General features: G+C 40.4%; 50 protein-coding genes (1 of these 50 running past the window's edge). 35 read left to right on the forward strand and 15 right to left on the reverse strand.

What is annotated here, in order from left to right; all coding sequences use genetic code 11:
* From AAEY55_RS08420 to AAEY55_RS08430, 3 genes are all read left to right on the forward strand, one after another.
* The coding region (locus tag AAEY55_RS08420) for a hypothetical protein (protein WP_350550833.1) at window positions 1-231 on the forward strand (231 nt) is incomplete at its 5' end.
* Between the two features lie 136 nt (window positions 232-367).
* Window positions 368-685, forward strand: coding sequence for a hypothetical protein (locus AAEY55_RS08425; protein WP_193038523.1), 318 nt, complete (start codon window positions 368-370; stop codon window positions 683-685).
* Window positions 686-1,168: 483 nt separating this feature from the next.
* Window positions 1,169-1,465 carry a hypothetical protein gene (locus AAEY55_RS08430; RefSeq protein WP_193038524.1) on the forward strand — a complete coding sequence of 99 codons (297 nt, stop codon included), beginning with the start codon at window positions 1,169-1,171 and terminating at the stop codon, window positions 1,463-1,465.
* 16 nt (window positions 1,466-1,481) lie between these two features.
* Here the strand turns inward: AAEY55_RS08430 and AAEY55_RS08435 are convergent, their stop codons facing one another.
* Window positions 1,482-2,099: a trimeric intracellular cation channel family protein gene (locus AAEY55_RS08435; protein ID WP_089368209.1), complete on the reverse strand. Its 618-nt coding sequence runs from the start codon at window positions 2,097-2,099 to the stop codon at window positions 1,482-1,484.
* 293 nt (window positions 2,100-2,392) lie between these two features.
* A complete protein-coding gene (locus AAEY55_RS08440; RefSeq protein WP_179806613.1) occupies window positions 2,393-3,409 on the reverse strand; it encodes a LacI family DNA-binding transcriptional regulator in 1,017 nt (338 codons plus the stop codon).
* Between the two features lie 471 nt (window positions 3,410-3,880).
* Between AAEY55_RS08440 and glk the strand changes: the two genes are divergently transcribed.
* From glk to gap, 5 genes are all read left to right on the forward strand, one after another.
* Entirely contained in the window at window positions 3,881-4,879 is a 999-nt protein-coding gene (gene glk, locus AAEY55_RS08445; protein ID WP_089368210.1) for a glucokinase, read from the forward strand.
* A gap of 26 nt (window positions 4,880-4,905) precedes the next feature.
* Window positions 4,906-5,919, forward strand: a complete 1,014-nt coding sequence (locus AAEY55_RS08450) for a LacI family DNA-binding transcriptional regulator (RefSeq protein ID WP_011328046.1) — start codon at window positions 4,906-4,908, stop codon at window positions 5,917-5,919.
* Between the two features lie 348 nt (window positions 5,920-6,267).
* Window positions 6,268-8,121, forward strand: a complete 1,854-nt coding sequence (gene edd / locus AAEY55_RS08455) for a phosphogluconate dehydratase (protein WP_192531678.1) — start codon at window positions 6,268-6,270, stop codon at window positions 8,119-8,121.
* A gap of 30 nt (window positions 8,122-8,151) precedes the next feature.
* Window positions 8,152-8,784: a bifunctional 4-hydroxy-2-oxoglutarate aldolase/2-dehydro-3-deoxy-phosphogluconate aldolase gene (gene eda, locus AAEY55_RS08460; RefSeq protein WP_011328048.1), complete on the forward strand. Its 633-nt coding sequence runs from the start codon at window positions 8,152-8,154 to the stop codon at window positions 8,782-8,784.
* Entirely contained in the window at window positions 8,781-9,785 is a 1,005-nt protein-coding gene (gene gap, locus AAEY55_RS08465) for a type I glyceraldehyde-3-phosphate dehydrogenase (protein ID WP_192531677.1), read from the forward strand. The genes eda and gap overlap by 4 nt, the downstream gene beginning before the upstream one ends.
* 88 nt (window positions 9,786-9,873) lie before the next feature.
* On the opposite strand, the gene AAEY55_RS08470 is transcribed toward gap, so the two are convergent.
* The 4 genes from AAEY55_RS08470 to AAEY55_RS08485 form a co-directional block, all read right to left on the reverse strand.
* Window positions 9,874-11,160 carry a leucine-rich repeat-containing protein kinase family protein gene (locus tag AAEY55_RS08470; RefSeq protein WP_192531676.1) on the reverse strand — a complete coding sequence of 429 codons (1,287 nt, stop codon included), beginning with the start codon at window positions 11,158-11,160 and terminating at the stop codon, window positions 9,874-9,876.
* Between the two features lie 74 nt (window positions 11,161-11,234).
* The gene (locus AAEY55_RS08475; protein ID WP_011328051.1) at window positions 11,235-11,948 is read right to left on the reverse strand and encodes a YebC/PmpR family DNA-binding transcriptional regulator; all 714 of its coding nucleotides are present in this window, start codon (window positions 11,946-11,948) and stop codon (window positions 11,235-11,237) included.
* A 210-nt stretch (window positions 11,949-12,158) separates the two neighbouring features.
* Complete coding sequence (locus AAEY55_RS08480; RefSeq protein ID WP_086995990.1) at window positions 12,159-14,240, reverse strand: M13 family metallopeptidase; 2,082 nt, start codon at window positions 14,238-14,240, stop codon at window positions 12,159-12,161.
* A 191-nt stretch (window positions 14,241-14,431) separates the two neighbouring features.
* Window positions 14,432-16,222: an ABC transporter ATP-binding protein/permease gene (locus tag AAEY55_RS08485; protein WP_089368215.1), complete on the reverse strand. Its 1,791-nt coding sequence runs from the start codon at window positions 16,220-16,222 to the stop codon at window positions 14,432-14,434.
* Window positions 16,223-16,359: 137 nt separating this feature from the next.
* Here AAEY55_RS08485 and AAEY55_RS08490 point away from each other — a divergent pair, with 137 nt between their 5' ends.
* The 8 genes from AAEY55_RS08490 to AAEY55_RS08525 all read left to right on the forward strand — a co-directional run bounded on the left by AAEY55_RS08490 (window position 16,360) and on the right by AAEY55_RS08525 (window position 24,833).
* A complete protein-coding gene (locus tag AAEY55_RS08490) occupies window positions 16,360-16,926 on the forward strand; it encodes a hypothetical protein (RefSeq protein WP_089368216.1) in 567 nt (188 codons plus the stop codon).
* Between the two features lie 108 nt (window positions 16,927-17,034).
* A complete protein-coding gene (gene secD / locus AAEY55_RS08495; RefSeq protein WP_089368217.1) occupies window positions 17,035-18,873 on the forward strand; it encodes a protein translocase subunit SecD in 1,839 nt (612 codons plus the stop codon).
* The gene (secF, locus tag AAEY55_RS08500) at window positions 18,866-19,807 is read left to right on the forward strand and encodes a protein translocase subunit SecF (protein ID WP_089368218.1); all 942 of its coding nucleotides are present in this window, start codon (window positions 18,866-18,868) and stop codon (window positions 19,805-19,807) included. Before secD ends, secF begins: the two co-directional genes overlap by 8 nt.
* Before the next feature lie 108 nt (window positions 19,808-19,915).
* Window positions 19,916-20,392: a GreA/GreB family elongation factor gene (locus AAEY55_RS08505; protein WP_041454691.1), complete on the forward strand. Its 477-nt coding sequence runs from the start codon at window positions 19,916-19,918 to the stop codon at window positions 20,390-20,392.
* A 175-nt stretch (window positions 20,393-20,567) separates the two neighbouring features.
* The gene (locus tag AAEY55_RS08510; RefSeq protein WP_089368219.1) at window positions 20,568-21,071 is read left to right on the forward strand and encodes an REP-associated tyrosine transposase; all 504 of its coding nucleotides are present in this window, start codon (window positions 20,568-20,570) and stop codon (window positions 21,069-21,071) included.
* A gap of 652 nt (window positions 21,072-21,723) precedes the next feature.
* Window positions 21,724-23,118, forward strand: a complete 1,395-nt coding sequence (locus tag AAEY55_RS08515) for a RimK family protein (protein WP_086996005.1) — start codon at window positions 21,724-21,726, stop codon at window positions 23,116-23,118.
* Window positions 23,118-24,275, forward strand: a complete 1,158-nt coding sequence (locus tag AAEY55_RS08520) for a GNAT family N-acetyltransferase/peptidase C39 family protein (protein WP_172459230.1) — start codon at window positions 23,118-23,120, stop codon at window positions 24,273-24,275. Before AAEY55_RS08515 ends, AAEY55_RS08520 begins: the two co-directional genes overlap by 1 nt.
* A 42-nt stretch (window positions 24,276-24,317) precedes the next feature.
* Window positions 24,318-24,833: an MgtC/SapB family protein gene (locus AAEY55_RS08525; protein WP_011328060.1), complete on the forward strand. Its 516-nt coding sequence runs from the start codon at window positions 24,318-24,320 to the stop codon at window positions 24,831-24,833.
* Between the two features lie 28 nt (window positions 24,834-24,861).
* Here the strand turns inward: AAEY55_RS08525 and AAEY55_RS08530 are convergent, their stop codons facing one another.
* Together AAEY55_RS08530 and AAEY55_RS08535 are read right to left on the reverse strand one after the other, a co-directional pair.
* On the reverse strand, window positions 24,862-26,097 hold the full coding sequence (locus AAEY55_RS08530) for an EAL domain-containing protein (protein WP_309217090.1): 1,236 nt from the start codon (window positions 26,095-26,097) through the stop codon (window positions 24,862-24,864).
* Between the two features lie 68 nt (window positions 26,098-26,165).
* Entirely contained in the window at window positions 26,166-27,176 is a 1,011-nt protein-coding gene (locus AAEY55_RS08535; protein WP_089368220.1) for a GlxA family transcriptional regulator, read from the reverse strand.
* A 127-nt stretch (window positions 27,177-27,303) separates the two neighbouring features.
* On the opposite strand from AAEY55_RS08535, the gene AAEY55_RS08540 reads away from it, so the two are divergent.
* On the forward strand, window positions 27,304-29,211 hold the full coding sequence (locus tag AAEY55_RS08540; RefSeq protein WP_089368221.1) for a beta-ketoacyl synthase: 1,908 nt from the start codon (window positions 27,304-27,306) through the stop codon (window positions 29,209-29,211).
* 72 nt (window positions 29,212-29,283) lie between these two features.
* Here the strand turns inward: AAEY55_RS08540 and AAEY55_RS08545 are convergent, their stop codons facing one another.
* The 3 genes from AAEY55_RS08545 to AAEY55_RS08555 form a co-directional block, all read right to left on the reverse strand.
* Entirely contained in the window at window positions 29,284-29,700 is a 417-nt protein-coding gene (locus AAEY55_RS08545; RefSeq protein WP_011328064.1) for an MgtC/SapB family protein, read from the reverse strand.
* Window positions 29,701-30,409: 709 nt separating this feature from the next.
* Window positions 30,410-31,252: an S-formylglutathione hydrolase gene (fghA, locus tag AAEY55_RS08550; RefSeq protein ID WP_011328066.1), complete on the reverse strand. Its 843-nt coding sequence runs from the start codon at window positions 31,250-31,252 to the stop codon at window positions 30,410-30,412.
* A gap of 58 nt (window positions 31,253-31,310) precedes the next feature.
* Window positions 31,311-32,432: an S-(hydroxymethyl)glutathione dehydrogenase/class III alcohol dehydrogenase gene (locus AAEY55_RS08555; protein ID WP_011328067.1), complete on the reverse strand. Its 1,122-nt coding sequence runs from the start codon at window positions 32,430-32,432 to the stop codon at window positions 31,311-31,313.
* Between the two features lie 129 nt (window positions 32,433-32,561).
* On the opposite strand from AAEY55_RS08555, the gene AAEY55_RS08560 reads away from it, so the two are divergent.
* The 7 genes from AAEY55_RS08560 (at window position 32,562) to hflX (ending at window position 40,697) form a co-directional block, all read left to right on the forward strand.
* Window positions 32,562-33,434, forward strand: a complete 873-nt coding sequence (locus tag AAEY55_RS08560) for a LysR family transcriptional regulator (RefSeq protein ID WP_086996014.1) — start codon at window positions 32,562-32,564, stop codon at window positions 33,432-33,434.
* Window positions 33,435-33,572: 138 nt separating this feature from the next.
* Window positions 33,573-34,790 carry a lipoprotein-releasing ABC transporter permease subunit gene (locus AAEY55_RS08565; protein ID WP_041454692.1) on the forward strand — a complete coding sequence of 406 codons (1,218 nt, stop codon included), beginning with the start codon at window positions 33,573-33,575 and terminating at the stop codon, window positions 34,788-34,790.
* Window positions 34,783-35,481, forward strand: coding sequence for a lipoprotein-releasing ABC transporter ATP-binding protein LolD (gene lolD, locus AAEY55_RS08570; RefSeq protein WP_011328070.1), 699 nt, complete (start codon window positions 34,783-34,785; stop codon window positions 35,479-35,481). The genes AAEY55_RS08565 and lolD overlap by 8 nt, the downstream gene beginning before the upstream one ends.
* Entirely contained in the window at window positions 35,471-36,715 is a 1,245-nt protein-coding gene (locus AAEY55_RS08575) for a lipoprotein-releasing ABC transporter permease subunit (RefSeq protein WP_011328071.1), read from the forward strand. Before lolD ends, AAEY55_RS08575 begins: the two co-directional genes overlap by 11 nt.
* A 134-nt stretch (window positions 36,716-36,849) precedes the next feature.
* Window positions 36,850-37,323, forward strand: a complete 474-nt coding sequence (locus tag AAEY55_RS08580) for a DUF1456 family protein (protein ID WP_089368223.1) — start codon at window positions 36,850-36,852, stop codon at window positions 37,321-37,323.
* A gap of 433 nt (window positions 37,324-37,756) precedes the next feature.
* Window positions 37,757-39,109, forward strand: coding sequence for an NADP-specific glutamate dehydrogenase (gene gdhA / locus AAEY55_RS08585; protein WP_011328073.1), 1,353 nt, complete (start codon window positions 37,757-37,759; stop codon window positions 39,107-39,109).
* Window positions 39,110-39,317: 208 nt separating this feature from the next.
* A complete protein-coding gene (gene hflX / locus AAEY55_RS08590) occupies window positions 39,318-40,697 on the forward strand; it encodes a GTPase HflX (protein WP_350550852.1) in 1,380 nt (459 codons plus the stop codon).
* Between the two features lie 61 nt (window positions 40,698-40,758).
* Here the strand turns inward: hflX and AAEY55_RS08595 are convergent, their stop codons facing one another.
* Window positions 40,759-42,492, reverse strand: a complete 1,734-nt coding sequence (locus AAEY55_RS08595) for an AMP-binding protein (protein WP_179806595.1) — start codon at window positions 42,490-42,492, stop codon at window positions 40,759-40,761.
* Window positions 42,493-42,675: 183 nt separating this feature from the next.
* Entirely contained in the window at window positions 42,676-43,122 is a 447-nt protein-coding gene (locus AAEY55_RS08600) for a DUF3010 family protein (protein ID WP_011328076.1), read from the reverse strand.
* Window positions 43,123-43,504: 382 nt separating this feature from the next.
* Between AAEY55_RS08600 and thrS the strand changes: the two genes are divergently transcribed.
* The 10 genes from thrS to AAEY55_RS08650 all read left to right on the forward strand — a co-directional run bounded on the left by thrS (window position 43,505) and on the right by AAEY55_RS08650 (window position 53,894).
* The gene (gene thrS / locus AAEY55_RS08605) at window positions 43,505-45,415 is read left to right on the forward strand and encodes a threonine--tRNA ligase (RefSeq protein ID WP_179806594.1); all 1,911 of its coding nucleotides are present in this window, start codon (window positions 43,505-43,507) and stop codon (window positions 45,413-45,415) included.
* Window positions 45,416-45,476: 61 nt separating this feature from the next.
* On the forward strand, window positions 45,477-46,037 hold the full coding sequence (gene infC / locus AAEY55_RS08610; RefSeq protein ID WP_080516827.1) for a translation initiation factor IF-3: 561 nt from the start codon (window positions 45,477-45,479) through the stop codon (window positions 46,035-46,037).
* 212 nt (window positions 46,038-46,249) lie between these two features.
* Window positions 46,250-46,450 carry a 50S ribosomal protein L35 gene (gene rpmI / locus AAEY55_RS08615; protein ID WP_004587840.1) on the forward strand — a complete coding sequence of 67 codons (201 nt, stop codon included), beginning with the start codon at window positions 46,250-46,252 and terminating at the stop codon, window positions 46,448-46,450.
* 15 nt (window positions 46,451-46,465) lie between these two features.
* Window positions 46,466-46,828, forward strand: coding sequence for a 50S ribosomal protein L20 (gene rplT, locus AAEY55_RS08620; RefSeq protein WP_011328079.1), 363 nt, complete (start codon window positions 46,466-46,468; stop codon window positions 46,826-46,828).
* A 273-nt stretch (window positions 46,829-47,101) separates the two neighbouring features.
* Window positions 47,102-48,919 carry a M14 family metallopeptidase gene (locus AAEY55_RS08625; RefSeq protein WP_011328080.1) on the forward strand — a complete coding sequence of 606 codons (1,818 nt, stop codon included), beginning with the start codon at window positions 47,102-47,104 and terminating at the stop codon, window positions 48,917-48,919.
* Window position 48,920: 1 nt separating this feature from the next.
* On the forward strand, window positions 48,921-49,562 hold the full coding sequence (locus AAEY55_RS08630) for an MBL fold metallo-hydrolase (RefSeq protein WP_350550857.1): 642 nt from the start codon (window positions 48,921-48,923) through the stop codon (window positions 49,560-49,562).
* Window positions 49,563-49,656: 94 nt separating this feature from the next.
* Window positions 49,657-50,115, forward strand: coding sequence for an Lrp/AsnC family transcriptional regulator (locus AAEY55_RS08635; protein ID WP_011328082.1), 459 nt, complete (start codon window positions 49,657-49,659; stop codon window positions 50,113-50,115).
* A gap of 132 nt (window positions 50,116-50,247) precedes the next feature.
* On the forward strand, window positions 50,248-51,804 hold the full coding sequence (locus AAEY55_RS08640; RefSeq protein ID WP_011328083.1) for a SulP family inorganic anion transporter: 1,557 nt from the start codon (window positions 50,248-50,250) through the stop codon (window positions 51,802-51,804).
* 195 nt (window positions 51,805-51,999) lie between these two features.
* A complete protein-coding gene (locus AAEY55_RS08645) occupies window positions 52,000-53,070 on the forward strand; it encodes a sensor histidine kinase (protein WP_011328084.1) in 1,071 nt (356 codons plus the stop codon).
* On the forward strand, window positions 53,070-53,894 hold the full coding sequence (locus tag AAEY55_RS08650) for a LytTR family DNA-binding domain-containing protein (protein WP_350550860.1): 825 nt from the start codon (window positions 53,070-53,072) through the stop codon (window positions 53,892-53,894). Before AAEY55_RS08645 ends, AAEY55_RS08650 begins: the two co-directional genes overlap by 1 nt.
* Window positions 53,895-53,975: 81 nt before the next feature.
* Here the strand turns inward: AAEY55_RS08650 and pyk are convergent, their stop codons facing one another.
* Window positions 53,976-55,412, reverse strand: coding sequence for a pyruvate kinase (gene pyk, locus AAEY55_RS08655; protein WP_011328086.1), 1,437 nt, complete (start codon window positions 55,410-55,412; stop codon window positions 53,976-53,978).
* Between the two features lie 337 nt (window positions 55,413-55,749).
* Between pyk and gndA the strand changes: the two genes are divergently transcribed.
* Window positions 55,750-57,123: an NADP-dependent phosphogluconate dehydrogenase gene (gene gndA / locus AAEY55_RS08660; RefSeq protein WP_011328087.1), complete on the forward strand. Its 1,374-nt coding sequence runs from the start codon at window positions 55,750-55,752 to the stop codon at window positions 57,121-57,123.
* An 84-nt stretch (window positions 57,124-57,207) separates the two neighbouring features.
* Here gndA and ansA read toward each other — a convergent pair whose 3' ends face one another.
* Window positions 57,208-57,671: the end of an asparaginase gene (ansA, locus tag AAEY55_RS08665; protein WP_011328088.1), read on the reverse strand. The gene runs 547 nt beyond the window's last position; the window shows 464 of its 1,011 coding nt (coding positions 548-1,011); its start codon lies beyond the right edge, outside the window; its stop codon occupies window positions 57,208-57,210.

The raw sequence follows: 57,671 nt of genomic DNA on the forward strand, positions 1-57,671 counted from the left end.
TATGACGCTCCGCCGATACCGATTGAAAACGAATTAACTTCACCTTCTTATGACGAATATGACGAATATGACGAATACGCTGATATCGAACAATTAAATAATCAGAATGAAATCATTGATGAACTATGGGACTCTGTTGCATCTTTAGCCCGTAGTGATGAAGATGGATGGTATTACGAGGACATCGATCCAGGAATGGAAAACAATGTTATCGATAAGTCATATGAATAATTGCCTAACAAGCTGCTGCACTCGGACTCGATACAGTTGTCGCGGTTTTTGCTAAAAACAAAAGACAGCAAAAACAGCACCAACTTACTCGCCGGTGAGCAGGGCGTTAGGTATACAAGCAAACAAGGGTGCATAATTGAATTATTTAAATTGGTTACAAAAGGTATTTCCTAAACTGAAAGATACCCCAAATGAAATTATTATCTCATATGTTGATGAAGCGAAATCTGATACTGAACTTCTTAGAGAGTTTATTAAAGTCTTAGGAGGTTTGCTCTTTATTCTCCCGTTTAACCTATATCTTTATATCTCTGGTATTCAATCATTTACCAGTCCTTTATATTGGTTGCTAGTTATTGTTTCTTTTGGTGTTGGCGGTTTTATTGGACTTTATTGTGAACAAAGATTGATTAAAAGGCGCCTTAAAAAAATAGTGCAGTTAAAGTATACCTAACAACACGCCCTGAGGTGGACGACTAGTAAAATTTAGCTATTAATTGCAAATTTTACTAGTGGTGAGCCTCTGCGTTTTAATGCTGCTAAATACGTCGATTCATCGTAGGGTGTATTCTTTTTACAACACCTAAATACAATCCTTATCCATTTAAATGCCAGCGATTTAATAATGCTTTTATGTGGCTTGCCCTTGGCTTTTTGTTGCTCATAATACGCTTTAGCCCAAAACGGATAACTAATAAAAAGCCAGTTCTCTCAACAGCTAGCCTCATGAAAATGAGGGGGTACTTTAAAAAATCCAATTAAAACACCAATTAAAACAACCAATTAAAACAATACCTAGCTCTCACTTTAGATTCTGCATAAAATAACGTAATAAATTGAACCAAAATAGGAACTCGGCTATGGTTTGTTTATTAATAAAAACAAATAAAAAACGAGTTTATCTACAGGCTCGTTATGTGAAAAGGGATTTTTAATAATGGCACTTTTTTATATTTCACTCGGAGCTGTTTTCTTTTTAATAGCTATCGCCTGGTTTGGGTTTGTAGCTTTATATTCTCAAGTAGAAAATTCAGGATTCGGTTTTGGTTTTATTATGGGGGTATTTCCTACGTTACTTAGCATGTTGCTTATAGTGCCTAGTACGCTGTATAGAACTGTTTTTGTATTTACGCAAAAGCCAAAGCAAACAATGAAAGCTAAAGTTACTTTAGCAATTGGGCTGCTAATCACCTTACTTTATAGTGGTGCCATTATTAAGTTAGCTTTCACATAATAACATGCAATATTAGTTACTTAGCGGGTTCTAATAAACTAAACACAGGTAAGCGCCATTTAAAGCGTACCGATGCCATACGTATTAAGTATCCTGTAACTAAGCTAACAATAATACTTATATTGTCATCAATATTATAGTGATGCAGTGCTAGGTATAAACACGCCACAATAAGTGAAACACTGGCATACAGCTCGTGGTGTAATACCAATGGCGCTTGACGACATATTAAATCACGTAACAAACCACCAAATACGCCAGTAACTATGGCTGCAACTACGCAAATACCATAGTGTAAACCCATATTTAGCCCGACTTGGCAGCCAATAATACTAAAAGCAGCTAGGCCAAGGGCATCTAAGCGCATAAATATGCCTTTAAACTTAACTACCCATTTAGCCAACCAAGTGGTGATAATACCGGCCATACAGGTAATTAATAAATACTCTGGATTTTGTACCCACGTAAGCGGGTAGTTACCTAGTAAAATATCTCGAACGCTACCACCACCTATGGCGGTGGCACTGGCTACCAAGCTAACGCCAAACCAGTCCATTTTCATTCGGCCAGCGCTTAGCGCTCCGGTCATGGCTTCTGCTGTAATACCAATAATAAAAACAATACTTAATAGCATGAGATAGTCACTTGAAATTTACACTTATAATAAAGGCGTGATTGTATAGATAAAATAGCAAAATAACGAGTGAGAAATCACGCTAAAAACGCTTACTTCAGATAAGAAAAACTAATACGAAACTCATGCGTAAATAGGCTGTTAAATTGGGGTGAACCTTTGGGGTAGATGTAAAAGATGAAGGACAATAGGCCGCAAATAATAAAATAAGTTACTTTGAATTTTAAGCCGTTATTGCCCTAGAGCCACTTTATATTGTTGGGTAGTATTTAAAAGCAAGGTAATGCAGGCTGTTAACTTGAGCCTCGGGCAATTAATATTGGAGGGAGTAGGGTGCTTTGTACTGCTTCGCCTCGAATTAGTTTTAATAGATTTTCTACCAACATTTGTCCGGCTACTGTGGTGTTTTGTTCTACCGTGGTTAAAGGTGGGTTGGTATAGCTGGCAATGGCGATGTTATCGAAACCTATTACGGCAACATCTTTTGGTACGCTAATACCGGCTTCTTTGAGTGCGCGTATTGCACCAATGGCTATTAAATCGCTGGCTGCAAAGAGTGCATTAAATTTTATGTTATTGGCTATTAGTGAGCGAGTGGCATGATACCCCGACTCTTCAGTCGATATTGCATTTGCTGTTTTACGTTCGTTTAAGGTTACGTTATTAGCGCTTAGTTCATCTTTAAAACCTTGAAAACGGGCAAAAAACTCAGGGCTATGATCCGATGCGTCGCCTATAAACGCGCAGTCGGTTCTGTTGCGCGCAATTAAATGCGCTGCAGCTAGTTTTCCGCCACCATAATTGTCGCAGCACACAGTCAGATCGGGGCGATTGTCGACCGTTGCACCCCAACAAACAAACTTGGTGTTTTGCTCAAGCAGGGTGTTAAATTTAGGTTGATAATCTAAGTAATCACCATAACCGAGTAAAATAATACCATCGGCGCGGTGGCTATCTTCGTAGTCGGCTTGCCAATCGGCACTGGCCGATTGAAACGACACCAGTAAATCGTAACCTTCTTTAGCACAAGCGCGGGTAATACTGCCTAGCATGGCTAAAAAAAACGGGTTAATTTGTGATTCATCAGAGGTTGGATCTTCAAACAATAATAGCGCTAAGGTGCTACTTTGTTGGGTGCGTAAATTGCTGGCGTTTTTGTCTACTTTATAGTTGAGTTTTTTAGCTATATCGAAAACGCGCTTACGGGTTTCTTCGTTTACCAAGGGGCTGTTACGTAAAGCACGAGATACAGTTGATTGCGACACTCCAGCATAATGGGCTATATCAAATGACGTTGCTTTACCTTTCATGAGCACTACTTAAATAACAAAGAGAATAATGCAGCCATTCTCGTTTATTAATGATTTATTTCAAGCTAATTTATCAATTAAGCACTTTTTTAGTTGATCTACCCATGACACCGGTGTCATAATGAGGGCGTTTTATCATTTTGTTGTCAAAACGTATTGGCTGCCTATATTTTTATAGGCAGCATTTTTTTACTGTGATAGCTGCTTTGGGGTGATAGCCTAAAGTAATAAAAAGAACAATGGGTTACCCGTTGTAAAATAATAAGCATGAATCGCTTATACTAATCGCATTAAAGAGTGGACTATTAAAACGCAAAAAAAATAGCGCCAAAAAATGGTTTAATCACAAGGCGAAAGTAATCATATAGAGTTGTTTTATATGAATTGTTTTAACGCAGTGAGTAAGTTATTTAATTAGTTAAAATGTTCATTTTTTTAATAAGATTAGTATTATACAAAAGAGATAACACTATGAGCTTACACTCTTCTGCCCAATTTGATCCTATTTTAGTTGCCGATATTGGTGGTACCAATGCGCGGTTTGCACTAATTACTGCCTTTGATGCAGCAAAAAACGAATTTGTTATAGAATATAATCATACCTTTCCTAGTGCCGACTTTGGCTCGTTACAAAATGCAACACGCCATTATTTATCAACTGTGCCTCATATTAAACCTGTGCGCGCGTGTTTGGCAGTGGCAGGCCCTATAAAAGCAGGGCAGGTTCACCTTACTAATTTAGGTTGGCATTTTAGCGTTAGTGAGTTTAAACAGGCTTTTTCTTTTTTGCAGCTTGAAATTATTAACGACTTTGCTGCATTTGCCTACGCTGCCCCTTATTTAGATAGTAACCAAAATGTGGTTATTAAAGCAGGGCAAGCCGATGAAAACTCAAACATTGCAGTTATGGGCCCAGGCACAGGATTTGGTGCAGCTTGCCTAGTTAGAACAGCGCAGTCTAGTGCGGTGCTTAGCTCTGAAGGCGGGCATATTTCGCTGGCTGCCGTTACCGATTTAGATGCAAAGTTACTTATAGAATTACGCAAAGAACATCCGCATGTGTCTTTAGAAACTGTTTTTTCAGGCCCGGGTATTGCCCATTTATATAAAGCGATGGCGGCGGTTAAAGGTATTACTGCTAAGCATTTAGATGCCGCGCAAATTAGTAATTTAGCCAATACAGGCGAGTGTGAGGTTTGCGATGCAACTCTAAACCAGTTTTGTGACTGGCTTGGCAGTGCCGCAGGCGATTTAGCATTAGCTTATGGTGCGTTGGGCGGTTTATTTATTGGCGGTGGTATATTGCCACGCATGCAATCGCGCTTGTTAGAGAGTCGTTTTGTTGAACGTTTTTCACAAAAAGGTATTATGTCGCAATATAACGGGCAAGTTCCTGTTACGCTAGTAACCCAAGATAATATACCTTTGATTGGCGCTGCGGCGTGTTTGCATAATAGTAAGCAGGAATAATGCTGCTGGTATTTGGAAGTAAATAGATGAAAAAAGTCACCATAAATAGTGTAGCGAGTTATGCGGGGGTTTCTAAAAAAACAGTCTCTCGGGTGTTAAATAACGAGCCAAATGTAAGTGCAGCTACCCGCGAAAAGGTACTTAAAGTATTTAAAGAGCTTGATTATACGCCTAATCCTATTGCCCGTGGTCTTGCTCAAAATCGCAGTTTTATTATTGGTTGTATTTACGATAATCCAAGTAAAAGTTATATTACCCGCGTGCAAACAGGCGCATTGGCTGCCTGCCAAGAAAACAATTACAATTTATTAATTCATCCTTGTGAGCTGCGCGGTGAAGCACTAATCAATAATATTGATCAGTTACTGCAGTCATCACGCTTAGATGGCATTGTATTAACGCCGCCTTTTTCGGACTTTGCTGAACTAGTTGATTTTTTAAAATCGAAAAAAATACCTTATGCACGCGTTGCCTCTGCAGTACTTGAAGATGATTCGATTTCGGTGCGCAGCAATGACGAGCAAGGGGCATTTGAAATAACCGAGCATTTAATTACACTGGGTCATAAATCAATTGCTTTTATTAAAGGTCATCCCGATCACAGTGCCACTGAACAGCGTTTTAAAGGTTACCGACGGGCGTTAGCAAGCCATGGCATTGAATTTGAAGAGCGTTTAGTAGAAGAGGGTAACTTTAGTTATCATTCAGGGGTAGACAGTGCCCGTAGTATTTTAGATTTATCGCCACGGCCAACCGCAGTATTTGCTTCAAACGATTACATGGCAGCCGCCGTACTTAAATTAGCAACTCAACGCAGTTTACGTGTGCCCGATGATATTTCAATTGCTGGCTTTGATAACGCCCCTATAGCACGCCATATTTGGCCTGGGTTAACTACCATAGCGCAGCCAGTTGAAGAAATGACCAAACAGGCGGTTACTCAGCTTATTGCTCATATTATTCAGCCACAAGAGGTTGCGTATCAGGTGACCCTAGAGGCGCGTTTAATTACTCGCGAGTCGACAGCGCAGGTTAAATAAACTCAACTTAAAACGAATATTTACAGTAGCCCGAATGTGCACAAAGCATATTCGGGCTTTTTGTTGGCTGTCGTTAAATACAACGATGCTATACAACATTATTAAATGTCTATTTATAAAAAATAGTTGGCTATGTTAAAAAAAGTCACTATTTTTATTAGACAGGGTTGACACCGGTGTCATGGTCGTGCGTTAATACAGTGACACCGGTGTCAGGGTGGTTGTGAGAGGCCCTCTGATAAGGTACCTTTGAACGGGTAAGCCAAAGATGCTCAGTGCAATTAATTACGTGGAGTCTTTAATTGCCACTGAGCCTTTATCCTCTAACGAATAGAGCTGAGTTTAATTATGTTGCATCCACGAATTCAAGAAGTCACCGAACGTATCATTACGCGCAGTAAAGCAACCCGCCAAGCTTATTTAGATCGCATTTCGCACGCAAAAAAACAAACAAGAGTTCGTGCTGGATTAGGCTGCGGTAATATTGCCCACGTTATGGCTGCGTGTAGCACCGATGACAAAGCGCGTTTAAAAGCCGATGAGCAACCAAACCTTGCAATTATCAACTCATATAACGATATGCTTTCGGCACATGTGCCTTATAAAGATTACCCAGATTTAATTAAAAGCATTGCTACTAAATACGACGCTACAGCTCAAGTGGCAGGCGGCGTACCAGCAATGTGTGATGGCGTTACGCAAGGGCGTGACGGCATGGAATTGTCACTTTTTTCACGCGATGTAATTGCTATGTCTACGGCAATATCGTTATCGCATGATGTGTTTGATGGCGTTTTTTGTTTAGGCGTATGCGACAAAATAGTCCCAGGGTTATTAATTGGTGCACTGTCGTTTGGCCATTTACCGGTGTTCTTTTTACCGGCAGGACCAATGCAGTCAGGTATTCCAAATAAGGAAAAAGCCCGTATTCGTCAAAAGTTTGCGCAAGGCTTAGTAAGCCGCGAAGACTTGCTAGAAGCCGAAAGCGCGTCTTACCACAGTGCTGGTACCTGTACTTTTTACGGTACTGCTAACTCAAATCAAATGTTAATGGAAATAATGGGCTTACACCTTCCTGGTAGCTCGTTTATTAACCCATACACAGAGCTTCGCGATGGTTTAACCGGTAATGCGGTAGAAACCATGCTTAAGCAATTAACCGACGATAAAGACAGCCCGTGTTTAGCAGATGTGATCAGCGAAAAAACTATAGTAAATGGTTTAGTTGGTTTGCTATCTACCGGTGGCTCTACTAACCACGCCATTCACCTTGTGGCTATTGCCAAAGCGGCAGGTATTCAAATAACGTGGAAAGATATGTCTGATTTATCAGCTGAGGTTCCACTATTAACGCGCATTTACCCTAATGGCTCTGCTGATGTAAATCATTTTCAAGCAGCCGGTGGTATGGGCTTTTTAATGCGTGAACTTGCCAGCGCAGGCTACTTACATACCGACGTTAAAACTATGCTAGGCGATGGTTTAGCACCCTATATGACCGAGCCGCGTCTTGATCAAGACAACAGCTTAATAATGAGTGATGCAACCGGCCCAAGCAAAATTAAATGGGTAGCTTGCCCTGATAACTCACACGATGAAGATGTACTTCGCCCAGTGAGTAATCCGTTTAGTAAGCAAGGTGGTTTACAACTGCTTACGGGTAACTTAGGCAAAGCGGTTATTAAAGTATCGGCAGTAGCAATTGAACATCAAGTAGTTACCGCCCCAGCTAAAGTATTTAGCTCGCAAGGTGAGTTACAAGATGCTTATAGCCGCGGCGAATTAAACCAAGACTTTATTGCAGTGCTAAAAGAGCAAGGCCCTAAAGCTAAAGGTATGCCAGAGCTACATAAATTAACACCTGTAATGGCAACGCTACAAGATCAAGGCTTTAAAGTAGCTATTGTAACTGACGGTCGTATGTCGGGCGCGTCGGGTAAAGTACCTGCGGCGATTCACTTAGCGCCAGAAGCAGTTGAAGGCGGCATAATTGCTAAAATTCATGAAGGTGATTTAGTTACTTTAGATGCACCAAACGGCATATTAAAAGTACATGTTAGCGATGAAGAGCTTGCTAAACGTGAACTGCAATTAAGCCTACCAAGCTTAACCTTTGGCACAGGCCGAGAGTTATTTACCGGATTTAGAAATATCGTAAGCAGCGCCGATTTAGGTGCGAGTGCTTTCGGAATTGAAGAATAATCAGCCATTGTGGGTAATGAGGAACACGTAATGAGTATTGAAAAAATATTAGCATCGGCGCCAGTTGTGCCAGTAGTGGTAATCGAAAAATTAGAAGATGCAGCACCACTTGCTAGAGCCTTATATAACGGTGGCTTAAAAGCGCTGGAAATCACTTTGCGCACGCCCATTGCGGCAGAAGCAGTAAAATTAATGAAAGCAGCCGTACCTGAGGCCTATGTTGGCACAGGCACGGTAGTTGATAAAGCCAGCTTTGATGCTTCGGTAGCTGCAGGCGCTGACTTTATGGTAAGCCCAGGGGTTAGTGACGAGCTACTTGAACTGATAAAAACGAGCGATATCCCGTTTTTACCAGGCGCTGCTACGCCAAGCGAAGTTATGAAACTAGCGTCGCACGGTTTTAAGTATTTAAAGTTTTTTCCGGCAGAAGCCGCAGGCGGAACCGCCATGCTTAAATCAATCGGTGGGCCATTACCCGATATTACTTTTTGCCCAACGGGCGGCATAACGCTCGCTACTGCACCTAACTACTTAGCACTAAATAATGTTATTTGTGTGGGTGGTACCTGGATGTTAGATAAACAACTAATTGAAAATAAAGACTGGCAAGCTATTGAAGCGCTTGCTCGACAAGCTTGTGAAGTAAATAGGAGTCAAAAATGATTAACGTAGCAATTAATGGCTATGGCCGTATAGGTCGCAATGTATTGCGTGCACTTTACGAGTCGGCACAAAATAATGAGATTAAAATTGTTGCAATTAACGATTTAGCCCCAGCTAATGTTAATGCTCATCTTACGCAATTTGACTCAGTACACGGACAATTTGCTCATAAAGTAACGCTAGCCGATAACACTATGCTAATTGGCGACGATGTTATTACTTTAACGCAAGAGCGCGACCCAGCAAATTTACCGTGGAAAGCGTTAAATGTTGATATTGTTTTAGAGTGTACCGGTTTGTTTACTACGCGCGAAGCAGCCGCTAAGCATATTACTGCTGGCGCTAAAAAAGTAATTGTTTCGGCACCGGGCAAAGATATGGATGCAACCGTAGTGCATGGCGTTAACAGCGAAGTACTTAATGCACAAAGCCAAATTATTTCAAACGCTTCGTGTACTACTAACTGTTTAGCACCGATTGCTAAAGCAATTAACGACACGGTAGGCATTGATCAAGGCAGCATGACCACTATTCATGCATATACCAACGATCAAAACTTATCAGATGTATATCATCCTGATCTATACCGTGCACGCAGTGCAACGCAGTCGATGATCCCAACTAAAACTGGCGCAGCTGCAGCTGTTGGTTTAGTGCTACCTGAACTTGCAGGCAAGTTAGATGGTATGTCGGTACGTGTGCCTACAATTAACGTATCTTTGGTTGATTTTACGTTTATTGCGAAGCGCGATACCAGCATTGAAGAAATTAATGCAATTATGAAAGAAGCGTCAACGGGCTCAATGAAAGACATTTTACAATATAATGAGCTGCCGCTTGTTTCTATTGATTTTAACCATAACCCAGCGTCTTGTGTGTTTGATTCAACACAAACCAGAGCGAATGGTAAATTGGTTAAAGTTATGGCTTGGTACGATAACGAATGGGGTTTTTCAAACCGCATGTTAGATCAAGTTAAAGCGTTAGGTAAGTTTTTATAATTTTAGAGTTTAAGGTTATATAAATAACGTTAAAAACCACGCATTGCGTGGTTTTTTTGTGCCATTTATAAATTTACTACGCTTTACTTTATAACTGTGTAGTTAGCTGTGTGCTTAACTGCGAAAGTGTGGGGCGCTGTAAAATATCAGTTGTCATGCATTGCTTAGCTAGTTGCGCAAGCTTAACTGCTATTGCATTATTGTCGCTGCAAACACTTAGTAAATCATCAATTAAACAACCTAGCGCGCGTACTTCAATTAATTGCATTTGCTGGCGCTGATACTCACTCAACATAGCTAAATTAGTTGCTGCACCAAAATCGCCAAATAACACATCTGCGTCTTGGTTTACCATAGTGTTATGCGCATATACATCGCCATGGCTTACTTTATTTGCATGCAAATGTTGTAGGGTACTGGCCATTTGTTGCACAACTTTATAAATAGCTTGGCTACTATAATTACAGCCATCTGCGAAGGTGTCGCGAGTACACGTTTGTAAACTTGGCGGTAATCCTAAATTGCTAAAGCTATTATCTATTAGCTCCATTACTAAACCAAGTTGGCTGCCTTGCTCTATATAGGCAAGTACCTTAATTAAATTGGCATGTTCATTTGCCTGCAAGCAGCAATTAACTTCATCAAGCGGATAACCATCGCTGGTAATTGCGCCTTTAAACAGCTTAATAGCTACCGCTTTATTTGCTGCTTTTGCAAGGTGAATAACCCCAGAGGCACCTTGGCCAATAACCTGCTGTAATGTGTAATCACTCAGTGGCTTATTCTCTAAACTACTTTTTGTTAGGCACTGGGCTTTATTAAAGGTGTTACCAGCAAAGGCCAGCCAAGTAAGCTTTGGTAACTCAAATAACCAGTTATCTAGGTGCGTTAAGTTATTGGCAGATAAGCGCACTAATTCTAAGTTTGTACACTGCTGCATACTGCTTGGCAAAGTGCGTAACCGGTTACCCGCTAAAGCAAGTTTGCGCAGCTGTTTAAGCTCGCCGAATGATGCGGGTAATTGCTCAATACGGTTGTCGGTTAATATTAACCACTGTGTTGTAAGCGGCAGGCTATGCTGGGCAAACTCACTAATTTGATTGCCTTTAAATGCGATCATAACAAGTGCTGGGCATTGTGCTAAAACAGCAGGAATATGCTTAAACTGATTAAACGATAAAAACACCCGTTTAAGGCGGGTTAAACTGGCAAACTCTGCGGGTAAATCACTCAGGTTATTATTAGATAGGTCGAGTACTTCTAGGGTGTCGGCAAGGGTAAAAATTTCTTTTGGGAAATCAGTGAGGTTTTCCACCAATTGTAAGTGGCGAGCACCGCTTAAAGCACCGCTGCGTAGTTGTTCAAGGGTATTCAAAATTAACTAATCCATTTTACAAAAACAAAAAGGCCAAACTAAGTTGGCCTTTGATCACGTTTTATTATTAACGCTTAAAACTCTGCGTTGTGGTAAACGTTTTGTACGTCGTCGCAATCTTCTAGCATAGCTAAAAAGCGCTCCATAACCTCAACATCTTCGCCTTCAATAGGCGCTGCTATTTGTGGTACAAACGAAATTAAATCTTCGTCAAATTCAGTAACGCCCATTTCTTCAAGTGCTGTGCGAGTATTGTTGTACTCAGTATGTGGTGCAAATACAGTTACCTTGCCGTTTTCAACTTCTACGTCGGTTACATCTACATCAGCCATCATTAGTGCTTCAAGTACTGTTTCGTCGTCATCACCGTCAAATACAAAAATTGCAAGGTGATCAAATAAATGCGAAACCGAGTTTTGTGCACCAATTTTAGCGTTAGCTTTAGTAAAGCAAACACGTACATCAGCAAAGGTACGTTTATTGTTGTCGGTTAAACAATCAACAATAATCATACAGTTACCCGGGCCGTAACCTTCGTAACGTGTGGCTACGTAGTCTTCACCGCCGCCGCCTTTTGCTTTGTCTATTGCGCGGTCAATAACATGCGCCGGTACTTGGTCTTTTTTAGCGCGCTCAATTAAACGACGTAGCGATAAGTTACCGTCTGGATCGGTACCGCCATTTTTAGCACAAATATAAATTTCTTTACCGTACTTAGAATAAACTTTAGTTTTAGCACCCGCAGTTTTAGCCATTGAATCTTTTTTGTTTTGGTAAGCTCTTCCCATCTGCGTTTCGCCTTTAAATATAAGTATTAAAATAATTTTCAGGGGCATAGTTTAAAGGTAAATGTGGGGGAGGGCTAGTAACTATTAAATAGATTAATGCAGATAAAAACAGGATGGGTTGAGTTTTATACTAAGGGCTATAAAAATAACTGGGCAGAAAAAATATAACCCGCAATGGCGGGTTATATTTAATTGCAATTTAGCGCTCTATTACCAAATGCGTACGCGTTGATCCTCAGGAAGATACAGCTCATCGCCTGGTTTTACATCAAATGCTTTGTACCATGCGTCGTGGTTACGCGGGGCTTGTGCTCTAAAGCGACCCGGCGCATGCGTGCCACCGCGTAGCTGATTTAACATGCTTTGCTCGGTGCGTTTTTCTTTCCATACTTGTGCCCAAGCAAGAAAGAAACGCTGATCGCCAGTAACACCGTCAATAACCGGTGCTTCTTTACCGTTTAAGCTCAGTTTGTAGGCATGATAAGCCATGGCTAAACCACCCACATCACCAATATTTTCACCTAGGCTATTACGCCCGTTAACAAAGTTACCTTCAATTGGCTCATACTTATTGTACTGCGCTGCTAACTGGTCGGCTTTTGCGTCAAATGCGGCGCGATCGGCATCAGTCCACCAGTTACGTTGGATCCCATTTTCGTCTGATTTAGAACCTTGGTCGTCAAAACCATGGCCCATTTCGTGGCCAATTACTGCGCCAATGCCGCCGTAGTTTACAGCTGCGTCGGCATTTGGATCGAAAAATGGTGGTTGTAAAATTGCCGCTGGAAATACAATTTCGTTAAATGAACTGTTGTAGTAAGCGTTAACGCGCTGTGGTGTCATACCCCAACGGTTACGATCTGTTTTTTGCAGCTCTTTTGCAACGCTTTCGGCTTGAAAAAACTCACGCATGTTTTTTACGTTGCCGATTAAGTCGTTATTACTAATAGTTAAACCTTCGTACGACTGCCATACATCTGGGTAACCAATTTTTGGTACAAATGCAGCTAGTTTAGCGCGCGCATTTACTTTGGTTTCTGCGCCCATCCACTCTAGGTTATCAATACGCTCACCTAATGCGGTACGCAAGTTTTCGACCAGTTCAGACATTTGTTGTTTTGACGACTCAGGAAAATAACGTGCTACGTATATTTTACCAATAGCAAAACCAAGTGAATTGGTGCTCGACATTTCATCTATAGCACGTTTCCAACGCGGACGCGGCTCTTGCTGACCATTTAACTCTTTACCAAAAAATGCAAAATTAGTATTAAAAATATCTTCAGAGAGCAAGTTAGCGTTACCACTTATTGCGTGGTAGGTTAAATAATCTTTCCATACCGCTAAGTCTTCTTGATTGATTAATTCAATCATGGCTTTTATTGGCTCGGGTTGCGATACATTTAACTGCGGTACTTTGTAGCCTGTTTGAGCAAAATATGCATCCCAGTTAAAGTCAGGGTAGGCAGTGCTTAGCTCGTCGCGTTTAATTTGATTTAATGTAAGGTCGCGGTTACGGCGCTTTTCGCGTGGCCAATGGCCTTGTGCAATTTTGGTTTCTAGCTCTAAAATTGCCTGTGCGCGCTCATTGGCGTTATCTGCATCGGCAAATTTAAGCATGTCGGCAATATGAGCAACATAGGCGCTACGCGTATTAACAAAACGTTCTGAGTCTTCAAGATAGTATGAACGATCGGGTAAGCCTAAACCGCCAGCCCCTAACGACATTTCGTATTTATTAGGATCTAAGCGGTTAAACCACATGCCACCACCAAGCGGGGCTTTAACACCGGTTAACCAAGACTGACCAAACATTTTGGCTAAGTCGTCGGTTGATGATATTTCACTTATTTGCGTTAAAAGCGGCTTAATTGGTGTTATGCCTAGCTTATTAAGTGCTTTGGTGTCCATGTAGGCGTTGTAAAAGTCGGCTACTAGTTTTTCATCGGCATTTAAGTCTTTACGCGCGGCAATTTCTTCAATAATTACTTTAACGCGGTCTTCGCTGCGCTCGGCCAATGCCGAAAATGCACCATAGCGGGTTTTATCAGCAGGCATGCTGTAATTGTCATACCAAGTGCCACTGGCGTACATAAAAAAATCGTCGCCTGGTTTAACCGCTTCGTTACGTGCAGCTAAATCAACACCAAAACTACCCAACTCTGCTTTTTCTGTTGTTGCGGCTATTGGTGCAGTAGGTGCTGGTTGTACTTGCGTTTTTGATGTTTGTGGCTCTGAACAGCCGGTAATAAATGTGGCAGCTAATGCAGCTGCAATTAAACTCTTTTTCATTGTGTTCCCCTGAGCTTTCACTCTGTTTAATTAATATTTTTTATTATTGTAAATATTATCTTAACCTAGGTTCAGGTTATTTTAGTAATTGTTATTTATAAGAGGCTGCTAAACAAACCTTTTGAGGTGAATCACCCTAGAGGTCGATAAAATAGCAAATAAAGCCTTTATACGAGCAATATTAATGGTATTTATGTGTTTTTTGCTTGTTCTTGCTGCAATTGCCACATTTGCGCATATTGGCCGTTAAGGGCTAGTAACTCAGAATGTGTGCCTTGCTCAAGAAGCTCGCCTTTATGCAATACTAAAATATTATCGGCATCTATTATGGTTGATAAGCGATGGGCAATCACTATGCTGGTATGGTTTTGTGTGACAGCGCGCATAGCCGTTAAAATAGCTTGCTCGGCATGGGAGTCGAGGGCTGAGGTGGCTTCGTCAAAAATTAAAATAGGCGATTTTTTTAAGATTGCGCGGGCAATGGCTATGCGTTGTTTTTCGCCGCCCGACACTTTTAAACCGCGCTCGCCTACTAAGGTTTTATCGCCTTTATCAAGGCTGTTTATAAACGCTGTTAAATGCGCCATAGCAATGGCTTGATCTATTTCGGCCTCGCTGGCTGTTGGCCTGCCATAAGCAATGTTTTCGCGTATTGAAGTATTAAATAGCACGGTATCTTGCGGCACTATGGCTATAGCTTGGCGTAAACTGTGCAAAGTTACGGTGTTTATAGGTTGCTTATCTATAGTGATACTACCTGATGACACTTCATAAAAACGATACAAGAGCCTAGCTAATGAGCTTTTTCCTGCGCCACTTGCACCGACTATTGCTACCTTAGTGCCGGGTTTTACGCTAAAACTAACATTGTTAAGAATAGGGCGGTTAGCATCGTAACTAAAGCTTACATTGTTAAAGCTAACCTCACCTTTAGTGAGTGTTAGTAGTTGTGATGCAGGAGTGTCGGCAATGTGTGGTTTTTTGTTGAGCAGCCCAAGCATGTTTTCAAGGTCGGTAAGGGCGCGTCTTATTTCGCGATATACAAAGCCTAAAAAGTTAAGCGGTAAAAACAGTTGGATCATATACGCGTTTATCATTACGAGTTCACCAATGCTAAGTGTACCGGTTACTACTTCGCTTGAGCCTAACCACATAAGTGCGGTAATGGCGCTGGCTATAATTAACGCTTGCCCAGAGTTTAGTGCCAATAACGACATGCGGTTTTTTAATCGGGCTTTTTCCCAGCGCGCTAAAAAGGTGTCGTAGGTGCTGGCTTCAAACTCTTCATTGTTAAAGTATTTTACTGTTTCGTAGTTTAGTAAGCTGTCGATAGCGCGGGTATTACTTAAGTTGTCGGCGGTGTTAGCTTCGCGAATAAAGCGATTGCGCCACTGGGTTACGGTTACTGTAAAGGTAATATATATGGCAACTGCAAGTAGGGTTATAAGCGCAAACCAGATAGAAAACAAAGTGCCAAAAATTAATGCAACGGTAAGAATTTCAAATAGAGTAGGCACAATGTTAAACATTAAAAATCGCATTAAAAAGCTCAAACCGCTGGTGCCACGCTCTATATCGCGACTTATGCCACCGGTTTGTCGATCTAAATGAAAAGCCAGTTCAAGCGAATGCAAATGCTTAAACACCTTTAGGCCTATGTCGCGCATGGCGTGTTCGGTAACTCGCGAAAAAACCGCATCGCGTATTTCACCTAAAAATACGCTGGCAAAGCGCAGTGCACCGTACATAATAAGCAGTAGGGTAGGAATAAAAAGCACTGGGTGAATAGATTTATCAACGCTATCAATAATTTCTTTTAGTGCCCACGGCATAAGTAAAGTAGCACCTTTAGCGCCTACCAGTGCCATAGCTGCAATAAAAACTCGCCCTTTAAATTGTGTGATATAAGGCCAAAGTGTTTTTATACTTTGGCGCAGGTTCATTGCGTCGGGGCGTTTTACTGAGCTTTGTTTAGAGCGCATGAATGATCTCGGTTTTTATAATGGGTATAAATTGCTGTGGATTTAATTTTTCATCAAGCTAAATACTTAATTAGACTATTGTATTTTAAATAGCTGCCCTTATATACTAGTAATCCTTAATTAAAGTTTGAAAATTGATGTTTAAATTTCGTTTGTTTTTAACTGCATTTTTGCTTATTACTGCACTTTTTAGTGCATGTAGCGAAGCCGCGCCAGTTAAACATGGTTTAAACACTGCAAATTCTACTTTAATATCTGCTGCTTTTTCAGCAGCTCCTTTCTCACTAGATGCTACTTCATTAGATACTACTTCATTAGATACTACTTCATTAGATGCTACTTCATTAGGTGCTACTTCATTAGGTAATGTTTCATTAGATATAAGTCACCCCTCCATATTAGTTAAAGTATTGCATGCTAAACAACAAACTAAGCCTAATAAAACAGCGTTTGATGCACTGCAACCTAGGCTAACTGCCAGTAATTCATCGTTGTTTTTATTTAGTGCGCAAACAGAGCCTGAATACGACGTTATTTATGAATTTTTTATTCATACGCTAGCAAGGCAGTTTTATTTACAACCTAAAGCTATAAGCACGGCACTACCTTGGTATACAGTTGTTTCTAATAGTAAAAAGTCTCGTATTAGTGGCTGGAAAGAAGCTAACTTACTTTACAGCGCTACCAACACCCATCACGCTTAATTTCCTTATTTAATAATTAATAGGTTTTAACTTTTAAAGTTTTAGCTTGCAGATTAATTGTGCTTTTTTAAGCGCTTATCAGCTAGTTGCTGATAGTAAGGAATAACAATGTTGAGTTTTAAAAATAATAAAAAGCCGTTTATGGCTAAATTTAAATTAAGCACCTTTGCTATGCTGGTGGTATTACTGCTACTGGCAATGAGTGCGTTACCTAATTTATATCCAAACCAGTCATGGTTGTATATTAGTGCAGCCCCACACAGCAAAATGCAAACACCCCCGAGCACTAATACCTTAGTTACATTTTTAAATGAGCAAGGCTTAAATGCGGCGCAAGCGTATGAGTCGCAAGCAACAATAAATGTGCTACTTAACGAGCCAACAAAAAGTGCCCAGGCACAAGCGGCTATAAAAGCGCAATATGCAAATACTCAGACCAAAATTGTTGAGCGCGCTACCAGTCCAAGCTGGCTACAAAGCTTTGGACTTTCGCCAATAAAGTTAGGTCTAGATTTAAACGGTGGGGTGCTATTTGTACTCGATGTAGATTTAGACAAAGCAATTGATGAGCAATTAGTGAGTGCGTATCAGCAAGCTAAATCAATCATAATTAAGCAAAAGGCACATGGAGTAAAAGCGCTGCAAACTCAAACTGGGTTTGTAATAAATGCTCTACCTAATGCTGGTGATAAATTAACCCCTGTTATTAAAGAGCTGCAAAGCCGCTTTGCTAACTTAGCAGTAGTAACAAATAATAATGGCACAGTTAAAACGGCGCAATTTAGTTACTCAGAGCAAGGGCGAAGCGCGTTTAACAAAGAAGTTATGAGCCAAACCCTCACAACTCTACGTTCGCGTATTGAAGAGCTGGGCATAACCGAAGCGGTAACACAACGCCAAGGTAAGCAGCGCATTCGTATTGAACTACCTGGAGTGCAAGATCCTACCGAGGCGAAACGCATTATTGGCGCAACGGCATCCCTGGGGTTTTATCAATTAAAAGCTGTGGGTGGGCAAACCTTTAATTTACAGACGGGCGGTACTATAAAACTCGACCCTGTGCCAATTTTTACCGGTGAGCATATTAATAACGCTCATGCTGGGCGCGACGATTGGAGCAAACCGCTAGTGCAGTTAAGCCTTGATAGCCAAGGCGGCGATGCTATGTCGGCATTTTCTAAAGCTAATATAGGTAAACCTATGGCGACGGTTTACTCAGAGTATTCGCAAAATGCTAAAGGAGAGGTAGTTAAAAAGAGTGAGGTTATTAATGTAGCCAATATTGCTCAGCACTTAAGTTCGCGTTTTAGCATAACCAATATGCAAAGCCCACAAGCCGCGGCCGACTTAGCGCTATTGTTACGTGCAGGCTCGTTAAGTGCGCCGGTTACTATAGTGCACGAACAAACCATAGGGCCAAGCTTAGGCAGCGAAAATATAAGTAACGGCTTAGCCGCCCTAATGTTAGGTATGGGTATTACTTTGGCATTTATGGCTATGTGGTACAGACGTTTAGGGTTAATTGCCAACGTAGCACTTATTTTAAATTTAACCTCTTTAGTGGGTTTAATGTCGTTATTGCCTGGGGTAGTGCTTACGCTTCCCGGCATTGCCGGATTGGTGCTAACCATAGGTATGGCAGTAGATACCAACGTCATTATATTCGAACGTATAAAAGAAGAGCGCCGTAAAGGCCGCGCGCCTTATCAAGCTATTGAGCAAGGGTATAAGCAAGCATTTAGCACTATTTTTGATGCCAATATTACCACTATGATCACTGCACTTATTTTATACGGTATAGGTTATGGGCCAGTGAAAGGCTTTGCAATTACTTTGGCGCTGGGTTTAGTAACCAGTATGTTTACAGGCGTGTATGTATCGAAAGTGTTGAGCCAAAGTTTGTATTTAAAATTGGGTAAAAAAAGCGGAGTAAGTACAGATGCTTAATTATTTTTTAAAAGGCGAAACCGGCACACGCATGCGTTTTATGGGCTTGGTTTTAAGTACAGTATTAGTATTGCTATCGGTAGTAACCTTAGCGCAAAAAGGGCTTAACTTTGGCCTAGATTTTACCGGTGGTTACTTAACAGAATTTACGACTAGCCAAAGTATTGAGCTAAAGCAGCTTAAAACTTTTATAGCTAAAAACCACAACGGTGAGTTTGAACTAACAGCGCAAGGGAATAACCACTTTCAATTAAGAGAAGCGCCAGCTATTAATCAATCTGCGAGTAATAGTAGCAACGATTGGCAAAGTGCGGTAACACAAAGCACCGACATAAATGCCACGGTATTGTCATCGGCCTATATTGGCTCGCAAGTGGGCGATGAGCTATTTGAACAAGGCTGTTTGGCACTTCTAGCAGCTATGGTTGCAGTAATGCTGTATTTAGCGATAAGGTTTGAATGGCGTTTAGCCCTTGGCTCGGTAGTTGCTTTAACACACGACTTAATATTGGTGCTGGGTTTGTTTTCGCTATTACAGCTTGAATTTAACTTAACCGTATTAGCCAGTTTATTAGCAATTATAGGCTACTCACTTAATGACTCTATAATTGTTGGCGACAGGGTGCGTGAGCTATTAAGAGTTAAATTAAATGCCAGTATGAGCGTATCCAGCATTATAAATAGTGCGATTAAAAGCACCCTAACGCGTACCTTAATTACCTCAGGTACCACTTTAGCCACAGTAGCAAGTGTGTGGCTATTAGCTGGAACACCGCTGCAAGGCTTTGCTATTGCGTTATTTAGTGGCATTGTTGTGGGTACGTTTTCATCTGTTTGTATTGCCGCCACCTTGCCCGAGCTAATGGGGTTAAGTGCTAAAAACTACGAAGTGAAAATAGATAGCCAAAGCCAAGCGCTCATGGATATGCCATAAAGGCTCAAAGCATACAAATAAACAAAGCTTAGGGGCCAAACTATTGTGTTTAGCCCCCGTAGCAATGTTAAACTGCTCGCAATATTTTACTGTATGTGTGTAAACCCCATGAACAAAGCCCACGTTATTGAACACCTTAAGTTTGCCCTAGAGGCGCAGCTTACCACCGCAAAAGTGGCCGCTAAAACAGCGCACGACACCGCCACGCACGAAGAAAACATAGCAGAAAACAAATACGATACCCTAGGGTTAGAGGCCGCCTATTTAGCCCAAGGCCAAGCGCAGCGCGTAAACGATTGCTATAAAAGCATGGAGTTATTTAAGCCCATATTTAATCAGCCAGCCAGTAGTAAAATAGCCATTGGCTCGCTAGTGTGCCTAGAGGATACAAATGAGCAGCAAAAATGGTTTTATTTAGGCCCAAGCGCAGGTGGGTTAACCGTAGAGGTTAAAGGCTTAACGATTGCCGTTGTAACCCCCGGCGCACCACTAGGTAAGCTGTTATTAAATAAACAAATTGATGATGGCATTAGTTTAACCATTGCCGATGTAAAGCACGATTATGACATTGTAGAAATTTTATAAAATATTGGTTGTAAGCAAAGCCCATTTTTAAGCACCACAAAACGTATTTATTCCCCCTCATTTTATTGTCGGATGGCATGGCTTCGCCATTTATCCGACCTACGTCAATGTTGTATATATCCTAAATTTACGCTTTATTTATTTGATGCGCTTTAAATAATATAGTGAGAATAAAATGCAATATCGTAGGAATTATGTAAAAGGAGGGTCATATTTTTTTACTGTTAATTTGCTCGATCGTAATAAGTCGTTATTAGTTGAACATATTGATTTATTACGCGAGGCTATTCGCTTTGTTAAATTACGAAGACCATTTTACATTGACGCATGGGTTGTGCTACCCGATCACCTTCATGCAGTTTTAACTTTGCCAGATAACGATAGTGATTACTCTGGGCGTTGGCGTGAAATTAAAAAGCGATTTTCAAAATCACTCCCAAAAACAGAATTTTTAACTCAAACAAGAAAACGTAAAAATGAGCGGGGAGTTTGGCAACGCCGCTTTTGGGAGCATACAATTAGGGATGATAATGATTATTGGCATCATGTTAACTACGTGCATTTTAACCCTATGAAACATGGCTTAGTTAGTAGGGTTGCTGATTGGCCTTATTCAAGTTTTCACAGAGCAGTTAAGCAAGGTGTTTACACGAATAATTGGTGTGGTGAAAAACCATAAATTATGTGTCGGATGGCGTGGCTTCGCCATCTATCCGACCTACAGCAATGTTTTATTGTGTAATTTCATACATATGGAATATTTAAACGTAGGTCGGATAAGCGAAGCGCCATCCGACAATCAAGCCGCATCACAATAATATTTTATCACCCGAAAGAGCCAAGGCAAGGTTATAAACACTTACCGTTCCCATAAATTATGTGTCGGATGGCGTGGCTTCGCCATTTATCCGACCTACAGCAATGTTTTATTGTGTAATTTCTTACATATGGAATATTTAAACGTAGGTCGGATAAGCGAAGCGCCATCCGACAATCAAGCCGCATCACAATAATATATTATCACCCGAAAGAGCCAAGCCAAGGTTATAAACACTTACCGTTCCCATAAATTATGTGTCGGATGGCGTGGCTTCGCCACTTATTCGACCTACATCAATAATTTTCATCTTCACGCTAAAAATATCTCGTTTGTTAGTTTATCAAAAAGGCCTTATAAAGCAGATGTGGTTTAGGATTACCTAAACTAAAGCACCCATCTTATTAAGTGACACGCGCAATGCACCACTTAGTACGATGGGTGTTTCTATTTTTAATGCTTAATTATAAAAAATTAAGCATGCTTTTATAATTAGACTTAACTAGGAAAAGTCGTGTTTAAAACCTTAATTGTGGTTGATAACAACGAGCAAACTCTTGCTCAATCATTCGAAAATGTTATTACGTTTAATACTTACCTACGTGACTATCCAAAACGTGATGAACCTAAAACTCGCATTATTAACTTATGTGACTCAAGCCAATACTTGAGCAAAGGTTACTATTGCTCGCTACTCGCTGAAGCGCGTAAGCACCAAGTATTACCAAGTGTAAAAACAATAAATGCGTTACGTAGCGGCCAAGCACCTATGCACAATGTTGGCCAAATAGATGGCGCTCTATACTTTGGTAATGCCACTAACGATGAGCAAACAAAAGCGGCTAAATCGGTATTTAAACAATACCCGGCGCCTATTTTATTTGTTGATAACCAAGGCTTATTACAACAAGGGTCGTTATCGTCATTAGATGAGCAACAGTACAGCGATTTTGTAGCTAAGTTGAATAACTTTACCCAAACGCAATGGCGTATTACTGCGGAGCGACGTCGTTTTCGCTGGGACATGGCAATACTTGTTGATCACAATGAAAAGGTGCCACCAAGCGATAAAGACGCAATAGCAAAGTTTATTAAAGCAGCGGCTAAACATGGTATTAATGCCCAAGCATTAAGCTTTGACGAAATAGACAATATAGCCCAGTTTGATGCGTTATTTATTCGTCAAACTACAGCAATTGACCACCCAACATATCGCCTTGCTAGCAAGGCACAAAGCTTAGGTTTAGTGGTTATTGACGATGCGGAGTCTATTTTACGTTGTTGTAATAAAGTGTATTTACACGATGCGTTTAACTATCAAAAAGTACCTAGTTTAAAAACAGTGGTTGTGGCTGATCAGTCAAGCGAGACTCTTGAGCAGTTAGAAGCGGCGTTTACCTACCCGTTAGTATTGAAAATGCCAGAAGGCTCGTTTTCAAAAGGGGTATATAAAGTAACGAACCGTGCTGAGCTGGAAGCTAAGTTAACTGAGCTATTTGAATTTAGTGCTTTAGTGCTTGCACAAGAATACATGTACACCGAATACGATTGGCGAGTAGGGGTACTAAATGGCCGTGCAATTTACGCGTGTCGTTACTTAATGGCGCGTAACCATTGGCAAATTTATAACCACGATGCAAAGCGGTTTTTTTCGGGTGGCTTTGAAACATTGCCTACTTTTGAATTACCAAAAGCGGTATTAGATGCAGCATTAAAAGCGTGTAAAACAGTGGGTAAGGGTTTATATGGCGTTGATGTAAAAGAACATCAAGGGCGTGCTTATGTACTTGAAGTAAACGATAACCCAAGTATTGATCATAAAGTAGAAGACGGCTATTTAGGCGATGAGCTTTATATGATCATTATGGATGAGTTTAAACAACGCCTTGAAGCGAGGGGGCGTGGTTAATGGCAAAAGCCATGGTTGAGAGTGTGGTTAATGAACAGACTGAGCAAGTGGTTATTCGCCAAGCGCTTATCAGTGATTTAACCGCGCTTACAGCACTTGAAAATGCTTGCTTTAGTAACGACAAGCTTAGCCCGCGCAGTTTAAAGCGCTGGCTAAGTGCTAAGCACGGTATTTTATTAGTTGCCGAGCAAAATAATGCGTTATGCGGTTATGGGCTAATTTGGTGCCATAAAGGCACTCGTCTAGCGCGTCTTTATTCGCTTGCTGTATTACCTACCATGCAAGGCAAAGGCATTGCAAAAATGCTACTTATTGCACTTGAAAAAGCCACCGCAGAGCGTGGGCGAATTTATCTGCGTTTAGAAGTGGCTGTAAATAACGACAGCGCAATTGGTTTGTATAAAAGCTTAGGTTATCGGGTGTTTGGTCAATATAGCGATTATTACGACGATCACAGCGATGCGCTACGCATGCAAAAAAACATTCGTAAAACCAGTGAGCTTAAGTTAGCACGGTTAACTCCGTGGTATCAGCAAACTACTGAGTTTACCTGTGGTCCTGCGGCGTTGTTAATGGCTATGGGGAGCTTAGATGCTAGCACTGAACTGACTCAATCGCATGAGTTGTCGTTATGGCGAGAAGGCACTACTATTTTTATGACCTCTGGGCATGGCGGCTGCCATCCGTTTGGTTTAGCACTGGCGGCACATAAACGTGGTTTTAACAGCGAGGTAATTGTTAATACCCTAGAGCCGTTGTTTTTAGATGGCGTGCGCAGTGAAAATAAAAAAGTAGTATTAGCAACGGTACATCAGCAGTTTGTAGATGGCATAACCGCTGCCAAAATACCGCTTAGTAATAAAGATGTTGAGCTTGAAGACATTGAGCGTTGGCTGAAGCAAAATTTTAGCGTGTTGCTATTAATAAGCACTTATCGGTTTGATGGTAAAAAATCGCCGCATTGGGTGTGCGTTACGCATTTAGATGAGCACTGTGTGTATGTTCATGATCCGTTTTGTGAGCCAGGAAGTGATAGTCAATTGGCTATAGATTGCCAATATGTGCCTATTGCCCGCAGCGACTTTAGTAAAATGTCGGCGTTTGGTAGCCAACGCTTAAGAACAGCTGTGGCTATTGCTAAATCAAAAGATTGTTAAAATAAAATTAAACTATTCATATATGAATAACGAGGAAATTACGTGTTTTTACCTGATTTATTTGATGTAGCTCCGTACTCATGGGCTGCAATTGGTACGGCGGCATTTTGTGGCGCTATTATTGGTATTGAGCGCCAATTACGTGGCAAACCTGTGGGTATTCGTACTTCTGCGTTAATTACTTTAGGTACCTATTTATTTTTATCGACCGCGTTTAATTTACAAGGCGATGTAATTGACCACTCTCGCGTAGTGGGACAAATAATTACTGGTATTGGCTTTTTGGGTGCAGGCGTAATGCTAGCTAAAGACGGCGCTGTGGTAGGAGTAACGTCGGCAGCAACCATTTGGGTGTTAGCGTCTATTGGTGTAATGATAGCCACCGAAAACTTGGGCGCAGCTATTAAGCTTTCTGTGCTGGTGGTCGGTATTTTATACGGTGTTGATGTGCTTGAAGCTAAGTTTAAAAGCTTAAGTAAAGGTGTGCACACTAAAGTTAAAATTTATTCAAAACGCTATTATCGCAAAAGTGAAAATGAAACAGAGCGCCACTTATAAAGTGGCGTTTTTATAATTAAGTTTATAACTAACTTAATACTGATTTTTGATGCACTAAAGCATCGCAAAGTGCTTGTGGGCGGCCTAAATAATAGCCCTGAACCTTATCGACACTTAGTTTGCGGAGGGTGTTTATTTCTTCTAGTGTTTCTATGCCTTCGGCAATAATATTACAGCCAATGTCTTTAGCAAATCCGCATAACGCTTTAGCTAATAAATATTTACGACGATCGCTATTTATGTTTCGGGTAAGGCTAATATCAAGTTTAATAATATCTGCTTGTAGCTCCAAAATATGCTGAAAAGAAGAATACCCTGCACCAACATCGTCTATAGCTAGGCGTATGCCTTTTTTACGCAGTGGCGCGAGTGCCGTTAACATTTCATTGTAGTTGGCAATAGGAGAGTGTTCGGTTACCTCCAATACTATATTGCTGCAATCAGAAATAGCAGCTAATGCATTGGCAACGGCACCACTTAGTATATGCTCTGGAGAGGTGTTAATTGACACATACACCTCTTTATTAAAATGACTCATATTGCCTAAAACATTGTTTATTGCCAACATTTCTAGGGCTTCACCTAAACCAAACTGTGCTGCTTCATCAAACCAAATATTAGGTGTTCTATAGGGCTCAACAAAAAAGCGAGACAAGGATTCGTAACCCGAAACTTTATTTGTGTTTAAGCTATATATAGGCTGGTAGTAAATTTCAATATTATTTGTATTTATAATATTAAGTACGTTAGATTTAATAAGTTGTTTTGCTTCATTGTCTTGTATTTGTGTATCAATAAGCTGTGAAGCCAGATCTGAAATTAAATTTAAAAACGCCAGATCACGCTTGTTTAATGTGTCGTCTTTTTGTTCGTTATAGCAGCAAAATGTGCCATAAATATCGCCGTTAGATAAGGTAATTGGCACGCCAATATAAGCGCCAATATTAAGCTTTTTAGTAACCGGCATATTGCGGGTTATACTATTTTTACTGATGTCAGGTATTATATTATCTAGTTCATTATTGGCTAATTTATTACAGTAGGTTTCGTTTATGGGATCAAAATTACCTACTTTTACAATCTCGTTAGGGCGTTTGGTATCAACTAATTTAAATATACGTTTAGAGTCTTTAAACTCAGAAATAAAAGCAACGTCCATATCAAGGTGTTTACGAATAAGTGCTAGCAAGCGAGTTAGTCTAGTATTGAGATCAGTCTCTGCTTCAATATCTAATAGTAAATTTTCACTAAAATTTACATGCATATTTCCAACTTCCTGTGTTTTAGTTAATGGTTTATATTAATACAGTAGCTTGGCTTGTTTTTAAAGTATTAACCAAACAATTTTTTTCTCACTACTTTACGATACTCACTGGGTGTTTGGTTCAATATTTTTCTAAATATTCGCGTTAAATGACCTTGATCATTATAGCCTACTTCTAACGCTACTTCCTGAATTGATAAATTTGACGAAGCGAGCAACTCTTTAGCACCTTCTACTCGTAACTGTTGCCAATACTCAATAGGGCTTTGGTTGGTAGCTGCTTTAAAGCGCCGCGTAAAAGAGCGATAGCTTAAATTAAACTGTGCGGCTACATCCTGTAAATTAAGCTCTGTTGCTAAGTTAGTTTTTAACCAAAATTGAATTTGGGCAATTAATTCATCGGGATGGCGATCAACCGCACCTTCAAGATAGCGCTGATCTTCGTAGGGTTTGCGTATTTCGTGGGAAAAATTGCGCTCAACATGCTGCGCTGCAGCTTTGCCATAATACTGGCTAATAATATGCACTATTACATCGGCTAGGGCGTTTAGGCTGGCTACGGTATAGAGTCGCTCGGATTGAGTAATAAAAAAGTCAGGCTTTAACAGTACCTTGGGGTAGTCGTGACTAAATTGTTTAGCGTAATGCCAATGGGTGGTTGCTGGGTGCCCGTCAAGTAACTTGGCCTCTGCTAGTAAACAGTTGCCAGTGCCTACACCTATAATATGGCTGCCATTAGTAAAACTTTGCCCCAACCAAGTAACTATATTTTGATTAGTGCGTACAACTGGGCGCGGGTTTCGCCAAATACCGGGCACTATTACTAAATCGCAATTGGGGGTATTGCTGGTGGCGCAATCGGGAAGGATTGCCAAGCCGGTACGATTACTTATTGGTTCAAGGTTTTTAGCAACTAAATGAATAGCGAGTGGCCTAAAGTTTTGTTTATTAATATGGCCTTTTGCAAAGGCTTCGCCCGCTCTCAACATTTCTATAGGGAGGGTTAAACTCGTTATTAATAAGTGTTGGTAAACAGCAATAGCTATATTTAATGGGGGGTTACTCTGTTTATCAGTCATATAGATGCTCCGACCAGTTAGAGTTGGCCTTTTATGCTTAATATTTGGCTATTAAAGCACAAAGAGTGGTGCGCAATCCATTTAAACTAGTGTCATATTCTTATAACACGTTTTTTAAAGGTAAATTATGACCGCATTACCCGTAATTGTAGGCATGGGAGGCATTAATGCCGCTGGCCGTACTTCTTTTCACCAAGGTTACCGCCGTATTGTGTTAGACAGTTTAAGTGCACAAGATCGTCAAGAAACGTTTTTAGGCCTCGCCACCTTGATGAATTTAGTTAGTGTTGTTGATAATCAACTACAAGACACTCAAGGTAACAATGTTGAGCAAAGCGACATAGAAGCACGTTTTGGTGAACAAATAATTGCCGGCACGCTTATTCGTAAAATCGAAAACGAACATTTTGATCCAGACGCTACCCCATGGCAGCAAAAAATGACGCTAAGCAACTCGGATGAGAATGCGATTGTGTTTGAAACCCGTGCTCGCGATTTACCACAACCGATACCTGCAAGCTGGCAGGTAGAGCAGCTCGAAGGTAAAAAAGTTAAAGTTACTATTGCCGCAGATATAGATGTTAAACACGCTTCAACTCGTGACAACCCGATTAAATCGGCAGGGCAGTTTCCTACTGGGTTTGATCCGTCAGTAATGTATAACAGCCGCTATCAGCCACGTGGTTTGCAAGCAACTATTTTTGCTGCTACCGATGCAATAAAGTCAACCGGGCTTGATTGGCAACATATAATGAATAGCGTAGAGCCAGACAAAATTGGTACCTATTCGGCGTCGGTTATTGGCCAAATGGATGACACAGGTTTAGGTGGCTTAGTTAAAGCTCGCCAGCAAGGCGACCGCGTAAGCACTAAGCAATTAGCGCTGGGTTTAAATACTATGTCGACCGATTTTATTAATGCGTATGTAACGGGCAACGTAGGTACTACGTTTTCAACTTCGGGCGCATGTGCTACGTTTTTATATAACTTACGCGCAGCGGTTAACGATATACAAGCCGGGCGCACTCGCGTTGCTGTAGTAGCCAGTGTTGAATGTGCTATTACGCCAGAGGTTATAGAAGGCTTTGGTAACATGAGCGCACTGGCAAACGTTGAAGGTTTGCGCCGTTTAGATAACTTAAGTAATACAGATGAGCCCGACTATCGTAAAAGTAGCCGTCCGTTTGGCGAAAACTGTGGCTTTACGCTAGGTGAAGGCGCGCAAGTGGCTATTTTAATGGATGATGCTCTAGCACTAGAGTTAGGCGCTGACATTATGGGGTGTGTGCCAGATGTATTTGTAAATGCCGACGGGATTAAAAAGTCAATTACTTCACCAGGGCCGGGTAACTACATTACTATGGCAAAATCGGCGGCACTGGCAAGTAGCTTATTAGGTAAAGAAGCCCTGCAACAGCGCAGCTTTATATTAGCCCATGGTTCAAGCACGCCATTAAACCGTGTAACCGAGTCATTGATTTATCATAAAGTGGCACAAACCTTTGCTATTGATAACTGGAAAGTAACTGCGCCAAAAGCATATGTTGGCCATACTATTGCTCCTGCAAGTGGCGATCAGTTAGCTATAGCATTAGGTGTATTTAGCCACAATATTATGCCTGGTATTACGACTATAGATAAAATAGCCGACGATGTTTACGCTGATCATCTAGATATTAGAAACAGCCACTATGATTGCGGTGATATGGATATTGCATTTATTAACTCAAAAGGCTTTGGTGGTAACAATGCTACCGCTACAGTATTGTCTGCAAAAATAACACTGCAAATGCTTGCCAAGCGCCATGGCAAAAGCGTTATGGATGATTATGCTAATAAAAATGTGGCTGTAAAAGCAGCGCAACAAAGCTATCAATCACAAGCAGACTTAGGCCAATACCAACTAATTTATCGTTTTGGTGATGGCTTAATTGACGACAACGACATTGTTATAGATGAGCAAAGCATACACCTTCCTGGCTTTGAAAAAGCGATTGCTTTTAATACAAAAAATCCCTATCAAGACATGTTTTAAGCACACATTCTTGTTTGGTAAGGCGCTTTTATAGCGCCTTTTTTGTTTTTATTAAGATATAAAATTAAGAGGTTACTTAAACTTTTTAATATAGCGTAATGTTATAAAGTTAATAATGGCCAGTAAAATAGCTATTTCGTAGCGACTGTAGGCCACAGCAATACCAATTAAACCCATATTCCAAATGCTCGCCGCGGTGGCAGTACCTGAGGTGGACTGGTTATTTTTTAAAATTGCGCCACCGCCAATAAAGCCGATACCGGTAATGATCCCCTGTAACATTTTTGATTGTGCTTCAGAGGAGTCAAGTACAGACAACGCAATTAACGCATAACCACATGATGCCACCGCTACTAACGGAAAGGTACGCAGCCCCGCACCATCTTGGCTGCGCTCTCTGTCGTAGGCCATTGGCAAAGCGAGTAAATAAGCTATGCCTAAGTGAATCAGATTATCAACGATTTCGTGCCACTGTAAATCAATTTCCATGATCTTGCCTTTTTAGTTAATCTTAATAACTAGCTAGCAATCTGTAAGCCATTTATTTAATATTTTAAATTCAGTAATTTAGGTTTGCCTTTATTTTTATTCTGCCTGGCTTGGTAATAGTTACACTACTATTTTACTATTTTACTATTTTACTAAGTAGTTAGTTTGATATCGCTTTTGAATATCCATATTCTTTTACTTATATTAAAGGTAATTATGTACATCACTTGCCTTTTAAAAAAAACAATAAATACAGCCACTAAACTTGAAAAAAACGCGTTATTACTGCGCGTTAGCAACCTCTGATGATTCTGCCGTTTTGGTTATACGCCTGGTCGTTTGCGTTGGGATTGTATGCTTGCGTATTATTAGTTGAAAATAACGAGCCTTTAAATCACAGCGTTGCGATTGTAGGTGCATTCCCTTTTTTGATTATATATTTACTGCAATTAATTGGTTTTGTTAAGGAGTTTATAAAAAAGGAAGTGCATGAGTAATGTGCTTTGTTTAACACCGTTACAATTTAAAATTTAAAATTTGATTTTATTTTACAAGGTCAGCATGCTCTAAATAAGCTTATGGGTAGAGCCACAGCAAGCAGGGTAATAAAAGGCGAGTGAATACTGATGCAAGTAAGGACGTTTTTTTAATAGTTTAAAATAATGTGTAGAGGGTTCTCTACACATTATTACTACAAACAATAATATTGTTATGCAGACAAATACTGATGATGAAATACCAAGTGCTGATCAATAAAGCTACTGATAAAAAAGTAACTATGATCGTACCCGGTTTGCATTTCTAGGGTCAGTGGGTAGTCTTTTTGTTTTGCAACAGCCACTAAATTTTGCGGTTTTAATTGCTCGTCTAAAAAGTTATCGGCATCGCCTTGGCTCACTAACATTGGCAAGTAGTTACTTTGCTCAGCTTTAGCCATTAATTTGCAGCTGTCGTATTGTGCCCATGTTGTTTTATCGGCTCCTAAATAACCCGTAAACGCTTTAACGCCCCATGGGCAATTAATAGGGTTTACTATAGGGCTAAACGCCGAGGCACTAACATAATCCTGTGGGTTTTTAAGGGCGATCATCAACGCACCGTGGCCGCCCATTGAATGACCACTAATTGCTTTTGTGCTAGTCACTGGAAAGTGCTGCTCTATAAGCGCGGGTAATTCATTCACTACGTAGTCGTACATATTAAAGTGAGTGTTGTAAGGGGCTTGTGTCGCGTTAACATAAAACCCAGCGCCTTGAGCAAAATCGTAGCTGTCTTCGTTAGGAACATTATCCCCACGAGGGCTAGTGTCGGGTGCCACAATAGCAATACCTAGCTCAGCTGCTTTTTTGAATGCGCCTGCTTTTTGCATAAAGTTTTCGTCGGTGCAGGTTAAACCTGAAAGCCAATAAAGTACCGGTACTTTATTACTTTCACTAGCGCCGGGCGGCAAAAAAACGGCAAAACGCATAGTACAATGAGTGCTTACAGCGCTGTGCGTATATTGTTTATGCCAGCCACCGGATACTTTTACACTTGAGATATTTTCTAACATGATAATCCTCAAAAGCCGCTTATATCCACACCGTGAATACAAGCGATTGGTTTATTGCTTAGTAATGAATAACGGTACGAATGCTTTTGCCTTCGTGCATTAAATCAAATGCATCATTAATGTCTTCAAGGCCCATTGTGTGGGTAATAAAGTCATTTAGTGCAAACTCGCCAGCCATGTAACGTTCTACAATTTCAGGTAGTTGTGAGCGGCCTTTAACACCACCAAATGCGCTACCACGCCATACACGCCCAGTAACTAATTGGAATGGACGAGTAGCAATTTCTTGGCCAGCGCCTGCTACACCAATAATTACCGACTCACCCCAACCTTTATGACAACACTCAAGTGCTGAGCGCATAACATCAACATTACCAATACATTCAAACGAGTAGTCAACGCCGCCATCGGTCATTTCAACAATTACGTCTTGAATTGGCTTGTCGAAGTCTTTTGGATTAATTAAATCGGTTGCGCCAAGCTTGGTTGCTAACTCGTATTTAGAGTTGTTTATATCGATACCGATAATACGACTCGCACCGGCCATTTTTGCGCCAATAATAGCTGATAAACCTATGCCACCTAAACCGAAAATAGCTACAGTGTCGCCCGCTTTTACTTTAGCTGTGTTTGTTACTGCGCCCATACCTGTTGTTACGCCACAGCCTAGTAAGCATATTTCTTCTAAAGACGCTTCTTTGTTTACTTTAGCTAAAGAGATTTCTGGCAGTACTGTGTACTCAGAGAAAGTTGAGCAACCCATGTAGTGGTAAATTGGCTGACCGTCTTTATAAAAACGTGTTGTACCGTCTGGCATTAAGCCTTTACCTTGGGTTTCGCGCACAGCAGAACACAGGTTAGTTTTGCCCGAGGTACACATTTTACATTCACCACATTCTGCGGTGTATAAAGGAATAACATGATCGCCAATTTCTACGCTGGTTACGCCTTCGCCGATTGCATATACAACACCAGCGCCTTCGTGGCCTAAAATTGCAGGGAATATACCTTCAGGATCTTCACCCGATAATGTAAATGCATCGGTATGACATACACCAGTAGCGGTAATTTTTACCATTACTTCGCCTTTTTTAGGCATCATCACATCAACTTCTTCAACACTAAGTGGTTGATTAGGACCCCAAGCAATAGCTGCTTTTGATTTAATAAATTCTGACATGTGCTTATCCTTTGTAGTGGGTAGATAATAATTGTAGACCCAATTTGCTTGGGTGATGTAGCTATTGTATTTGTTTCTCAAATAATGATAATCTCAATTTTATTAAAACACTTTTTCAGAACTGTAACAATGGCACGATGGGATGGAATAGACGAATTTATTGCGGTAGGTGAAGAAGGTAGTTTTACCGCTGCAGGCAAAGCAATTGGGCTGTCGGTTGCGCATATTAGCCGCCATGTTAGTGCGCTTGAACAACGCTTAAATACACAGTTGCTAACGCGCACAACGCGTAAAGTGGTTTTGACCAAAGAAGGTGAGGTGTTTTTACACCAAATAAAGCATTTACAACATGCAATGGATGATGCCACGCAAAGTTTAGCGCAACAGCAAAGTACGCCAAAAGGTAAAATTAATCTAACAGCCCCGGTAATGTATGGCGAGAGCTTTATTATGCCAATAGTGCATAATTTTATGCACGACCACCCCGATGTAGAAGTCGTTGCTACGCTCAGTAATGAGCAAGAAAACTTATTAGAAGGTGGTTTTGATCTAGCTATTAGACTGGGGCATTTAAAAGACTCGAGCTTAAAAGCACGGCGCTTAAGTGCACGGCGTTTTATTATGTGTTGTGCCCCTGATTATTTAACCCGATTTGGCGAGCCACACACATTAGGTGAGCTAATAAATCATCAATGTTTAGTGGGGAATAGTCGTTATTGGCGGGTAAACGAAGGAGGGCGCGAAAAGCATATTAAAATAGCTGGGCGACTGCAATGTAATAGTGGCTGGGCGTTGGTAGATGGCGCTAAAAAAGGTTTAGGGATTATTCAGCTCCCTAATTACTACATTGAAAACGAGTTAAAAACAGGGCAGTTAGTGCCTATTTTAACATCCTATCAGCCGCTGCAAGAAGGGGTATGGGGTGTGTATCCGCCTCGACAGTTTGTGGCAACTAATGTAAGGGTGCTACTTGATTATTTAGTCGCAGGACTAAAAGCTTAATAGCGGGTTAATCATTTAATTTTTATTCTAGCCAAGTATCAGATTTTTAAATATTTATTACATTTAGTGGCATACCCAAGTACGGATTATTCGTGTTATTATAAGTTACTATTTTTAGGATAAGTGTTTAAAAACAATATGTTTCAACCGGTTAGTTTGTTTATTGGGCTTAGATATAGTCGCTCCTCAAAAGGGAATGCGTTTATTTCATTTATCTCGTTTTTTTCTATTGCCGGTATTGCGATTGGCTTAATGGCATTATTTACTGTCAGTTCAGTAATGAATGGCTTTGAAAGCAGCTTAAAAACCAATATGCTTGGGCTTATTCCGCATGTTGAAGTGCAAGCTAATAAGCGTACTGCAGCGCAAATGAGTAGTTTAAAAGCAGATCTTGAACAATCTCCTTATGTAAGTACTGTAAGCCTTTATCAGCATGGTGAAGCTATATTACAAACCAATAAAGATTTACACGGTGTGTTGCTGCAAGGCTTATATGGCGATGACGGCTCGCTCTATAAAATTACCGATAAAATAGTACAAGGAAATTGGCAAACAGTACTTAATAAAAACTATAGCATTGCCATTAGTCGCTACCTGAGCCGTAAATTAGGTGTTGGTTTGGGAGATAAGCTGCGGGTTATTATGCCAAATGCTTCTACCTATACACCGCTTGGGCGAATGCCTAGCCAACGCTTGTTTAAAATAGCAGCCATTTACGAAACTGGCTCTGAAATTGACATGGGGCTGGCTTTTACCAGTGGTGCGTCGTTGCAACGCGTATTAAAGCTGGATCAAAACACTGCACCTAATTTAAGTATTTCTTTGTATGAACCCTTTGCATTGGATGAATTTATACAGGCCAGCAAACTAATATTAAAAGATCATACCTATACAGATTGGCGCAGCAGCCAAGGCACATTATTTGCTGCTGTAGCAATGGAAAAACGGATTATGTCGATGTTATTAGGGCTTATTGTGCTGGTTGCGGTATTTAATATTGTCTCTGCGCTAACGATGATGGTAAGTGAAAAACAAGGCGAAGTCGCTATTTTACAAACCTTGGGTTTAACACCATCGCAAGTACAAAAAGTGTTTATGGTGCAAGGACTTTATAATGGCGTGATTGGCACCGCAGTAGGGGCATTTTTAGGTGTATTACTTAGTTTATATATTAATGAGTTATTAGCATTAGTAGGGTTAAATTTGATGGCAGGTATAGAGTTGCCGGTAAAATTTGATGTGCCAAGCCTAATTGTTATCGCTTGTTCGAGTATTGCTATGAGCTTTTTAGCCACTGTTTACCCAGCGCGCAAAGCCGCAAAAGTAAAACCAGCCGAGGTATTGCGTTATGAATGATTTAGTTATTAGTTGTGAAAATTTAAATAAAGTTTATCAAGATGGTAGTAACCAAGTTGCAGTATTAAAAGGGGTTGATTTAGCCCTGCAACAAGGTGAAATGCTGGCTATTGTGGGCAGCTCTGGTTCGGGTAAAAGTACCTTATTGCATATACTCGGTACGCTCGATACTGCAACATCTGGCAGTGCTAAAATTAAAAATCAAGAAGTGGCTAAGCTCTCCCGTACAGAGCAAGCGGCATTTAGAAATAAAAACTTAGGCTTTATTTATCAATTTCATCATTTACTGATGGAATTTAGCGCGGTAGAAAATGTAGCTATGCCGCTTTTAATTAAAGGACTAAGTGCTAAAGCTGCGAAAGTAGCTGCATTAGAAATGCTTGAAAAAGTGGGCCTAGCACATCGTAGCTCTCATAAGCCGTCGGCACTGTCTGGTGGTGAGCGCCAACGAGTGGCAATTGCGCGCGCGCTCGTTACTAAACCGGCATTAGTGCTTGCCGATGAGCCAACCGGTAATTTAGATAAACAAAACGCGATTAAAATATACGACTTAATAAATGAGCTTAATAAAAGTTTAAATACCAGCTTTGTGGTGGTAACACACGACTTAGAGCTGGCCGACAAACTCGGTAAAATAGCCTATTTAGATGATGGAAAACTTACTATTAAAGAGTCGCAACATGTTGCTTAGTGCGTTTATAAGTAAACGCTTTAGAGCGTATTCTGGTCATAAAGATGAAAAAAATGGCTTTGTAAGCTTTATAGCTAAAGCATCTACTGTGGGTATTTTATTGGGCGTTGCGGTTTTAATAGTTGCGCTGTCGGTAATTAATGGCTTTGAGCAGCAATTAGTGCATCGCTTATTAAGCGTAGTGCCGCAGGTGGAATATGTAGCGCCTAATAGGCCAATTGCTAATTGGCCACAAAAAGTTGAGCAGCTTCAACAGCAAGATCATGTAACCGGCGCCGCGCCATTTATTGCAGTTAACGGCATGGCGCAATTTAAAAGCCAATTAAAAGCAGTAGAAATACGCGGGGTTGAGCCTTCATTAGAGGGGAGCGTGTCGGCTATTAATCAATTTACCAAAGGCAAATTGGTGAGCCAGCTTGGCATTGATGAAGTTATTTTAGGCAAGCAAATAGTTAACCAGCTCGATGCCAGCGTGGGCGATAGTATTACCTTACTTATTCCTCAAATAGCTCAGCAAGGGCAGTCATTATTAGCCCCTAAGCGAGTAACGCTGTTACTTGCAGGTATTGTTGAAATGGGTGGGCCAATAGACAGCACAGCTGCATTTATCCACCTTAATAAAGCGCAGCAAACATTAGGTTACGATGAAAGCCAAGTAACCGGGCTTCGCCTAAGCGTTGATGACGTATTTACTGCGCATCAAATTGCGCTACGGGTAGGGCAAACCATAGACGACTATGTATACATTTCTAGTTGGTTTAGAACGCAAGGCAGCTTATACCAAGATATACAAATGGTGCGTACCATAGTTTATATTGTGGTGTTTTTAATTATAGCTGTGGCAAGTTTTAATATTGTGTCCTCATTGGTAATGGAAGTACGCGAAAAACAAGGCAATATTGCTATTTTAAAAACCATGGGCGCAAAAGACAGTACCATTTTAGCTACCTTTGTAATGCAGGGGTTAACGCAAGCTTTTGTAGGTGTGGTATTAGGCAGCTTAATTGGTGTGGTACTGGCAATAAATATTAGCGAATTATTTACTTGGCTCAGCCAACTCTTTGGCGCAAACCCACTTCAAGGAGTTTATTTTATAGAGTTTTTACCCAGTAAGTTAGTGTGGCAAGATATTGTGGTAACAGTTGTTGTTACTTTTATTTTAGCGGCGTTAGCTACTATTTATCCGGCGTGGCAAGCAACAAGAGTTGACCCTGCAAAAGTGCTGGGTAATTAGCGGCATTGGTAGCGTGTGCGCTGCTAAATAAAAACTAATAGGGCAGTATTGGCAAGTCTGTTAAACTAGGGCGCTTATTTACAAGCTAACAATAACTAACCATTGGGTTAGCATTTACTACTCTGGGATTTACTTTGACAAATAACGATATTTTACGCCGCATTCGCTACACTTTTAATTTAACCGACACCGCTATGGTAAATGTTTTTGCTGCAGCTGAGCATACGGTTACTACAGAGCAAGTAATTGCTTGGTTAACTAAAGAAGGCGAAGAAGCTTACACTGAAATAAGTGATACAGAGTTTGCAACTTTTTTAAATGGTTTTATTAATACGCAACGTGGTAAGCGCGAAGGCGAGCAACCTGCTCCTGAGAGCAAGTTAAATAACAATATTATTTTTATGAAGCTGCGTATTGCTTTAAATATGAAAGCGGAAGATGTGATTGCGACGCTGGCACTCGTTGACTTTAATTTGAGTAAGCATGAGCTAAGCGCGTTTTCTCGTAAAGTAGATAACAAGCACTACCGCGTATGTAACAACCAGGTACTTCGTTTATTTTTAACGGGTGTACAACAGCAGGTTCGTCCACAAAGCACTGCTGAGTAAGCAAGGTAAAGCCATTACTCTTTCAAAACGCTAAAACAGCCCTTGTTTTAGCGTTTTGTTGTTTTTAAGTTAAATATATTTCAACTTGTTGCACGCCTACTTTAAAATTGTTCAATACCGCTTAATAAACTAGCAATTGAATGAGATCATTTAAATATCAAGTAATTACCTCCTTTGTTAGCTGTATGTTTGGTTTTAGTAACCGTGCACTGTATTTTTATATCGTTAAAGTGAATAAAAATTCGGCTAGTCGCTGTTTTATTTTTACACAACAGTAAAATAATTCAACTTGAATGACGTGCAACACCACTCTTTCTAATGGTAAGGTGTATGAAAATTATGATTTTAAAATAGATTTATATTCAAAAAACAAACTCAATCATACTTACCCGAATTCTCAAATTTTAAAAATAGCTTACACGGAAGAATAATTATGAATTATATACATAGTACGATAGCTCAATTAAAGCAAACTAGCCCCGCGCAAAGTGAGTTTTATCAAGCTGTTGAAGAAGTACTAGAATCTTTAGAACCTCTTTTTGCAAAAACTACAAATTATCAAAAAGAAGCCATTATAGAAAGAATGGTAGAGCCAGAGCGTCAACTAATGTTTCGTGTACCTTGGGTTGACGACGAAGGTAATATTCAAGTAAATAAAGGCTATCGCATTGAATTTAGCTCTACCTTGGGCCCATATAAGGGGGGCTTGCGTTTTCACCCGAGTGTTAATGCCAGTATTATTAAGTTTTTGGGTTTTGAGCAAGTGTTTAAAAACTCATTAACCGGCCTACCTATTGGTGGTGGTAAAGGCGGTGCTAACTTTGATCCAAAAGGGCGCTCAGACGGTGAAATAATGCGTTTTTGCCAATCATTTATGAACGAGTTATACCGCCACATTGGCCCAACTACCGACGTACCTGCAGGGGATATTGGTGTTGGCGCACGCGAAATTGGTTATTTGTTTGGCCAGTACAAGCGTTTAACAGGGCGTTACGATGGTGTGTTAACCGGTAAAAGCCTAATGTGGGGTGGCTCGTTAGTTCGTAAAGAAGCAACTGGCTACGGCGCAGTGTACTTTGCAAACTACATGCTACAAAACCGCGATGATAGCCTAGCTGGAAAACGTTGTTTAATTTCGGGCTCGGGTAATGTTGCTATTTATGCGATGGAAAAGCTGTATCAATTAAATGCAAAACCAATTACCTGTAGTGACTCTCGCGGTACACTATTTCATGACGCGGGTATAGACTTAACGCTTATTAAAGAGTTAAAAGAGCAGCAACGTGGCTGTTTAAGCAAATATAAAGAAAGCTACCCAGAAGCTACTTATATTGCTCGCGCAGATTACCCAGAAGATGGGCATGCAGTGTGGCGTTTTAAAGCCGATGCTGCGTTCCCGTGTGCCACTCAAAATGAGTTAACTCAAGGCGATGCAAAAGCGCTACTAAGCAATGGCTGTATTTTGGTGAGTGAAGGTGCAAACATGCCTTCGACCAAAGACGCGATTGACTGCTTTATTAAAGCCAAAATAGCTTACGGCCCAGGTAAAGCTGCTAATGCGGGCGGCGTTGCAACCAGCCAATTAGAAATGGCGCAAAATGCCAGTATGCAAAGTTGGACTTTTGAAGAGGTGGATGCAAAATTACAGCACATAATGAAAAACATTTTTAATATTGCTAACGAAACAGCGGCAGAATTTGGCCAACCTACTAACCTGTTACTTGGCGCTAATATTGCTGGTTTTCGCCGTGTTGCCGATGCAATGATAGAGCAAGGCGTAGTTTAACTAAAATAGTTTAAAGCAATTGCAGCTTATTGCTGTGAGAGCCTGTACTTAAAAACACCCCATAAATTTAGCTATTTATGGGGTGTTTTATTTAAATAACCGCTTAAGTTAGTTATAACGCTATAAAGCCAAGCTATAACAGCGTAGGATCAGGCTACTTTCGAATGAAAATAGGTTTGCACTTCGCGGTGCATTAACATAAAAAATTATGCAACTAACTGCAAAAGCATCACTTCCTAACGCATTACTTATCTCTATTAGTACACCTCACTTTAAAGGCGATGAAGCAATTGAGTCGCTTGCAGAATTGGCACGCCTAGTTACCACTCTTGGCTTTAAAGTAGTTGGTACACAATCACAAAAGCAAAGTTCTACCCAAAAAGTAAATGTACTGGGTTCAGGTAAACTGGCTGAAATAGCGCACCTTACTGGTAATAAAGGTTCTGCTGCAGATGAGAAAGAGGGTGAGAATTTTCTTGATGACGATCCATTATCCGACATGCCATCAGAAATTCCATCAGACGGTTTAGATTTTGCTTGTGCCGATGTTGTCGTGTTTGACTGCGATTTAACGCCTTCTCAACTACGTAATGTGGAAAACCAGTTAGGTGTGGAAGTATTTGACCGCACCGGCATAATTATTGAAATATTTAGCCGCCATGCGCGTACTAAAACAGCAAAATTACAGGTTGAAATTGCTCGCCTTAACTATGTAGCGCCGCGTCTGCGTGAAACGTCTACCGGCGATAAAGAACGCCAAATGGGTAAGGGCGCAGGGGAGACAACGCTTGAGCTTAACCGTCGTAAAGTACGCGACCAATTAGCTGAGTTAAAGCGTGAACTGGTAAATGTTCAAGATGTAATGATGGACAGACGAGAACAGCGCTCAGAGCTATTTTCAGTGGCTTTAATTGGTTATACCAATGCGGGTAAATCGTCGATGATGCGCGCAATTACGGGCAGTGATGTAGAGGGCGAAAACAAACTTTTTGCTACTCTGGACACCACAGTTCGTGCTTTGTATCCAATAACGCAACCACGGATATTAGTATCAGATACAGTTGGTTTTATTAAAAAACTACCGCATGATTTAGTTGCTTCATTTCATTCAACTTTAGCCGAAGCACATGATGCGTCGCTGTTGTTATATGTAGTTGATGCATCGGATGCGTCTTTTCGCTCACAACTTGATGTAGTGCATAATGTATTGGCAGAAGTGGGTGTTCAAGGCAGTAAAAAGTTATTAGTACTGAACAAATCAGACCAACTTAGCGATGCGCAACAACAAGCATTAATGGCTGAATTTCCTGATGCTATGATGACATCAACACGTAACCCTGCTGATATAGCTAAACTGCATAAGTACATTGTTGATACTGCACAAAGCGACATGATTGAAGAAGAGGTTATTATTCCTTACACCGCCAAAGGTATAGTGGGTGAAATTCGCTCGACCATGAGTGTCATTAAAGAAGAATATGAATATAGCCATATTAAGCTCACAGTACGCTCCAATGCGATTGACTTAGAAAGGCTAAAAAAGCGTATGCTTGAGATAAGTTTATTATCCGGAGCTCAGGTTAGTTAGTGCACGTTTGCTATAATAATAGCGCAGCCTGTTTTAGGCTGCGCTTTGTTAAAGTTGATAATTATGAAAATGCTTTTTCTGCTAACTCTTCTTGCATTTGTTCGCGCATTTTAAACTTTTGCAGTTTACCGGTTACCGTCATAGGGTAATTTTCAACAAAACGAATATGGCGAGGCACTTTAAAGTAAGCCAATTTGTCTTTTAAAAATAACCGTATTTGCTCTTCATCTAAAACCGCATCTTCTTTTGGTTGGATCCAGGCGCATACTTCTTCACCGTATTTTTCGTCGCTAATACCAAATATAGCGGCATCTTGAACACCTGGGTAGGTATAAAGCACTTCTTCTATTTCGCGGGGATAAATATTTTCTCCGCCGCGAATTATCATGTCTTTAATGCGGCCAACAATACTAACAAAGCCCTCACTGTCCATTACCCCTAAGTCGCCAGAATGCAGCCAACCATCTTGATCTATAGTCGCTTTGGTTTTTTCTTCATCGTTCCAGTAGCAGCGCATAATACCTGCACCGCGACTACATACCTCACCCGATTGCCCTACGGGTTGAATATTACCTAGCTCGTCAATTATTTTAACTTCGGTATGCGCTAATGCACGGCCTACTGTGGTTACTTGGCGCTCAATAGATGAGTCGGTTTCAGTAATATTATTAATAGGGCTGCATTCAGTTTGGCCATATGCAATAACTACTTCGTGCATATTCATTAAAGTTTGTACTTTGCGCATTACTTGCTCTGGGCAGGTAGAGCCGGCCATTACACCAGTGCGTAATGTACTTAAGTCGTAATCATTAAAGTTACTTAATTCAAGCTCACTAATAAACATGGTCGGTACACCATGCAGTGCTGTACAGCCCTCATTTTGTACTACTTCGAGAGTTGTTTTCGGATCAAATGCATCCCCAGGATAAACTGCTGTAGCCCCTTTGCTCATAGACACTAAACTGCCAAGTACCATACCAAAGCAATGATAAAGTGGCACAGGTATGCATATTTTATCTTTATTGGTAATGTGCATGGCTTCACCAACAAATAACGCATTATTTAAAATGTTTTTGTGGGTAAGCGTTGCCCCTTTGGGGTTGCCAGTGGTGCCAGACGTAAATTGAATATTGATATCTTGATTACAATTAAGAGTTGCGGCGACTGAATCTAACTGCTGTTTATGTTCTTGAGTTGCAAGTGCGGTTACTTCAGCGAATGAAAACATGCCAGGGCTTGCTTCATCACCAATTCTAATTACGTTTTTAAGCGTGGGAAGAGCAGCGGCATTAAGCTGACCTTTTTCGCACTCTGCTAGCTCTGGCGCCAAACTTTGTAGCATTTGCAGGTAGTTGCTGCCTTTAAATTCGGAAGCAGTAATTAAGGTGGTGCACTCAACGCTGTTTAAAGCGTACTGCAATTCGCTGGGGCGATAAGCTGGGTTTACACAGACCATAATTGCGCCAATTTTAGCGGTGGCGAACTGAGTTAAACACCATTGGATGTTATTTGGTGACCAAATACCTACTCTTTCTCCAGGCTTAATACCCAGTGCAAGTAAACCCATTGCTAATTGATTAACTTGATGCTGAAATTCTTTATAGCTCAAGCGAATGTTTTGATGGTGCACAACCACGGCTAATGCGTCGGGGGTATTGTCGACAATGCTATCGAAGTAGTCACCTATGGTTTGTTTGGTTAATGGGGTACTTTGTATTCCTTTAAAATAACTCTGCAATAGCGGCATAGGGTTTATTTTTTCTATTTCTTTAACCGCTTTTGTTGTTACATTCATGTCATTCTCCGTATCAGTAGATATGAATTGCTTGAATGATAAATAAACATATATTGTCGACAAAGGGAAGGGGGGTAGACTAATGTCTTAGGTTTGTTGCTGAAAATGAAATAAGCAAAAATAAAGCAAAAAAAAACGCGCCTTACACTGTAAGTACGCGCTTTTAGCAACGACTAAATGAGGTTACATTTCGTCGCTGCGGTAAGTTTTTTTCATAATATAAACGTAAGCGTTTACAAAAGCATTTTCTTGATACTTTTTAAGACCGGTATCCTCAAAATCAATGGGGATAGGGTTGCGCTTAACTTGCTCTTTAATTTCGGTTGTTGTAAATAATTTTACATCAAGGTTTTCGATTAGCTGAATCGCGGTTTCCATTTTAAAACCATTAGCACTACCAGCAAATTTACCTTTTGGAGCACGTTGACGTATTGCAACAGAATCAATTTGGTAATCTTGCATTAGCTTGGCAAAATCAAACTGAAACTTACGCATTACTTCTGTGTCGTTACCGTTACCTAAGGTAAAGCGTGTTTGGCGCACGTCGCGAATATCAAATACGTCATTATCTTTACTTAAAATACAAAGTAGTACATCACTACCGGTAATATCTACACCACATGTTCTCATTACTATTCTCTAATATAACTTAATTACCCAGTATTATACGCAACATCCATTAAATTGCGAGAGTAAGCACTTAAGTCAGTTGTAAATTTAACGGCGATTAGATTTATTATATTGATGCAATAAAATCTGCGCCGAAACATTATTAATTTAGCCTTTATAACAAAATAGCAGGTGTTTTAGCCGCTTTAAACTTGTAATTAGTAGCGTTGCACGCGACAATATCTTTTTTGTAGTTGAGCAGACTCAGCATCTACATTAGCCAAATTTGGCGAAAAATAGTCAATGCTTATTCGTAAGAGCGTTGTCGAGTCATTCTCATTTAATTAATTTAAAAAATACACGTGATACATTGTAGGTGTCACCACTGTAGCAAGGATTTATAATGCCAGTTATTACTCTCCCTGACGGAAGTCAACGTAGTTTTGAAAACCCAGTAAGTACGCTAGATGTTGCCAACGATATTGGCCCAGGACTCGCTAAAGCGACCATTGCTGGCCGTGTTAATGGCGAGCGTGTTGATGCATGTGACCTAATAAGTGAAGATTCGCGCCTTGAAATCATCACCGCAAAAGACGACGACGGCTTAGAAATTATTCGTCACTCGTGTGCACACTTAATTGGGCATGCGGTTAAACAGCTTTTCCCAGATGCAAAAATGGCAATTGGTCCTACTATTGATAACGGCTTTTATTACGATATTGATATGGAACAGTCGTTATCTCAAGATGATCTTGACGCGATTGAAAAGCGTATGTTGCAACTTGCTAAAACAAACTACGATGTAGTTAAAAAAACCGTAAGCTGGCAAGAAGCACGCGATGTATTTGCAGCGCGTGGTGAAACATACAAAATAGAAATTTTGGATGAAAATATCGCTAAAGATGACCGTCCAGGGTTATATCATCACGAAGAATATGTAGACATGTGTCGTGGCCCTCACGTACCTAACATGAAATTTTGCCAAAACTTCAAAATAATGAAAGTAGCGGGTGCATATTGGCGTGGTGATTCAGAAAACAAAATGCTACAACGCATTTACGGCACAGCGTGGGGCGATAAAAAGCAACTTAAAGCGTATTTAAAACGCCTTGAAGAAGCTGAAAAGCGTGATCACCGCCGTATTGGTAAAGCACTTGATTTATGGCATTGGCAAGAAGAAGCGCCAGGTATGGTATTTTGGCACAACGATGGTTGGAGCATTTACCGTGAGCTTGAAGATTTTGTGCGTGAAAAGCTACGTGAATACGATTACGAAGAAGTAAAAGGTCCAATGATGATGGATCGTTCGTTATGGGAAAAATCAGGTCATTGGGAAAAATATGCAGATGCTATGTTTACCACAGTATCTGAAAAGCGCGAATACGCGATTAAACCAATGAACTGCCCAGGTCACGTACAAATATTTAATCAAGGTTTAAAATCGTACCGCGATTTACCACTACGTATGGCTGAGTTTGGTTGTTGTCATCGTAACGAGCCATCGGGTGCACTACATGGCTTAATGCGTGTACGTGGCTTTACCCAAGATGATGCGCACATTTTCTGTACCGAAGAGCAGATAATGGACGAAGTTTCAGCGTGTATTAAGATGGTTTATGATACATATGAAACATTCGGTTTTGAAAAAATCGTGGTTAAGCTCTCAACACGTCCAGAGCAACGTATTGGTGAAGACCATATGTGGGATAAAGCAGAGCTGGCATTAGCCGAAGCACTTAAACTAAACGAGATTGAATTTGATTACCTACCAGGTGAAGGCGCATTTTACGGCCCTAAAATTGAATTTACTTTGTACGATTGTTTAGACAGAGCGTGGCAATGTGGTACAGTGCAACTAGACTTTGCATTACCGGGTCGTTTAGGCGCAACTTATGTTGCTGAAAATAACGAACGCCGCACCCCAGTTATGATACATCGTGCTATTTTAGGTTCTATTGAACGCTTTATTGGTATTTTAACTGAAGAATACGCTGGTTTATTCCCTACGTGGCTTGCGCCAAAGCAAGTGGTAATTATGAATATTACCGATAAACAAGCCGATTATGTTAAAGTAGTTGTACAAAAATTAAATAAACTTGGAATTAGAGCCACTGCTGACTTGAGAAATGAGAAGATTGGCTTTAAAATCCGAGAGCATACACTTAAGCGTATTCCTTACTTACTTGTTGTTGGCGATAAAGAAGTTGAACAACAAGAAGTAGCAGTACGTACCCGCACAGGTGAAGACCTTGGCAAATTTAATGTTGATGACTTTGTAGCTAAAATTAGCGAAGAGATAAAAAGTCGACAATAAAAAATCGAGCGTGTAAGGCATTTACAAACAGCCAATTACACGCTTACTATTATTGATATTCTTGGAGGAACGTACTATTAGAGGCGGCAAGAAAGGGCAACAAACAGCCCAAAAAAATCGTATTAACGAAGAAATTACAGCTCAAGAAGTTCGCTTAATTGACATTGACGGCGAGCAAGCTGGAATTCAGTCATTAAAAGACGCGCAAACTATGGCTGATGCAGCGGGTGTTGATCTTGTAGAGATTAGCCCGAACGCTGAGCCGCCTGTTTGTAGAATCATGGACTACGGTAAGTTCATCTTTGAAAAAAGCAAAGAACTAAAAGAGCAGAAGAAGAAGCAAAAGCAAATCCAGATAAAAGAAATCAAATTCCGTCCTGGTACGGATGAAGGTGATTATCAGGTTAAGCTGCGCAACTTACGTAAGTTCTTAGAAGCTGGCGATAAAGCTAAAATTACGATTCGCTTCCGTGGTCGTGAAATGGCTCACCAAGAAATTGGTATAGAATTATTAAACCGTATCAAAGGCGATTTGGAGGAGCTTGCAGTTGTTGAGTCTTTCCCTAATCGCGTTGAAGGTCGCCAAATGGTTATGATGATGGCGCCTGTTGCTAAAAAATAATTTTTAAGCGATAATACGCACCGAAAATAGCTCAGGTCTGCAAGTAATATGTAAATATTCACCTGAGTTAACCGGTTTTAAAGTAAGATTGCAGCATTTATGCTGGGTTTTCACCGGAACATGGCAGTAAGTTAGGCCTGAAAGTGGAGCTATAGCAATATATCTCACGCCTGCTTACTAATTTAAATGCAATACAATTTGGAGTTATTGCAATGGCTTATAAGCTAAAAAGTCACAGAGGCGCAGCTAAGCGTTTCAAAAAGACTGCTTCTGGCGGTTTCAAGCGTAAACAAGCGCATCTTCGTCATATTCTGACTAAGAAAACTTCTAAGCGTAAGTTACACCTACGTCCTAAGATGATGGTTCATAAAAATGACCATGGTCTAGTTTCACGTATGTTACCGTTCGCTTAATAGGGGTTTTTAGAAATGGCAAGAGTTAAACGCGGCGTTGTCGCACGTGCACGTCACAAAAAAGTTTTAAAACAAGCAAAAGGTTATTACGGAGCACGTTCACGTGTTTACCGTGTAGCTTTCCAGGCTGTTACTAAAGCGGGTCAATACGCTTACCGTGACCGTCGTGCGAAGAAACGTACTTTCCGTCAATTATGGATTGCACGTATCAATGCTGCTTCACGTCAAAATGGTCTGTCTTACAGCCGTTTTATCAGTGGTCTTAAAAAGACATCTGTAGAAATCGATCGTAAGATCCTTGCAGATATCGCTGTTTATGACCAAGTTGCATTCGCAGCGCTTGTTGAAAAAGCAAAAGAAGGCCTAGCGGCCGCTTAAGCTTTTTTATATAAGTATTAAAAAGGAGCCTATGGCTCCTTTTTTTGTGTTCGGCGTATAGTAATTATTCCGCAGTTTGCTTTTATCATTAGTATAAACTGCATAGTATATTGAATTTTAGTAAATTTATTGCTCCCCTTAATAATTCGCTAAACACAAACAAAGTGCTAAATGTTATTGGCTGCTTTTTTTTGTTGAATCACCGCACTTTCATCATATAAAAATGTTTAATTGATATAATTTATTTAATTAAGGCGTTTGTTAGAGAATTTTATGTTTGCAAGTTTATTGGTTTTATCAGCTAGTGTGGCGTATGACAGCCATTTACCTCCTTTGTTGCCATGGCAAGGGCAAAGCATATCCCTAATGCAAAAAGCAGGTCCACTGACCACTGACTTTGAACTATCCTCTGGTGAAGCGTCACCAAGTTATGCCGAGACGATGGCTTTTGTAGACAGACTGGTTGCTGCGAATCCAACGCAATTTAAAGCTCAAACAATTGGTTACAGCAATAGCCAACGGGCTATAAAAATGTTGATTGCCAGTGAGCAAGGGTATTTTCAAGCCAGTCAAATAGCAAACGATACTAAACCAACCATTTTTGTTCAAGCCGGTATTCATGGCGGAGAAATTGACGGTAAAGATGCCATGTTTATGTTGCTCAGAGATATAGCAACAGGTAAGCGCCGCGATATATTAAAAAACGTTAATATTTTATTTATTCCTATTTTAAACGTAGATGGCCACGAGCGCAGTAGCGCATTTAATCGTATTAATCAGCGCGGTCCGGTAAAAATGGGCTTTAGAACCAATGGCAATAATCTAAATTTAAATCGTGATTTTACTAAACTCGATACACCAGAAATTAAAAGTGTTTTAAAAGTAATTAACGACTACAACCCTAATTTGTATATTGATGTACATGTAACCGACGGTGCAGATTATCAATACGATGTAACCTATGGCTACAATCCGGTGTTTGCTAGTGAGTCGCCGGCGGTATCAGATACACTCAATCAACTTTTTAAACCTTTAATAGATGAAAAGCTGGTATCGCAAGGACATATACCAGGACCACTGGTATTTGTTATGGACAAGCGCGAGTTTAAAAGTGGCCTAGCGGGTTGGGTGGCTACGCCAAGATACTCTAACGGCTGGGGAGACTTAAAGTCATTACCGACCATTCTCGTTGAAAACCATTCATTAAAACCCTATAAACAACGAGTTTTGGGGACGTATGTGTTTTTAGATGGCGCAATAAGTGCGCTTGCTGAGCATAGTAATGAATTATTAGCTGCGGTAAAAAAAGAGCAAGCATTTATTCCTAAGCAACTTAGTGTTAAGCGCGGCTATGCTGAGCAAGCAAACGAAATAGAATTTAAAGGCATAAGTTACGCGCGAGAACAAAATGCACTTTCTGGACAAGTAGAAGTTAAATATTTAGGTAATAAGCAAGACTACACTAATCTTCCTATTTATTGGCAAAAAGAGGTGCTGCATACAGTTGAAGTACCTAAAGCATTCTTTATTCCGCCAGTGTATAGCGACCTTGTAGCAAAACTTAAATTGCATGGTGTGGAGTTTACTCAGCTTGAGGGGGTAAATACTCAACCATTAAAAGTAGCGAAAGTAAAAGATTACACTTTTGATAAAGCCCCCTTTGAAGGGCGATTTAGAGTCTCGGCAAACTTTGATTATGTTGCTGCAATTAATGTTGATTTAAATGGCTGGTATCAAGTGAACACGCAGCAAAAAGCAGGCGAGTTGGCGGTGCATTTATTACACCCCGAAGCGCCTGACTCATTTTTTGCGTGGGGCGAATTTAATACTATTTTTCAGCGTACTGAGTACATGGAAAACTATGCATTAATTCCTTATGCCCGCCAAATGCTCAAAAATAATCCTAAATTAGCGCTCGCGTTCGATAAAAAGATTAATGACGATAAGGTATTTGCCAAAGATGCCGATGCGCGCTTAAATTGGTTATATGAGCAGAGCCCATTTTACGATCAAGCTTATTTAAAATATCCAATATTAATGTCTTTTGAAGAAGACATTGTACTTGCTGAGCAAAAAGATAAAGAAATTTAAGATGCATATAATTACAATACCCGTTACTGCTTTTGCACAAAACTGTCGCATTATTGCATGCTCGCAAAGTAAACAAGCTGTGGTAGTAGACCCAGGTGGCGATTACAACAAAATTGTGGCGGCATTAAAACAGCACGATTTAACGTTAACAGCAATTTGGTTAACGCATGGCCATTTAGATCATGTTGGTGCGGCAGATGCCTTGCGTAATACCTATAGCGTAAAAATAATTGGCCCACATAAAGATGAGCACTTTTGGTTTGAAAATTTACCAATGCAAGCACAAATGTTTGGTTTTGCAGCGGTTACTGCTTTTTATCCAGATGAGTGGCTAGCACACGACGATATAATACGCGTTGGGGAGTTGAGCTTTATCGTAAGGCATTGCCCTGGGCATACTCCTGGTCATGTGGTGTTTTATCACCCACAACAGCAGTGTGTTATTGTGGGTGATGTAATATTTAAAGGCTCAGTAGGGCGCACGGATTTCCCAAAAGGAGATGCTCAGCAGTTAATTACCTCAATTAAAACGCAAATAATGACGCTCCCCGATAATACCCGCATACTTGCAGGGCATGGCAGCGATACGAACGTAGGCTACGAAAAACAGAACAATCCTTTTATAAGTGGGCAGTTTGGTTAATGCTGAGTAAATAATTTTTTTGCCAAAAACAAGCAGACTGTTTTTTAAAACACATGTATAATTTAGCCAGTTTATCTGATAAATAAGAAATAAAATGTCTCTAAATCACGTAGATCGCCAAATTTTGGCACTTTTGCAGCAAGATGCTAGTTTATCAACCGCTGAAATAGCAGATAAAGTAGGTTTGTCGCAATCTCCTTGTTGGCGCCGTATTGCTAAGCTAGAGCAAGATGGTTACATAAAAAGTAAAGTTGCACTTTTAGATGAGAAAAAGCTGGGCTTTGATATGCTGGTTTATGCTCACGTGCGTTTATCGAACCATGGTAAAAAGAACCTTGCTGAATTTGAAAAACTAATATTGAGTTACGATCAAGTAACGGAATGTTACACTATGGCAGGCACCATGGACTTTATGCTGCGTATTATTTCACAAGGTATTGAGGGCTATGAGCACTTTGTACGTGATAACTTGCTTAGCTTAGAGTACGTTCAAGAAGTACATTCTAATGTGACCATGACTTGCGTTAAACGCAGTACCGCTCTACCTCTGTAACCAAATATCTATTAACGCTAAGTACTTATTGCTTAGCGTTAATGCCCTACTGACAATTGTTAACTAGGCGCTAATTTGATAGAATTCAGCGCTTTTTTTGTTACCCGTCTATGAAAACACTTGAGGAACTCAATGTTTAACTTACTCAGCAAAGCGCCAAGCTCTGCTAAAAACGATATCCTATCTGGATTAACCGTGGCATTAGCCTTGGTCCCAGAAGCTGTTGCGTTTGCCTTTGTTGCAAATGTAGAACCTTTAGTTGGACTCTATGCCGCGTTTATCGTTGGTTTAATTACGGCTATTTTCGGTGGTCGCCCTGGCATGATTTCTGGCGCAACCGGTGCCTTAGCTGTTGTTATGGTAAGTTTAGTATTTGATCATGGGGTTGAATATTTATTTGCCACTGTGCTGCTAATGGGCATACTGCAAATACTGGCTGGAGTTTTTAAGCTCGGAAAGTTTATTCGTATGGTGCCGCATCCGGTAATGCTTGGCTTTGTGAACGGCTTAGCCATCGTTATATTCTTAGCTCAGTTGGGGCAGTTTAAAGTTCCCGATGGCATGGGCGGTCAGCAATGGATGACAGGGAATCCTCTGTATATTATGTTGGGGTTAGTGGCACTAACCATGGCTATTATTCATTTTTTACCTAAATTAACTACAGCAATCCCATCGTCGTTAGTTGCTATTGTAACAGTTACAGCCTTGGTTATTGGCTTTGATTTAGAAGCGCACACTGTACTTGATTTCCTAAAAGGGATGACCGGCGATGAAGCGGTAACGATTGCTGGCGGTTTACCTGAATTTCATATTCCTATGGTGCCATTTACCCTAGATACTTTTATTATTATTTTTCCTTATGCACTTATTTTAGCGGCAATTGGTTTAATTGAGTCTTTATTAACGCTGAGCCTAATTGACGAAATAACAGAAACGCGTGGGCATAGTAACAAAGAATGTATAGGCCAAGGCGCTGCAAATATTACCTGTGGCATGTTTGGTGCTATGGGCGGTTGTGCCATGATAGGTCAGTCAATGATCAATATTAACTCAGGTGGGCGTTCGCGTTTATCGGGCATTAGTGCTGCGCTAATATTACTTGCGTTTATTATTTTTGCCTCAGGTTTAATTGAAATGATCCCACTGGCTGCTTTGGTTGGTGTGATGTTTATGGTGGTGTTGGGTACTTTTGAATGGGCAAGCTTTAAAATGATGAAGCGTGTACCACTGTCTGATGCATTTGTAATTGTATTAGTGTCGGGTGTTACCGTTATTACCGACTTAGCCATTGCAGTGTGTGTGGGTGTGATTGTATCGGCATTGGTATTTGCTTGGCAGCATGCAAAGCATATATACACAACCAACTATATTGATGAACAAGGTGCTAAAGTATATGAATTACATGGACCGCTGTTTTTTGGTTCGGTTAAAAACTTTGTTGAATTATTTGATGTAAAGAACGACCCTAACGATATTATTATTGAATTTAAATATAGTCGTGTGGCCGATCACAGTGCCATTGAGGCAATTGACAGCTTAGCTGATAAATATAAAAAAGCAGGTAAAAAATTACACCTACGACACTTAAGTAAAGACTGTACGCAACTGCTGCATAAAGCACGCGATTTAGTTCAAGTTAATGTAATTGAAGATCCAACCTATAAAGTGGTATCTGATAAGCTTGCTTAATTTAAATTAAGCAATAATTTAGTAAATAAATACGTTAAAAGCGAAAGGTTTATTCCTTTCGCTTTTTTATGCGTAACAATAGATGCGATCAATACCTGTTTGCGGCAAGGCTCTTAAAAAGCAAGATGGTTGGTAATGCTAAGCGTTTACATAACTCGATATAATAGTGACAAATACATAGGGTAATAATTTATTTTGAATTGGCAATCTTTGATTGATAACAGACAGCGTTTTTTTTGGCTCTTGCAAGTAGCAGGCTGGATTGGTTACGCCTTGGTAAATTATATCGGCTCTAAAGTATTTGAAATGCGCGATATTTACGTATTTGTTATTTTATTAAATGCCTACGCAGGCTGTTTAATGACAGTGCCGCTGCGCTATATTTACCGAAAAATTTGGCATGCTTCACCTTGGGTATTAATGCTGGTTGTATTTAGCGCGTCCTATATTACGGGCACTTTATGGGCTGTGGTACAAAAATTTAATTTATGGGAAATATACCGTCATGGTTATCGGCCAGAAGAATGGTTTTACTACCTGCAGCAAGGCTTAGATTCGGTATACATAATTTTATGTTGGAGTGGTTTATACTTTGGCGTTAAGTATTACCAGCTATTACAAAGTGAGCGTCAAAAAGCACTAAAAGCCACTACCATGGCGCACGAAGCTCAATTAAAAATGCTTAGGTATCAGTTAAATCCGCACTTTTTATTTAATACCCTCAATGCTATTTCTACATTAATTTTGGTAAAAGAGAACAAAGATGCTAATTTAATGGTGTCAAAATTAAGCGACTTTTTACGTTATACACTTAATACAGATCCAATTAAAAAAGTGCCGCTAGAGCAAGAGTTACATGCCTTAATGCTTTATTTAGAAATAGAGCGAGTGCGGTTTGATGAACGCTTAAAAGTAAATATAGAAATTAGTGAGCAAGCAAAGCAGGCATTAGTGCCGAGCTTGATTTTACAACCTATTATAGAAAATGCGATTAAGTATGCAATTGCACACTTAGTAGAGGGCGGTGTAATAGATATTAAGGCGCAAGTGTTTGCTAATGAATTATTACTTGAAGTAGGTGATAATGGACCAGGAACAGAACTAATTAATGGTCAGTTGGTAAATGCTCAAGGTGTAGGCGTTGCAAATACCAAGGATAGATTAAAAACGCTCTACGAAAATAATTATTCGTTTGTATTATCGCATAATACGCCAAGTGGATTAAAAGTTAATCTGCGAGTACCGTTTGAGAAGGCAGTAAAGTAATGATAAAAATAAAAACACTTATAGTTGATGATGAGCCGTTAGCACGTAGAGGCTTAGCTGTAAGGCTTGAAGAGTTTGCTGACATTGAATTGATCAAACAATGTAGTTCCGGTACCGATGCGATTGAAATATGTAAAAATCAAAAAATAGATCTCATTTTTTTAGATATTCAAATGCCTGGTATGAACGGTTTTGAAGTTGCACGCGCGTTAAGCGAAAGTACACGAGTATTACCAGCTATTGTTTTTGTTACTGCTTTTGATCAGTTTGCAGTTAAAGCATTTGAAATACATGCTTTAGATTACATTTTAAAACCCGTTGATGACAACAGACTTAAGCAGGCGGTGGAAAAAGTGCATACTTATTTAAAAACGCAGCAAGACAACGCCCATAAGAAAAAACTAGCAAGCTTTGTCGCTGGGATCACAGGTAATAATTGCGAAGAAATACTTAAAAAATTAGCCACAGGCGACACATTAACGGATAGACGTTACCCAGAGTCGCTTGCCGTAAAAGAGCAGGGCGAAATAATTCGTGTGCCAGTTGTTACTATTCAATGGGTTGATGCTGCGGGTGATTATATGTGCCTACATTGCCAAGATGGGCAAACGCATATATTACGTAAAACCATGAAAGAGCTTGAACAAGAGCTTGATCCGCAGTTGTTTGTACGCGTGCATCGCAGTGCAATTGTAAATACTAAACAAATCAGTAAATTGGTCACTCAAGTAAGTGGTGAATATTTATTAGTACTTGAAAACGGTCAAGAGCTTAAAGTAAGCCGTAGCTACCGCGATAAAGTAAAAGCAGCATTAGCGAGTTAATATTTCAGTTAGTGATTGCAGAGTAGATACAAAAAAAGCGAGCTTAGCTCGCTTTTTGTATTTAAGTTACTGTATTAAATATTAGCTTACAGTAACAATTTTCATGGTGTTAGTTGCGCCCACTGTTTCCATAGAGTCACCGTGAGTAATAATAACTGTATCGCCAGACTCTAAAGCACCTTGTTCAACAAGTGTTGCAAGTGCCGCTTTAACCATGCCGTCTTTTTCAGTTTTAGTAGAATCAAAAAATACTGGATAAACACCACGGTATAGCGCAGTTTGTCCTAGTGTACTGGCATGGCGAGATAACGAGTAAATAGGTAAACCTGAGCTAATACGCGACATTAATTTAGCCGTACTACCTGATTCAGTTAAGGTAACAATTGCTTTTACTGAATCTAAGTGGTTTGCTGCATACATAGCCGAAAGGGCGATAGATTCTGCATTACTTGAAAAACGACTGTCTAAACGATGTTTAGAAACATGCGTTTCTTTTTGCGACTCAGCACCTAAACAAACTCGCGCCATAGTTGCAACGGTTTCTTCAGGATAATCCCCCGCGGCTGTTTCAGCCGAAAGCATTACGGCATCAGTACCATCAAGCACTGCGTTGGCAACATCCATTACTTCAGCACGTGTTGGCATTGGATTGTCGATCATCGACTCCATCATTTGCGTCGCAGTAATAACGGTACGGTTTAATGAGCGCGCACGGCGAATAATGAGTTTTTGCTTGCCCATTAGCGCGGCATCACCAATTTCAACACCTAAATCACCGCGGGCAACCATGACCGCATCAGACGCAAGAATAATATCATCAACGGCTTCTTGTGTTTCAACGGCTTCTGCACGTTCAATTTTTGCCAATAACTGCGCTTTTGAACCTGCGGCTTCAGCCAATGAGCGTACGTAGCGCATATCATCGCCACTGCGTGGGAATGAAACGGCTATATAGTCAACGTCAATTTCTGCAGCTGTAAGTAGGTCTTCTTTGTCTTTTTCTGTAAATGCCGGCGCAGTTAAGCCGCCGCCTAAACGGTTAATCCCTTTATTGTTAGATAAAACACCGCCAACAGTTACAGTACAATGTACTAAGTGGCCAACAACTTCGTTAACGCGTAGCTGAATAAGGCCATCGTTTAACAGCAGTAAATCATTAGCGCTTACATCGTTAGGTAGTTCTTTGTAATCTATACCAACAGCGTTAATATCGCCTTCGCCTAACTCCATTTTTGCATCAAGGGTAAATTTGGCACCAACAGCTAGGGTTACTTTACCTTCTTTAAAGGTAGAAACACGAATTTTAGGGCCTTGTAAGTCAGCAAGAATAGCAATATGTTTACCTAAGCGTTTAGCAATTTCGCGTACCGCTTGGGCGCGGTCTTTATGATCTTGTGCCACACCGTGCGAGAAGTTTAAACGTACGACATTTGCACCTGCGCAAATAATTTTTTCTAAGTTGTTATCTCTATCAGTAGCAGGCCCTAGTGTCGCGACTATTTTTGTGCGTCTTAGCATTTAATTCTCCTGTATGCTTAATTTTAAGCAGATTGACGGTTATTTTGTTTTATAAAGCAGTTACCATTAGCAGGTAAAGTTTTAGTTATGGGCAATTTTTATTGTATTGCCACTATTATATACAAAATGAATGTGCGATCATTATGACACCGGTGTCAGGGGGCGTCAATGATCTATAAATTTTTAATCTAGCGACTATTTCTCCCCCTGAGTCCGCTGTTGTTTGATATAATTACATTGTGATAAAAGTATATTTTTTTGCTCATGATATAATACACGTGCCAAAGTATTTATTTAAATTAACTAACCAATTAGTTGTTACCGAGGAGGGCACTAAATGCAAGTTGCATTAGTAGGGTTAGGCGTTATGGGGAAAAACCTTGCCCTAAACTTAATTGAAAAGGGCATAACGCTGGTCGCTTATGACAAAAACCCCCATGCGGGTGAAGAGTTATTGAGCTGCGCTAAGTCAGAAGGTTTAGCTGATAAGCTGCACATTGTTTCTGATTTAGGAGACATGGTTAGACGTTTAGAAGCACCGCGTTCTATTTTGTTGCTTGTTCCTGCGGGCGAGTTGGTTGATGCTGTATGCAGTGAGCTAATAGAAGCAGGCGTACAGTGCAGCGATATTATAGTTGACTGTGGTAACAGTAATTATAAAGACGGTATTAACCGCAAGCTTAAATACCAAAATAAATTTGAGTTTGCCACTATGGGGATTTCAGGCGGCGCAGAAGGTGCTCGTCATGGTCCTGCAATGATGGCAAGCGGATCTGAAGGTGGTTGGGAGCGTGTCGAGCCATGGTTTACAAAGGTTGCTGCAAGTTATAAGGGTGAATCGTGTTTCGCTCGTGTGGGCCAATCAGCCAGTGGTCACTTTGTAAAAATGGTTCATAACGGCATTGAATATGCGCTAATGCAACTTATTGCTGAAGTGTATCAATTGCTGCGTCATGGCACTGGGCGTTCACCTAAAGAAGTAGCAGAAATTTTTGACGAATGGTCGCAAGAGCATTTAAACAGCTACTTATTGTCTATTTCTAGCCACATATTGTCACTTGAAAATCAAAATAATGTACCACTTGTGGACTTAATTGATAATAAAGTGGGCGCTAAAGGTACAGGTTTATGGACTGCGCAAAATGCATTAGAGCTTGGTATTGCAGTACCGTCTTTAGTAGCTGCAGTGCAAGCACGTCATTTAACGAATGTTTATGACACAACTGCTGCACAAGAGATGACTTACGCCGATAGAGCAACCACTAAAGTTGAAATTGACTTAGTTGAGCTTAAAGATGCATTTACCTTAGCGAGCTTACTTGCTTATCGCCAAGGTTTGGCTTTAATTAAAGGCGCGTCGCGTACGCATCAGTGGAAAGTAGATTTGTCTAAAACACTGCAAACATGGCGTGCGGGTTGTATTATTCGTGCTGATTATTTAGATAGTGTTGCACAAGGCGTTGAATTTATTGATACCCTTGATAAAGAAGTATTTGCACTGCGTAAAATAACAGGCCAAGCAATGATGACAGGCTTAGCGTTTCCGGTGCTTAGCTCATCGCAAACTTACTTTGCTACATTAACCACTCCAAGTAATGGGCATTTAGTACAAGCCCAGCGTGATTACTTTGGTGAGCATGGGGTTAAAACCCATACAGGTGAAGTGTGTCATTTAACAGACCTAGTTGAGATTGACGCGAAAGTACGTTAATCAACCAGAGTTCAGGTTAATTATTAAAACGACAAAAAAAGCACGCTAAATTTAGCGTGCTTTTTTAATTTTAAGTCCGCTAAATTAACGGGTTAACTCACCGCGTAAATTGTCTTGCATTAAGTGGCGAATTGTCTCTACTTCAAGGTTTTGACTTAATAAGTAATGCAGCTTAGTTAAGCAAGCCTCTAATGTCATATCGTAACCACTGATCACACCTATATTAAGGAGCGCGTTACCCGTTGCATAGCCGCCCATATTTACATGACCTTTTATGCATTGGGTTAAATTTATAATAATAACGCCGCGCTTGCTGGCTTGCTCTAAAATAGTTAAAAATTCAGGATCTTGTGGTGCATTGCCTACGCCAAAACTTAATAATACCAATGCTTTAATGCTACCGTTTACTAAGCTTTTCACAACCTCGGTACTAATACCCGGATATAAATGCAGCACACCAATAGGCTGCGTTGTAATGGGGGTTACTTGTAAATCGTTTTCAACATAGGGGCTTAATTGGCCTTTTATAAGTTGAATATTAATACCTG

It is taken from the genome of Pseudoalteromonas sp. 120-MNA-CIBAN-0494 (assembly GCF_040308885.1).
GTDB classification, from domain to species: Bacteria; Pseudomonadota; Gammaproteobacteria; order Enterobacterales; family Alteromonadaceae; genus Pseudoalteromonas; species Pseudoalteromonas nigrifaciens.

Excerpts from the sequence above, each read along its gene's own strand:
- AAEY55_RS08430 (WP_193038524.1), top strand. The coding sequence starts at position 1,169 with ATGGCACTTTTTTATATTTCACTCGGAGCTGTTTTCTTTTTAATAGCT.
- AAEY55_RS08435 (WP_089368209.1), bottom strand. The coding sequence starts at position 2,099 with ATGCTATTAAGTATTGTTTTTATTATTGGTATTACAGCAGAAGCCATG.
- AAEY55_RS08440 (WP_179806613.1), bottom strand. The coding sequence starts at position 3,409 with ATGAAAGGTAAAGCAACGTCATTTGATATAGCCCATTATGCTGGAGTG.
- glk (WP_089368210.1), top strand. The coding sequence starts at position 3,881 with ATGAGCTTACACTCTTCTGCCCAATTTGATCCTATTTTAGTTGCCGAT.
- AAEY55_RS08450 (WP_011328046.1), top strand. The coding sequence starts at position 4,906 with ATGAAAAAAGTCACCATAAATAGTGTAGCGAGTTATGCGGGGGTTTCT.
- edd (WP_192531678.1), top strand. The coding sequence starts at position 6,268 with ATGTTGCATCCACGAATTCAAGAAGTCACCGAACGTATCATTACGCGC.
- eda (WP_011328048.1), top strand. The coding sequence starts at position 8,152 with ATGAGTATTGAAAAAATATTAGCATCGGCGCCAGTTGTGCCAGTAGTG.
- gap (WP_192531677.1), top strand. The coding sequence starts at position 8,781 with ATGATTAACGTAGCAATTAATGGCTATGGCCGTATAGGTCGCAATGTA.
- AAEY55_RS08475 (WP_011328051.1), bottom strand. The coding sequence starts at position 11,948 with ATGGGAAGAGCTTACCAAAACAAAAAAGATTCAATGGCTAAAACTGCG.
- AAEY55_RS08480 (WP_086995990.1), bottom strand. The coding sequence starts at position 14,240 with ATGAAAAAGAGTTTAATTGCAGCTGCATTAGCTGCCACATTTATTACC.
- AAEY55_RS08485 (WP_089368215.1), bottom strand. The coding sequence starts at position 16,222 with ATGCGCTCTAAACAAAGCTCAGTAAAACGCCCCGACGCAATGAACCTG.
- AAEY55_RS08490 (WP_089368216.1), top strand. The coding sequence starts at position 16,360 with ATGTTTAAATTTCGTTTGTTTTTAACTGCATTTTTGCTTATTACTGCA.
- secD (WP_089368217.1), top strand. The coding sequence starts at position 17,035 with ATGTTGAGTTTTAAAAATAATAAAAAGCCGTTTATGGCTAAATTTAAA.
- secF (WP_089368218.1), top strand. The coding sequence starts at position 18,866 with ATGCTTAATTATTTTTTAAAAGGCGAAACCGGCACACGCATGCGTTTT.
- AAEY55_RS08505 (WP_041454691.1), top strand. The coding sequence starts at position 19,916 with ATGAACAAAGCCCACGTTATTGAACACCTTAAGTTTGCCCTAGAGGCG.
- AAEY55_RS08510 (WP_089368219.1), top strand. The coding sequence starts at position 20,568 with ATGCAATATCGTAGGAATTATGTAAAAGGAGGGTCATATTTTTTTACT.
- AAEY55_RS08520 (WP_172459230.1), top strand. The coding sequence starts at position 23,118 with ATGGCAAAAGCCATGGTTGAGAGTGTGGTTAATGAACAGACTGAGCAA.
- AAEY55_RS08530 (WP_309217090.1), bottom strand. The coding sequence starts at position 26,097 with ATGCATGTAAATTTTAGTGAAAATTTACTATTAGATATTGAAGCAGAG.
- AAEY55_RS08535 (WP_089368220.1), bottom strand. The coding sequence starts at position 27,176 with ATGACTGATAAACAGAGTAACCCCCCATTAAATATAGCTATTGCTGTT.
- AAEY55_RS08540 (WP_089368221.1), top strand. The coding sequence starts at position 27,304 with ATGACCGCATTACCCGTAATTGTAGGCATGGGAGGCATTAATGCCGCT.
- AAEY55_RS08545 (WP_011328064.1), bottom strand. The coding sequence starts at position 29,700 with ATGGAAATTGATTTACAGTGGCACGAAATCGTTGATAATCTGATTCAC.
- fghA (WP_011328066.1), bottom strand. The coding sequence starts at position 31,252 with ATGTTAGAAAATATCTCAAGTGTAAAAGTATCCGGTGGCTGGCATAAA.
- AAEY55_RS08555 (WP_011328067.1), bottom strand. The coding sequence starts at position 32,432 with ATGTCAGAATTTATTAAATCAAAAGCAGCTATTGCTTGGGGTCCTAAT.
- AAEY55_RS08560 (WP_086996014.1), top strand. The coding sequence starts at position 32,562 with ATGGCACGATGGGATGGAATAGACGAATTTATTGCGGTAGGTGAAGAA.
- AAEY55_RS08565 (WP_041454692.1), top strand. The coding sequence starts at position 33,573 with ATGTTTCAACCGGTTAGTTTGTTTATTGGGCTTAGATATAGTCGCTCC.
- lolD (WP_011328070.1), top strand. The coding sequence starts at position 34,783 with ATGAATGATTTAGTTATTAGTTGTGAAAATTTAAATAAAGTTTATCAA.
- AAEY55_RS08575 (WP_011328071.1), top strand. The coding sequence starts at position 35,471 with ATGTTGCTTAGTGCGTTTATAAGTAAACGCTTTAGAGCGTATTCTGGT.
- gdhA (WP_011328073.1), top strand. The coding sequence starts at position 37,757 with ATGAATTATATACATAGTACGATAGCTCAATTAAAGCAAACTAGCCCC.
- hflX (WP_350550852.1), top strand. The coding sequence starts at position 39,318 with ATGCAACTAACTGCAAAAGCATCACTTCCTAACGCATTACTTATCTCT.
- AAEY55_RS08595 (WP_179806595.1), bottom strand. The coding sequence starts at position 42,492 with ATGAATGTAACAACAAAAGCGGTTAAAGAAATAGAAAAAATAAACCCT.
- AAEY55_RS08600 (WP_011328076.1), bottom strand. The coding sequence starts at position 43,122 with ATGAGAACATGTGGTGTAGATATTACCGGTAGTGATGTACTACTTTGT.
- thrS (WP_179806594.1), top strand. The coding sequence starts at position 43,505 with ATGCCAGTTATTACTCTCCCTGACGGAAGTCAACGTAGTTTTGAAAAC.
- rpmI (WP_004587840.1), top strand. The coding sequence starts at position 46,250 with ATGGCTTATAAGCTAAAAAGTCACAGAGGCGCAGCTAAGCGTTTCAAA.
- rplT (WP_011328079.1), top strand. The coding sequence starts at position 46,466 with ATGGCAAGAGTTAAACGCGGCGTTGTCGCACGTGCACGTCACAAAAAA.
- AAEY55_RS08625 (WP_011328080.1), top strand. The coding sequence starts at position 47,102 with ATGTTTGCAAGTTTATTGGTTTTATCAGCTAGTGTGGCGTATGACAGC.
- AAEY55_RS08630 (WP_350550857.1), top strand. The coding sequence starts at position 48,921 with ATGCATATAATTACAATACCCGTTACTGCTTTTGCACAAAACTGTCGC.
- AAEY55_RS08635 (WP_011328082.1), top strand. The coding sequence starts at position 49,657 with ATGTCTCTAAATCACGTAGATCGCCAAATTTTGGCACTTTTGCAGCAA.
- AAEY55_RS08640 (WP_011328083.1), top strand. The coding sequence starts at position 50,248 with ATGTTTAACTTACTCAGCAAAGCGCCAAGCTCTGCTAAAAACGATATC.
- AAEY55_RS08650 (WP_350550860.1), top strand. The coding sequence starts at position 53,070 with ATGATAAAAATAAAAACACTTATAGTTGATGATGAGCCGTTAGCACGT.
- pyk (WP_011328086.1), bottom strand. The coding sequence starts at position 55,412 with ATGCTAAGACGCACAAAAATAGTCGCGACACTAGGGCCTGCTACTGAT.
- gndA (WP_011328087.1), top strand. The coding sequence starts at position 55,750 with ATGCAAGTTGCATTAGTAGGGTTAGGCGTTATGGGGAAAAACCTTGCC.